47 protein-coding genes (2 of these 47 only partly in view) are annotated in these 57671 nt (G+C 43.8%); 15 read left to right on the forward strand and 32 right to left on the reverse strand.

All coding sequences use genetic code 11. The features are described from left to right. The 5 genes from thiC to thiD all read left to right on the forward strand — a co-directional run. Nucleotides 1-1181 carry the 3' portion of a phosphomethylpyrimidine synthase ThiC gene (gene thiC / locus ACLTWA_RS19425; protein WP_412329563.1) on the forward strand. The gene continues 127 nt to the left of window position 1, outside the view, so 1181 of the gene's 1308 nt are visible here — the last part of the coding sequence; the start codon falls outside the window, past its left edge; the stop codon is at nt 1179-1181. Between the two features lie 90 nt (nt 1182-1271). After that, on the forward strand, nt 1272-1772 hold the full coding sequence (gene thiW, locus ACLTWA_RS19430) for an energy coupling factor transporter S component ThiW (RefSeq protein WP_412329615.1): 501 nt from the start codon (nt 1272-1274) through the stop codon (nt 1770-1772). Nucleotides 1773-1785: 13 nt separating this feature from the next. Next, entirely contained in the window at nt 1786-2676 is an 891-nt protein-coding gene (gene thiM, locus ACLTWA_RS19435; RefSeq protein ID WP_412329564.1) for a hydroxyethylthiazole kinase, read from the forward strand. Then, nucleotides 2663-3304, forward strand: a complete 642-nt coding sequence (gene thiE / locus ACLTWA_RS19440) for a thiamine phosphate synthase (protein WP_412329565.1) — start codon at nt 2663-2665, stop codon at nt 3302-3304. The genes thiM and thiE overlap by 14 nt, the downstream gene beginning before the upstream one ends. Then, on the forward strand, nt 3301-4107 hold the full coding sequence (gene thiD, locus ACLTWA_RS19445) for a bifunctional hydroxymethylpyrimidine kinase/phosphomethylpyrimidine kinase (RefSeq protein WP_412329566.1): 807 nt from the start codon (nt 3301-3303) through the stop codon (nt 4105-4107). The genes thiE and thiD overlap by 4 nt, the downstream gene beginning before the upstream one ends. A gap of 206 nt (nt 4108-4313) precedes the next feature. Here thiD and ACLTWA_RS19450 read toward each other — a convergent pair whose 3' ends face one another. Both ACLTWA_RS19450 and ACLTWA_RS19455 read right to left on the reverse strand, forming a co-directional pair. Beyond that, entirely contained in the window at nt 4314-5099 is a 786-nt protein-coding gene (locus tag ACLTWA_RS19450; RefSeq protein ID WP_412329567.1) for a creatininase family protein, read from the reverse strand. Nucleotides 5100-5223: 124 nt separating this feature from the next. Next, nucleotides 5224-5742 carry a GyrI-like domain-containing protein gene (locus tag ACLTWA_RS19455; protein WP_412329568.1) on the reverse strand — a complete coding sequence of 173 codons (519 nt, stop codon included), beginning with the start codon at nt 5740-5742 and terminating at the stop codon, nt 5224-5226. A 289-nt stretch (nt 5743-6031) separates the two neighbouring features. Here ACLTWA_RS19455 and ACLTWA_RS19460 point away from each other — a divergent pair, with 289 nt between their 5' ends. Continuing rightward, entirely contained in the window at nt 6032-6832 is an 801-nt protein-coding gene (locus ACLTWA_RS19460) for a CPBP family intramembrane glutamic endopeptidase (RefSeq protein WP_412329569.1), read from the forward strand. 24 nt (nt 6833-6856) lie between these two features. Here ACLTWA_RS19460 and ACLTWA_RS19465 read toward each other — a convergent pair whose 3' ends face one another. The 6 genes from ACLTWA_RS19465 to rpoN form a co-directional block, all read right to left on the reverse strand. Continuing rightward, nucleotides 6857-9925 (reverse strand): glycoside hydrolase family 2 TIM barrel-domain containing protein, encoded by a 3069-nt coding sequence (locus tag ACLTWA_RS19465; RefSeq protein WP_412329570.1) that lies wholly within the window; start codon nt 9923-9925, stop codon nt 6857-6859. Between the two features lie 437 nt (nt 9926-10362). Further along, complete coding sequence (locus tag ACLTWA_RS19470; protein ID WP_412329571.1) at nt 10363-11277, reverse strand: hydroxymethylglutaryl-CoA lyase; 915 nt, start codon at nt 11275-11277, stop codon at nt 10363-10365. A gap of 15 nt (nt 11278-11292) precedes the next feature. Further along, nucleotides 11293-12489: a CaiB/BaiF CoA transferase family protein gene (locus ACLTWA_RS19475; protein ID WP_412329572.1), complete on the reverse strand. Its 1197-nt coding sequence runs from the start codon at nt 12487-12489 to the stop codon at nt 11293-11295. A gap of 20 nt (nt 12490-12509) precedes the next feature. Continuing rightward, complete coding sequence (locus tag ACLTWA_RS19480; RefSeq protein WP_412329573.1) at nt 12510-13754, reverse strand: SLC13 family permease; 1245 nt, start codon at nt 13752-13754, stop codon at nt 12510-12512. Between the two features lie 270 nt (nt 13755-14024). Next, a complete protein-coding gene (locus ACLTWA_RS19485; protein ID WP_412329574.1) occupies nt 14025-15950 on the reverse strand; it encodes a sigma 54-interacting transcriptional regulator in 1926 nt (641 codons plus the stop codon). A gap of 93 nt (nt 15951-16043) precedes the next feature. After that, nucleotides 16044-17342, reverse strand: coding sequence for an RNA polymerase factor sigma-54 (gene rpoN / locus ACLTWA_RS19490; protein WP_412329575.1), 1299 nt, complete (start codon nt 17340-17342; stop codon nt 16044-16046). Nucleotides 17343-17849: 507 nt separating this feature from the next. On the opposite strand from rpoN, the gene ACLTWA_RS19495 reads away from it, so the two are divergent. The 3 genes from ACLTWA_RS19495 to ACLTWA_RS19505 all read left to right on the forward strand — a co-directional run bounded on the left by ACLTWA_RS19495 (nt 17850) and on the right by ACLTWA_RS19505 (nt 20880). Further along, the gene (locus ACLTWA_RS19495; protein WP_412329576.1) at nt 17850-18176 is read left to right on the forward strand and encodes a hypothetical protein; all 327 of its coding nucleotides are present in this window, start codon (nt 17850-17852) and stop codon (nt 18174-18176) included. Next, nucleotides 18173-18682, forward strand: coding sequence for a hypothetical protein (locus ACLTWA_RS19500; RefSeq protein WP_412329577.1), 510 nt, complete (start codon nt 18173-18175; stop codon nt 18680-18682). The genes ACLTWA_RS19495 and ACLTWA_RS19500 overlap by 4 nt, the downstream gene beginning before the upstream one ends. A 161-nt stretch (nt 18683-18843) precedes the next feature. Then, entirely contained in the window at nt 18844-20880 is a 2037-nt protein-coding gene (locus ACLTWA_RS19505; protein WP_412329578.1) for a thioredoxin domain-containing protein, read from the forward strand. Between the two features lie 20 nt (nt 20881-20900). Here the strand turns inward: ACLTWA_RS19505 and ACLTWA_RS19510 are convergent, their stop codons facing one another. The 15 genes from ACLTWA_RS19510 to ACLTWA_RS19580 form a co-directional block, all read right to left on the reverse strand. Continuing rightward, nucleotides 20901-22001, reverse strand: a complete 1101-nt coding sequence (locus tag ACLTWA_RS19510) for a GntR family transcriptional regulator (RefSeq protein ID WP_412329579.1) — start codon at nt 21999-22001, stop codon at nt 20901-20903. 10 nt (nt 22002-22011) lie between these two features. Next, a complete protein-coding gene (locus ACLTWA_RS19515) occupies nt 22012-22707 on the reverse strand; it encodes an L-ribulose-5-phosphate 4-epimerase (protein WP_412329580.1) in 696 nt (231 codons plus the stop codon). A 28-nt stretch (nt 22708-22735) separates the two neighbouring features. Beyond that, nucleotides 22736-24334 (reverse strand): xylulokinase, encoded by a 1599-nt coding sequence (locus ACLTWA_RS19520; RefSeq protein ID WP_412329581.1) that lies wholly within the window; start codon nt 24332-24334, stop codon nt 22736-22738. Between the two features lie 61 nt (nt 24335-24395). Further along, nucleotides 24396-25889 carry an L-arabinose isomerase gene (gene araA / locus ACLTWA_RS19525; protein ID WP_412329582.1) on the reverse strand — a complete coding sequence of 498 codons (1494 nt, stop codon included), beginning with the start codon at nt 25887-25889 and terminating at the stop codon, nt 24396-24398. A 20-nt stretch (nt 25890-25909) separates the two neighbouring features. Beyond that, nucleotides 25910-27427, reverse strand: coding sequence for an alpha-N-arabinofuranosidase (locus ACLTWA_RS19530; RefSeq protein ID WP_412329583.1), 1518 nt, complete (start codon nt 27425-27427; stop codon nt 25910-25912). A 35-nt stretch (nt 27428-27462) separates the two neighbouring features. Continuing rightward, nucleotides 27463-28116: a fructose-6-phosphate aldolase gene (gene fsa, locus ACLTWA_RS19535; RefSeq protein WP_412329584.1), complete on the reverse strand. Its 654-nt coding sequence runs from the start codon at nt 28114-28116 to the stop codon at nt 27463-27465. Nucleotides 28117-28630: 514 nt separating this feature from the next. After that, nucleotides 28631-30070: a D-alanyl-D-alanine carboxypeptidase family protein gene (locus tag ACLTWA_RS19540; protein ID WP_412329585.1), complete on the reverse strand. Its 1440-nt coding sequence runs from the start codon at nt 30068-30070 to the stop codon at nt 28631-28633. 71 nt (nt 30071-30141) lie between these two features. Then, nucleotides 30142-31701 carry a ribonuclease Y gene (gene rny, locus ACLTWA_RS19545; RefSeq protein ID WP_412329586.1) on the reverse strand — a complete coding sequence of 520 codons (1560 nt, stop codon included), beginning with the start codon at nt 31699-31701 and terminating at the stop codon, nt 30142-30144. 125 nt (nt 31702-31826) lie between these two features. Continuing rightward, on the reverse strand, nt 31827-32435 hold the full coding sequence (locus tag ACLTWA_RS19550; RefSeq protein WP_412329587.1) for a regulatory protein RecX: 609 nt from the start codon (nt 32433-32435) through the stop codon (nt 31827-31829). 55 nt (nt 32436-32490) lie between these two features. After that, a complete protein-coding gene (gene recA, locus ACLTWA_RS19555; protein ID WP_412329588.1) occupies nt 32491-33585 on the reverse strand; it encodes a recombinase RecA in 1095 nt (364 codons plus the stop codon). Between the two features lie 389 nt (nt 33586-33974). Further along, a complete protein-coding gene (locus ACLTWA_RS19560) occupies nt 33975-34865 on the reverse strand; it encodes a S8 family peptidase (RefSeq protein WP_412329589.1) in 891 nt (296 codons plus the stop codon). A gap of 367 nt (nt 34866-35232) precedes the next feature. Further along, nucleotides 35233-36504 (reverse strand): diaminopimelate decarboxylase, encoded by a 1272-nt coding sequence (locus tag ACLTWA_RS19565; protein ID WP_412329590.1) that lies wholly within the window; start codon nt 36502-36504, stop codon nt 35233-35235. Between the two features lie 138 nt (nt 36505-36642). Further along, nucleotides 36643-38079 carry a pyruvate kinase gene (gene pyk / locus ACLTWA_RS19570; RefSeq protein ID WP_412329591.1) on the reverse strand — a complete coding sequence of 479 codons (1437 nt, stop codon included), beginning with the start codon at nt 38077-38079 and terminating at the stop codon, nt 36643-36645. A gap of 15 nt (nt 38080-38094) precedes the next feature. Next, nucleotides 38095-38943 carry a rhomboid family intramembrane serine protease gene (locus ACLTWA_RS19575; RefSeq protein ID WP_412329592.1) on the reverse strand — a complete coding sequence of 283 codons (849 nt, stop codon included), beginning with the start codon at nt 38941-38943 and terminating at the stop codon, nt 38095-38097. A gap of 32 nt (nt 38944-38975) precedes the next feature. Further along, nucleotides 38976-39917 carry a magnesium transporter CorA family protein gene (locus ACLTWA_RS19580; protein ID WP_412329593.1) on the reverse strand — a complete coding sequence of 314 codons (942 nt, stop codon included), beginning with the start codon at nt 39915-39917 and terminating at the stop codon, nt 38976-38978. A gap of 255 nt (nt 39918-40172) precedes the next feature. Here ACLTWA_RS19580 and ACLTWA_RS19585 point away from each other — a divergent pair, with 255 nt between their 5' ends. Both ACLTWA_RS19585 and ACLTWA_RS19590 read left to right on the forward strand, forming a co-directional pair. After that, complete coding sequence (locus ACLTWA_RS19585; RefSeq protein WP_412329594.1) at nt 40173-44438, forward strand: acyl-CoA dehydratase activase-related protein; 4266 nt, start codon at nt 40173-40175, stop codon at nt 44436-44438. Between the two features lie 171 nt (nt 44439-44609). Next, nucleotides 44610-45086, forward strand: coding sequence for an SAM-dependent methyltransferase (locus ACLTWA_RS19590; RefSeq protein ID WP_412329595.1), 477 nt, complete (start codon nt 44610-44612; stop codon nt 45084-45086). A gap of 43 nt (nt 45087-45129) precedes the next feature. Here ACLTWA_RS19590 and ACLTWA_RS19595 read toward each other — a convergent pair whose 3' ends face one another. Further along, nucleotides 45130-45981 carry a DUF6179 domain-containing protein gene (locus tag ACLTWA_RS19595; protein WP_412329596.1) on the reverse strand — a complete coding sequence of 284 codons (852 nt, stop codon included), beginning with the start codon at nt 45979-45981 and terminating at the stop codon, nt 45130-45132. Next, entirely contained in the window at nt 45971-46429 is a 459-nt protein-coding gene (locus ACLTWA_RS19600; protein ID WP_412329597.1) for a DUF6323 family protein, read from the reverse strand. Before ACLTWA_RS19600 ends, ACLTWA_RS19595 begins: the two co-directional genes overlap by 11 nt. A 391-nt stretch (nt 46430-46820) precedes the next feature. On the opposite strand from ACLTWA_RS19600, the gene ACLTWA_RS19605 reads away from it, so the two are divergent. From ACLTWA_RS19605 to ACLTWA_RS19615, 3 genes are all read left to right on the forward strand, one after another. Further along, complete coding sequence (locus ACLTWA_RS19605) at nt 46821-48245, forward strand: cell wall-binding protein (protein ID WP_412329598.1); 1425 nt, start codon at nt 46821-46823, stop codon at nt 48243-48245. A 294-nt stretch (nt 48246-48539) separates the two neighbouring features. Then, nucleotides 48540-49475 (forward strand): glycoside hydrolase family 43 protein, encoded by a 936-nt coding sequence (locus ACLTWA_RS19610; protein WP_412329599.1) that lies wholly within the window; start codon nt 48540-48542, stop codon nt 49473-49475. A gap of 78 nt (nt 49476-49553) precedes the next feature. Continuing rightward, the gene (locus ACLTWA_RS19615) at nt 49554-49724 is read left to right on the forward strand and encodes a DUF1540 domain-containing protein (protein ID WP_412329600.1); all 171 of its coding nucleotides are present in this window, start codon (nt 49554-49556) and stop codon (nt 49722-49724) included. 109 nt (nt 49725-49833) lie between these two features. Here the strand turns inward: ACLTWA_RS19615 and glyA are convergent, their stop codons facing one another. The 3 genes from glyA to ACLTWA_RS19630 form a co-directional block, all read right to left on the reverse strand. Continuing rightward, complete coding sequence (gene glyA / locus ACLTWA_RS19620; protein ID WP_412329601.1) at nt 49834-51081, reverse strand: serine hydroxymethyltransferase; 1248 nt, start codon at nt 51079-51081, stop codon at nt 49834-49836. 90 nt (nt 51082-51171) lie between these two features. Then, the gene (recJ, locus tag ACLTWA_RS19625) at nt 51172-52887 is read right to left on the reverse strand and encodes a single-stranded-DNA-specific exonuclease RecJ (protein ID WP_412329602.1); all 1716 of its coding nucleotides are present in this window, start codon (nt 52885-52887) and stop codon (nt 51172-51174) included. Nucleotides 52888-52956: 69 nt separating this feature from the next. Next, the gene (locus ACLTWA_RS19630; RefSeq protein ID WP_412329603.1) at nt 52957-53700 is read right to left on the reverse strand and encodes a M48 family metallopeptidase; all 744 of its coding nucleotides are present in this window, start codon (nt 53698-53700) and stop codon (nt 52957-52959) included. A gap of 261 nt (nt 53701-53961) precedes the next feature. Between ACLTWA_RS19630 and ACLTWA_RS19635 the strand changes: the two genes are divergently transcribed. Further along, a complete protein-coding gene (locus ACLTWA_RS19635) occupies nt 53962-54633 on the forward strand; it encodes a YjjG family noncanonical pyrimidine nucleotidase (RefSeq protein ID WP_412329604.1) in 672 nt (223 codons plus the stop codon). Nucleotides 54634-54659: 26 nt separating this feature from the next. Here the strand turns inward: ACLTWA_RS19635 and ACLTWA_RS19640 are convergent, their stop codons facing one another. The 4 genes in view from ACLTWA_RS19640 to ACLTWA_RS19655 are tightly spaced (at most 21 nt apart) and all read right to left on the reverse strand, a layout consistent with a single transcriptional unit that may run on beyond the window. After that, entirely contained in the window at nt 54660-55535 is an 876-nt protein-coding gene (locus tag ACLTWA_RS19640) for a serine hydrolase (protein ID WP_412329605.1), read from the reverse strand. After that, nucleotides 55532-56422, reverse strand: a complete 891-nt coding sequence (locus ACLTWA_RS19645; RefSeq protein WP_412329606.1) for a C40 family peptidase — start codon at nt 56420-56422, stop codon at nt 55532-55534. Before ACLTWA_RS19645 ends, ACLTWA_RS19640 begins: the two co-directional genes overlap by 4 nt. Before the next feature lie 21 nt (nt 56423-56443). Next, nucleotides 56444-57376 carry an ATP-binding cassette domain-containing protein gene (locus ACLTWA_RS19650; RefSeq protein ID WP_412329607.1) on the reverse strand — a complete coding sequence of 311 codons (933 nt, stop codon included), beginning with the start codon at nt 57374-57376 and terminating at the stop codon, nt 56444-56446. Continuing rightward, a protein-coding gene (locus ACLTWA_RS19655) for an ABC transporter ATP-binding protein (RefSeq protein WP_412329608.1) crosses the window boundary here: on the reverse strand, nt 57376-57671 show its 3' portion. 757 nt of this gene lie beyond the right edge of the window; only the last 296 of its 1053 coding nucleotides appear in the window; its start codon lies off the right edge, out of view; it ends in the stop codon at nt 57376-57378. The genes ACLTWA_RS19650 and ACLTWA_RS19655 overlap by 1 nt, the downstream gene beginning before the upstream one ends.

Genomic DNA, 57671 nt, shown 5'->3' on the forward strand with positions numbered 1-57671 from the left:
CCATCCCTGCAAACAAACATCATACCTGCTTAAATCCAAATGGAATCGGCTCCATGCTGAAAACCAAGATCAACGTAAACCTTGGCACTTCCAGAGATTTAAATGACCTTAATATGGAACTTGAAAAAGTCAACGATGCCGTTGCCATGGGCGCGGAATCCATTATGGATCTAAGTTCTTACGGCGACACCAGAAAATTCCGCAAAAAGCTGACCGGCGAATGCCCTGCCATCATCGGAACCGTTCCCATCTACGATGCCGTTGTTTATTACCACAAGGCATTGGGGGAAATCACGGCAGAAGAATGGATTCAGATTGTGGAAATGCATGCCAAAGACGGTGTGGATTTTATGACTATACATGTGGGGATCAACAAAGAGACTGCAAAAAGATTTAAAAATGCCAGGCGTCTGACCAACATTGTTTCCAGGGGAGGCTCCATTATCTTTGCATGGATGGAGATGACCGGACAGGAAAATCCCTTCTACGAGCATTACGACCGGATTCTGGAAATCTGTGCAGAACACGATGTGACCTTAAGTCTGGGAGATGCCTGCCGTCCCGGCTGCATTGAAGATGCCTCCGATATATCCCAGATCGAGGAGTTAGTCACTCTGGGAGAACTGACCCGCCGCGCCTGGGAGAAACATGTACAGGTCATTATCGAAGGCCCTGGCCATATGCCTCTGGACCAGATCGCCGCCAACATGAAGATCCAGCAGACCATCTGCAAAGGTGCTCCCTTCTATGTTCTTGGACCTTTGGTCACCGATATCGCTCCTGGCTACGACCATATCACTTCTGCCATCGGAGGAGCGGTTGCAGCCGCCGCAGGCGCTTCCTTTCTCTGCTATGTGACCCCTGCAGAGCATTTGAGACTGCCGGATGCCAATGACGTTAAGGAAGGAATCATTTCCGCCCGTATTGCTGCTCATGCCGCAGATATTGCCAAGGGCATCAAAGGGGCAAAGGACTGGGATCACCAGATGAGTGACGCAAGAAAACGTCTGGATTGGGAAGCCATGTTTGAGCTTGCCATTGACCCGGAAAAAGCCAGACGGTACCGGGAAACATCAAAACCGGAAAAAGAAGACACCTGTTCCATGTGCGGCAACTTCTGCGCCATGAAAAATATGAACCGGATTCTTAATGGAGAAATGATCACCATCTTTGACGAATGATATATTGTTTGAATTATCAAAACAGGAGGAATTATCGTGAATGATCAGTCACAAGCAACAATACATAGGGACTCTCAGGAAAACCAGAGAATCAAGATCAAAAAGCTGGCAGTCAGCGGTATGCTGGTAGCCTTTACGGTTGCACTCTCCGGCTTTTCCATTCCCATAGGGGCCTCCAGGTGTTTCCCCATACAGCATCTGGTCAATGTAATCGCAGGCGTATTTTTAGGCCCGGTTTACGGAGTATCCATGGCTTTTTCTACCTCTCTCATCCGAAATCTGATGGGAACCGGAAGCCTTCTTGCCTTTCCCGGAAGCATGGCAGGTGCCTTTCTTGGAGCATACCTTTATAAAAAAACAGGCCGGTTTCTTCTCACTTGCCTGGGAGAAATCATAGGTACCGGATTCATCGGAGCCACACTCTGCTATCCCGTAGCTGCATTTTTCATGGGTAAAGAGGTTGCCGTATTCTTTTTTGTGGCTCCGTTTCTTATGAGTACGGTCTGCGGTACCCTACTGGCTGCGGTTTTACTAATAATTCTCCGCCGCCTGGGACTGGTATCGTATCTGACCCGGCAGATGAACCAATAGAAAGGAAGGAGCTATGAATCTGGAACACTGGGTCTCCCTGACTGGTCTGGTCAGGGAAAAACGCCCGCTCATTCACTGCATCACCAATTATGTGACCGCAGGAGATGTAGCCAATGCCATTCTGGCCTGCGGCGGTTCTCCTGTGATGGCCGACCACCCGGAGGAGGTCAAAGAGGTGACCGGCATTTCCAACTGCCTTTTATTAAATACAGGGACTCCAAAGGAACACTCAAAAGCCGCCATGGAAAACGCAGGGCTGGAAGCAAACCGGCGAAACCTTCCGGTGATCCTTGATCCCGTAGGAATCGGCATCTCGGCTTACCGGACGGATCTGATTCTGGAAATTTTAAAGAAAGTAAAAACTACGGTGATCCGGGGAAATGCTTCGGAGCTTCGTATCCTTTTAAATGTCCTGACCGGTCTGGCAGCAAAATCAAATCCGCTTCCCACCCACGGCGTAGACGTTTGTCCGGAAGATCAGATCACAGGAGATAACGTAACTCCACTTATGGAAACGGCGAAAGCCTTAAGTGCCCTGACCGGAGCAGTTACCGTCATAACAGGAACCATTGATATTGTTTCCACCCAAAAGGATACCCGGCTCATAAAAAATGGCTGTATGGAGATGTCGCAGATTACGGGAAGCGGCTGTATGTTAGACGGAGTCATTGCTTCCTATGCGGCAGCGGCTTATGACTTTACGCCTTTAAGTACTTCCCAGAACGGCCTTTTGGAAGCGGTCTCTCTTGCTACCGCCGTTTACGGCCTTTGCGGAGAACGGGCCGCAAGAAAAACAAACGAATCCCAGGGAGGAACCGGCAGCTTTCACCGATTTTTTATGGACGAAATCAGCTGTTTTAGGGAATCGGATTTGAAAGGAGGACTGAACATTGAAATTTCATAAAGACATGCTTCTCCTCTACGCCATTACGGACCAGGCATTTGCAGGAGAAAGAGGCTTGCTTCCACAGATCGAGGAGGCACTTGCAGCCGGAGTTACCTTTTTGCAGCTCCGGGAAAAGAACATGGACAGGCAGGAATTTTTTAAAGAAGCCGTGGCTGTCCGCAAGCTTACAAGGCAATATGGTGTTCCTCTTATCATTAACGATGATGTGGAAATTGCCATTGCGTGTGATGCGGATGGAGTCCATGTGGGGCAGGAGGACTTACCTGCCCAAGAAGTCCGCAGACGCATTGGTCCTGACCGGATTCTGGGAGTAACTGCAAAGACCACGAAGCAGGCGGTAAGCGCTTGGAAAAACGGAGCGGATTACCTTGGTTCCGGTGCTGTTTTTAAAAGCCCTACGAAAAAAAATGCCATTGGGATCACCATGGAGCAGCTATCTGCCATCTGCAGCTCGGTGCCCCTTCCGGTTACAGCCATAGGGGGAATCACTTATAAAAACGTATCACTTTTACAGGGAACCGGCATTGCAGGAATCTCTGTGGTTTCCGGCATCTTTGGTCAGAGTGACATTCCTGCTGCCGTAAGGGCTTTAAAAGAAGAGGTCAGAAAGGTGGTGGTATCATGAGCCTGTATCTCCCATCGGTTTTGACCATTGCAGGTTCCGATTCCAGCGGCGGTGCCGGAATTCAGGCGGATTTAAAAACCATTACTGCCCTGGGGCTTTACAGCTCCAGCGCAATCACCGCCCTGACCGCCCAAAATACCAAAGGGGTCTATCTGGCAGAAACCGTAAATCCGGTAATGCTGACCAAACAGCTTGAAGCCATCTTTTCCGACATTCCGCCCCAGGCGGTGAAAATCGGCATGGCAGGAGATATTTCTTCCATAGAAATTATAGCAGATATTCTCTCCTGCCACCCCAATGTCCCGGTGGTCTTAGACCCGGTCATGGTCTCCACCAGCGGAGGGACCCTTTTGCAGACAGATGCGGTAAAAACCCTGATTGAGCGGTTATTCCCTCTGGCCACCCTTATTACCCCCAATCTCCCGGAAACAGAAGTACTTTTATCCACAAAAAAGCGGCTCCTGTCCAAAAGAGATATGGAAGAAGCCGCAACCCAACTGTCCCAGAAGTATCAAACCTCCTTTTTACTGAAAGGCGGCCACTGTGAAACGGATGCCAATGATGTATTATGCCATAAGGGCACTCTTACCTGGTTTCCGGGAAAACGGATTGAGAATCCCAATACCCACGGAACCGGCTGCACCTTATCCTCTGCCATCGCCTGCGGGCTGGCAAAAGGCAAAACACTTGAAGAAAGCATCTCATGCGCCAAACAATATTTAAACGGTGCGCTTATGGCAGAGCTTGATCTGGGAAAAGGAAGCGGTCCGGTATGGCATGGTTGGCAGACAAGCATGAAGTAAACTATGGGCAGCTTTTTTCCCATTATATTTTGACACCATCTCTTCCGTTTGGGATGGTGTCATAAATCAACACCGCTATCCGGGCATTATTGGCTTTTACCAGTATTTCAGCAAATGAAACAGCAATCATAACGCCTGCTAAAATCCATGAGAAAACGAAAAGGAACCTGGAACCAATGTTTTCCCTTGCCGTATTAATATCACTTTTATGACATAATCCCTTTAGCAACATACTTGCATAGTATTGAAAATATAGTCTCTACACTCTCCATTTTTTTCTCATACTCTGATGGATTTCCTGCATATCCTGACGGTACCAGATTTCTTGCAGTCTCACCGCCCTGAAGCCATGTTCCAATGGTTTTATAAGACAGTGAATAATCCTTTAAATCCTTTACGGCCTCCTTTTCAACGATCTCATTATAAAAATATTTCATTGCGGCTGTTTCATAGGCTCCTGCGTGTATATCCAGCAATCCATCTTCTTCCGGGAAAAGAGAATCGGGATATTCTGCCCCATCTACAAGAATATGATCTTCCGTTCCTTTCAAATTGTAATTAGAAAGATCATATGGTTCCATTAGGAGCCTTATACGCATGTTATGGGTTTTATTTGACTCTTGTATTGCATCTAATATTGTTTTTATATGTAACGGATCACCATGCTGGTTAATGCAGTAGATCCTTTGAAAACCAAAGCAGCTCAAGTTCTCAAAAATATCATTTAAAACTCTCTTCATGGTTTCTTCTTTTAAAGAAAATGAACCTGGGAAAGCTCCTGTACAATGATTGATTCCCCAATAATACGGTGGTGCAATAAGACACTTTCCACCCATATTTTCAATTTCTGTTTTTATTTTTCTGCTTATTGCATAGCTGAAATATATGTCAGTAGCAAGCGGCAGATGTGGACCATGCTCCTCTATTACCCCTAATGGAAATAGCACCGGAACATCTTTATGCCCCACTTCCTCGATTTCCTTCCAATTCATATCCGCCATCGTATTGCTAAATATTGATTCCATTGTAATACCCCCCTGTTTTCTATTTTATACCAAACTATAGATTTCTGTTTTCATCCGCATTACATCGGATGCATTTCTTATAAATGTCCAATCAGATAATTTTTTTACAGGGTAAATAATATCCGAACGTAAAGTAAGAATTACCATCTTCTTTCACATTCGCATATTTTTCAAAGGAATAGTATTCCATTGAAATTCCGGCAATGGAGTAATCCGGCGCATAGCCATTTGCCTTCATAATCTTTTCCGTTTTCCCATGGGCGCCCTTTTCCAGATTGGAGCTTTTCCCCTCTATCCAACCAATACCCATCAAACAATCCGGAATGTCCCGATAGGAAAATCCTTGGGGAACAGTTGTACCCGGTTTTGCAAAAATTCCTGCAATATAAGTAAACTCTTTGGTTTTTGGATTAAAATCCCCCATATAACCTATCGTATCACCAGCTGGAGATACCCGTTCCGGCATACTTTGCAGAAAATCATTTGTTCCATCATTCAAGATCTTTTTCCATAAATCAGGAACAGGATTGTTCTTACCAACGGTTACTTCCTTGCCAATAAATCTGACAGATTTAAAATTCTCTGTTTCAAAAGATACTTTTACTCCCATAAATCCCCCCCTGCTTCACTGGTTTCCGGCATCCGTTTATCACAAAACTGCTTGCTTAACGATAAATCTGTCCAACGGTCCAGCTCTTGCTGCAATACATTAACATGGAAACAAAAAACATAGTCTCATTCTATCATAGGAAGCAGCAAAAACATAGCATGGAATGCTTATTATAAATAATCATTCGTATACTTTTATCTATATGTGTTGTATTATTAAATCAATCAGAAATTCATTTCACAGCCGGGATCATCTCCCCTGTGAATCCCAAAGGAAAGGTAACGCAGTCATGACAGACAAAAAAACAGCAGTACAATTTACACTGCTGACATTTTGCATCGCCTATCTTGTATCTGGTGCTCTTATAGTTTTTGGAAGGTTTGGATATTCCGTTTCCAATTGGGTGAGCACGTTTCGCCAATTTGCGATGAATATCCCTTTTTCCATCTATATTTTGTCACCTGCCATTGCTTCTTATCTTATACTGAAAAAAAACAACAAAATCAATGGGTTAAAGGATTGGCTGAACACTGTTTTTTATATCAAAAACAAGATATCGGTTTACTTATTCGTTGCTGCAGGACTTACACTGTATTTTGGGGTACATCTTGCAGTTTCAGGCCGTATGGTAATGGTCCTTCCATTTTATACGTTCTTTCTTTCCCTGCCTGGCTGTCTTATCATCGGCGGATTGGAGGAAGCGGGCTGGATGTATATATTGCAGCCAGCCCTGGACAAAAGATATGGTTTTGTTTTATCCTCCATATTGTTCGGAATCATTTGGACTTTATGGCATATTCCCCTCTTCTTTATACCGGGGACAAATCATGGCGAGGGGCTTATAAACTTTTGGATGTTTACGGTTCAACTGATTTCCTTCCGCTTTTTTCACGGTGCGGTCTACAGAATATCAGGAAAAGGCCGTGTGTTTATGAGTGTATTATTTCACACAATGTTTAATGCGGTATCCCCTGTCTTTGGCACCATGACCATGACCTGGGCCGGAACCATTGCCGCAAATGCAGCAGTGGTTCTTGTTTCTGTTATAACCGTTTCCATAGACGCTAAAAAGAGCCGGCGTATGGTTTAAGCATAGGAGCAGCTAAACAACTTTTTAATTGGCTTGAATTCGTTCCGGAACCAGCCTTACTTTAAAAGTAAATTCATCTTCTTCAAACAGATACTCTTTTCTTAAATCCGGTCCGCAGCTTTCAGAGCCGATGCCGTTCTGACGGTAATCCAGGCAGAGAACCGTACTGTCTGCTGAAACAAGTTCAAAGTTATGCCTTTTCTCCGTCAATTCCTCCTGTGTGTAAATGGAGGCATTAAAGGAAAATGCCTGGTCAGCTGCTGCATGGAGAGAGGTTCTTCTTCCTTTTACCGTTACAAAGTCACAATCACTTCTGCTTCCATTTTCCTGTGGTCTTAAATAATCCTCATGCATATCCTTTACGCTGGAATGAAACAATCCGTGATAGCTGGCCCTTCGTTTATCCATATAATTTTCAACAGGCCCCAGTCCATAGTAAGTCACCTGATCCATCTCTTTTGGCAGGAAGAGCCGGAGTCCGAATCTTGGAAGCTCAGGGAATTCTTTGTCTTTTTTTACTTCCAGTTTCACATCAACGGTGCCATTTTGTTCAATAGTCCACAGTGCATTTATATTTAATATTCTCTGGATTGGCGCTGCAGTCATGGACAAATCGGTCTTAATTTCCACACGGTCTTTATGGACTTCAAAGACAGTGTCATAAGCCCTGGATATGGCTCTGTGATAATGGGCTTCCATCCATACGGTCTTAATCTTGCTGTCATTATCCGTAGGTGCTCTCCAGATGTTATATTCCATGGGGTGGTTTAAAAGTAATGCATGATCAAAAAACATCTCTTTGAAACAGCCGGTAAGTTTGTTATAGGTATAGGTGAATGCCTCTCCGTTTATGGTCAGATAACGGTCATCTTCCTCTACCTTTAAAGCCCATTCTGTAACTCCTGCTGCCGGGTTCTTTAATAAATTGACGGCGGTCTGGTTTCTTCCATCTTGATTATCCAGGGGAATTTCATCAAATCCCAGGCTGTATCCCGTTTCCAGGAAATCAACCGGATTCTTTAACAGATAATTGATCTTTAAATAGCATTTTCCCCTTTCTGGAACCTTTATATCAAGAGTCACGGTTCCTTCTTCATGAGGGCATATATCTTCCAACAGAGCTTCTTTAATGATTCCCTGATGGATCACTTTTCCATCACAGGTTACCTCATAAGCCAGGCAGACGTAATCTTTTAAATTTACAAAATCCATGTAATTGTGTAATGTTATTTCTCCGGACTTCTGATCAAAGGAAACCACTCTTATGGGACGGTATACATTTTTAAACTCTTTAAGTCCTGTGTGGGGCTTTCTGTCCGGATACACCAGCCCGTCCATACAGAAGTTATTATCATGAGGATATTCCCCGTGATCTCCTCCGTAGAGATACATGGGCTTTCCCTCCAGACTCCTTCCCTGATAAATGGCATGGTCACACCATTCCCATACAAATCCGCCGCATACTCCGTCGTGCTGCTCAAATACCTTGAAATAATCTTCCAGATCTCCGGGGCCATTTCCCATGGCATGGCTGTATTCACACAGAATAAATGGCTTTCCGGCATTTCTTCCCATATATTCATGAATCTCCTCCAGACTCGGATACATGCGGCTATACAGATCCAGATTGGAGTAATCATAGGTCTTATCCACAGCGCGGTAGCGGGCTCCCTCATAATGCGTCAGCCTGGAAGGATCAAAGCCCTTCGTCCAGGCGAGCGCAGCTTCAAAGGTACAGCCATAGGAACATTCATTTCCCATGGACCATATGACAACACAAGGACGGTTCTTATCCCTTTCCACAAGTAGTTTGACACGGTCAACCGTTGCTTCCGTAAATTCCGGATTATCTGCAATGGCACGGTTCCATCGGTCTCTCCTGACCTCTTCCGTACGGTTTTTCATATAGACAGAAGCGGTGCCATGGCTTTCATTGTCTGCTTCATCAATTACATAAAAACCGTATTCATCACACAACTGATAGAACTGGGGAGCATTGGGATAATGACTGGTACGTATGGCATTCACATTATGTTCCTTCATCAGCTTCATATCCGTCTTCATCTGTTCCAGACGGATCGTAAAACCAGTGACCGGATCGCTGTCATGACGGTTCACTCCATGAAACTTGATTTTCTGTCCATTGAAATAAACCACTCCATCCCGAATGGATATTTCCCGGATCCCCACACGGTCAACGATGACTTCATTCTGGGTCTCAAAAATAATTGTATACAAATAAGGCTGCTCTGCATTCCAAAGGACAGGATTCTCAATCTCCAGGTCAAATTTACCATCTTTAAGGTACCCCTCCGAAAATGCTCTCACATTCCCGCTCCGGTCCAGAACTGTAACTTTCAGCGGGACCTCATTTCCCAAAAAGGACACATTAGCCTGAATACGGGCACTGCTTCCTTCCTGCACGGTATTAATAAAGTAATCAAAAATTCCTTCTTCCGGCCGTTTTAATAAATAAACATCCCGGAAAATACCAGTCATACGGAATTTATCCTGATCCTCCAGATAACTCCCGTCACACCATTTTAAAACCAGGACCGACAGGGTATTCTCCCCTTCCCTGATGAGCGCAGTTACATCAAACTCACTGGTTCCGTGGGACACCTGGCTGTATCCGATATAGCTTCCGTTCAACCATACGTAAAAACAGGAATCGACTCCTTCAAAGTTTAAAAATGCGTTCGGTGCAACATCATCTCTCTGATAAACAAAATGATGGATGTATGCCCCGCAGGGATTCTCTGCCGGAACATAAGGCGGATCCATTGGAAACGGATAGCGGGTATTGGTATACTGGTGTCTGTCATAGCCGTAATTCTGAAAACAACCGGGAACCGGAATCTCTTCAAAGCCGCTGCTATCATAGTCCTCCAGAAAAAATTCATCTTTTACATCATAAATGCTGTCAAAATAGCGGAATTTCCAGTTTCCGTTTAACAGCTGGAACCGGTCGGAATTCTCTCTGCATTCCGTTAAATCAAAGAGTGCCTTAGAGGCCGGAATATAGTATGCCCGGTTTGGCATGGTATTTTCATGAAGCAGATGCAGGTCCTCATAATGTCTGGGTACGATCATGGTTTTATCCTCCTTGTTATACTCTTTATTATAAAAGGAACCTGCAGAAAATCCATAGCCCGGATGAAACAAAATATGTACAAAATGATACCGGTTGCCCACTCACGTCTACTTTGGGGAAACTTTTTATATTATTTCACAGCCTTACTAACCGCCCTGCTAATTCCTTTTCCTATCATTCACCTGCCTGCTATAGGTTTTACATATGTATAAAAATGCATTATCATGATTGAAATATACATATTTTTATGTTATAGTTTTTATGAATGTTTAGCCACATTCGTGTAATTTCTAAAAGAGCCCAACGAAAATAGTCGGGCTCTTTCTGCTTCTGTTCCATTTTTATTCTAATAATTGATTTTTACTGATGGTATTCTAATCCACTTTCTCATATCCACATTGACAAGGGATTTCATTCCCAGTCTGATTGGCTTCTATCAGCATTCTGTTTGCTTTGCTACACCTGACTTTATATGAATTTGATGACCGCTGTATTGTCCCTTAATCTGTATTTCCTGTGCTTTAGCCGTCTGCAAAAGCCTGGAAAAAGATATGCCGGTGTCATATCCCATTTCATTCAGCATCCAAACCAGATCTTCAGTAGATAAATTACCAGAGGCCCCCGGTGCAAAGGGACACCCCCCCAGTCCTCCGAGTGCGGACTGAACACGATCGATTCCCATGTCAATTGCTGTCAGCGTATTTACCATCCCCAGTCCTCTCGTATCATGAAAATGAACCATCAGCTCAAGACCCGGATAGCTTTGGTTTAATGCCCTGACCAATGATTTTATCTGCATCGGATCAGCGATACCGATCGTATCACATAAGCAGCAGGTTTTTAAGCCGGCATCAATATAATCTTTTAGAAATGATACCACCTGTCTGGGATCTTGGTATTTTCCTTCAAACGGACACCCAAATGCAGTCGCCAGATCCAGAATAATATTCATATCAGAGTACGCCTTTTTGATTTCTTTATATCCATTCAAAGATTCTTCATGGGTGCGATTAATATTCGCCTTATTATGGCTTTTGCTGAGAGATACCACGTAAACTACCTTTTTAAGCCCCAGTTCATATGCAGAAGATGCCCCTCTCATATTGGGTACCAGCGCAAATACATCCAGTTCAGGATAACGTTCCAGCACATAGTTCGTCACCTCTGCTGCATCGGCTAACTGCGGGATTGCCTTCGGACTTACAAAGGACGTATATTCCAGATGCTTAATACCCGCCCCAACCAGTTCATCAATAATATGTAATTTCAAATCAGTAGGAATTGTACTGCAGTTTACACTCTGGAATCCATCTCTGGTTCCAACCTCTATAACTTCAATTTTTCTTGTCATTTTTAGTTTTCTCCTTTAAATTACCGACTTCTCCTTAAGAGCATTTATTTCATCATTAGACTTTTCTAAAAATTTACCAAATACTAAATCATTATCCTGTCCAAGAACTGGTGCAGGAGCCACCGGGTCTGCATTACTTTCTGTGAATTTAATTGCATTATTGGTGAGGCGCATCAAGCCGGCAACCGGATGTTCTATTTGTGGAAACATATTTCTGGCACCTGCGATCTGGGGATCAATAACAACCTTATCAATTGAATTAATTGGACAGCCTGGTATTCCTTCTTTATTAAGCATAGAGGTGATTTCCTCTACCGTGTATTGCTTCGTCCATGTTTCAATAATTTGCTTCATGGCCTCATGATTCTGCACCCGGTCCTTGACCGTCAGAAATCTGGGATCATCGGCAAGTTCCGGCATCCCCATCAGTACACACAAATTTTTATACAGCTTGTCATTTCCGGCACCAATAATCACACTGTTATCTTTTGCTTTAAAGGAATCATAAGGGTATGTAGATTCATAACGGTTACCAATCCGTTCCGGAATACGGCCTTCCGCCAGATAAATCAAGTTGATATTGGTCATGGAAGAAACAACGGAATCAACCAGTGATACATCTACCTTTTCTCCAATTCCGGTTGAACGTACATGAAACAGTGCCGCTAAAATACCAATTGTCAGATTTAAACCTCCTAAAACATCGCCCATTGGAGTTCCGGTCCTGGTAGCCTCGCCGCCGGGCCAGCCGGTTGTACTCATCAGGCCGCCCATAGCCTGGCCAATAATATCATAGCCGGCACGATTATGATAAGGACCGTAATGACCGAAACCGGATACTGCACCATATATCAGGCGCGGGTTGATTTCCTTTAATACATCGTATCCAAGCCCAAGCTTTTCCATGGTACCGGGTCTGTAATTTTCAATCACAATATCAGCCTTTTTTACCATTTCCTTAAAAATATCTTTTCCTTCCTCTTTTTTTAAATTGAGCGTACAGCCTATCTTTCCGCGGTTAAAATTCATATAATAGGCACTTTCACCATTTACATACGGGCCAAAGGAACGGCTGTCATCACCTTTTCCCGGAACTTCTATTTTATATACCACAGCTCCCATATCTGCCAGCAGCATCCCGCAATAGGGACCGGCTAATACACGCGTTAAATCAAGTACAACAACACCATCCAACAGTTTTTTCTTCATCATTCTTTCCTCACTCTCTTCAATTATAAAATGCTATATACGCCCATCAAGGCGACCACCACGATGATGGCAAGCATCAATGCCGATAATCCAAACAGCTTGATAAATAACTTATTTTCCTGTTCTTTATCAAAATCAGGATCAGTGGCCTTTGCTGCCATGATCAGGCCGCCTCCGGTTGAGGCCGGACTAAGTCCTGCAAATGAACCCGTCAGGCATAAAATTGTGATCAAATCATTGGCTGATACACCTACCTTTTCAGCAACACTGCCAACCGTTGGAACAAGAGTCGGCCAAACAACACCAAGCGCTGAACTAAACCATGTCATAATACCTCCGATTAACCCCTGTATGGCAACAGCAGTACGGGGATGCATAATTGCGGACAGACTTTCTGAAAGCAGTTTTACTCCTCCGACATCAATAACAACTTCCATCAGCATTCCTACTCCCGTAATCATTAATAACGTTGACCAGGAAACAGTCCGGAACACTGTCTTTTCATCTGCTGCCCCCAGTACCACCAATGCAATTCCTGTTGCAAAGGAAATAATTCCGACATTTCGTTTAAAAAAAGCACAGGAAACAATTACAATTAAAAATCCAAATAAAGTAAGTATCTGCTTCCTATTCAATTTTGGCATCTGTTCCTGTTCTGAAACCTTGCCTGTAATCTTAAAACCTTTAAAAATCAGATATATTACAACGGAGAGCACAAACGTTGTAACAGTTGCATAAATTAAAACCGTTGACTGAAAATTATAAATTCCCTGTTTGGCTGCAATTTCACCTATCAAAATAGATTCCGGCGTAATCGGTGAAAATCGCCCCGCAAAAGAACCAATCTGACCAATAATTGCAAGCATGACCGAATCATAACCAGTGGATTTTCCCAAAGGCAGTGACAATGCAGCTACAATTCCAAGTGCCGGGATACATCCTGGCCCAATTGCTGCAATCCCAAATCCTATCATGTAGATAAGAATTGGAACCGCCACTACGTAACCGCCTGATAAATGCAAAAAAATCTTTACCAGCAATTCCAGAGATTGGTTGGAGATTCCTACCGCACACAGAAATGAAACGCCTAGTAACGTAATAAACAGGCCCGCATTAAATCCCTGTATCAGTACCTTATCGCTGTAACCGGATACGGTCCCAAAAATAGCTACTGCTAAGACAGCCAACAGGCCTACGTTGACTTTTTTCAGAAAGCCTGCCAAAATCACGACGATCAGTACAAGCAGTGATATGAAAGCTAAACTCATAATGTACCTCCATTATTTTTTTTGCAGAAAGCGGAGATTGATCAGGTCTTCTCTGTCTGCACTGCATTTCAAAAATTTTTGTTATGCCTGCCTTTATATATAGCAAATATCATGCCAACTACTGGTCGAGAATTAAAAATATTTAAAATCCCGTAAATACAGGCTTTTTGATATAGGATTTTTTATAAGTTGTGAACTTCTTTTCCTGCACACAAAAAAAGCGTCTCATTTTAAGACACATGAGACGCCTTTTGTTCCAAAACAATACACCTATTGATTTTCTTTTAACTTGCGGTATAAGGTAGACCGGCTGATTTTTAAATCTTTTGCTGCCTTAGCAACACTTCCATGATTCTTTTCCAATGCATTTAATATCTCCTGCCGTTCTAAATCTTCTAAACTTTTTGTTTGCTGTCCGGCAGACGGATTTACAGGTTCTGCTATAAAGGCAGTTTGCAAAGTCGCTATTATTTTTTCCTGTGTCAGACCCTTTTTCTGTAAAAGACATATACGTTCTACAATATTATGAAGCTCCCTTACGTTCCCAGGCCACTGATAGCCGCTATACGTCCGCATAATATTTAAAAAGCTGTCCCAGTCACCTTCAGTTAATCCTGCTCCAGACTTTTCATATATACTTTCTGCAATCTGCAAATAGTCATCCCCACGCATGCTTAAAGCAGGAATCATTAGATTCAGCACATTAAGCCGGTAATATAAATCTTTGCGAAACTCTCCGGATTCCACAAAAGACAGCAGATTACGGTTAGTAGCTCCAATCACCCGTATATCAACAGGAATAACAGAATCTCCGCCTACCCTTCTGACTTCCTTTTCCTGTATTACGCGCAGAAACTGTGCTTGAAATTCCAGAGGAAGTTCTCCTATTTCATCTAAAAATATGGTTCCCCCGTGTGCAATTTCAAATAATCCTGCTTTTCCTCCCCTTTTTGCCCCGGTAAAAGAGCCATCTTCATAGCCGAAAAGTTCTGCTTCCAACAATGATTTTGATAATGCAGTACAGTTGACCGCCACAAATGGTCCGTCTTTTCTGGGACTGGCATTATGGATGCTTTGTGCAAACAGCTCTTTCCCTGTTCCGGTTTCACCATAGAGCATGATTGTAAAGTGGGAATCTGCAAAATCCCTTGCCAGGCTTTTGGCATTTAACATAATCTGTGAGTTTCCGATAATATCTGAAAAGTAATACTTTGCAGTTAAGCCTTTTTCGTGAAGCTTGATGCGGATCTGCCTCTCTGTACTTTGCAGTGATTTTATATCACGGAATGTCGCTACTGCACCCTTGACTTTATGGTTCACGATGATCGGCACTCGATTAGTAGAAAACATGGTTCCGTTAATATTCATCAACTGTCCGGTTTCCGCTTCACCGGTCCGCAAAATTTTAATCATCTGAGTATTGGGCAGCACCTCTTCGATGCGCCTTCCTTCCAGCGGAAATTTTCCTTTATTCAGTATCTTTTCTGCAACCTGATTGGTCACCTCAATGTGTCCGCTCCCATCAATCGCTATAATCGCATCATGGGTATAATTTAAGATATTCTTATAACGCTCCAGTTGGATTTCCAGCAGCTCTCTCTCCTTTTCGCTGGCTCGGTGCACCTGGTATAACTGCTCTGCAGTTTCCACTGCCCGCTCGATGGAACCATTTGAACTCTCCACAACAATATAAGGCATGCCTGCCTCTTTTGCATATCTGCCAGACACAATCCCTCCCACACCTAACACTGCACCATCCCAAACCGACTGCATCACACACTGTCTGCAGCTTTCATCATCTGTAAAATAATAATATTGAGCATCAAGTGCCTGTAGATAACACATGGTTCTTAATTCATCACTCACCTCTTCCGCCAGAAAAAATGCTATTTTGCCCTTTGCCTTTGCTGCCTGTTCAAGTGCCGGAATATAATCTGACGCAAGCAGAGGAATATCCACAACAGTTGCTGACAACTCTTTTTCCAGTATTCTTTTCGTTCCTCCCCGGCTGATAAACAGCCAGGTGCCCTGTTGAATCAATTCTCTTGCAACTCCAACCGCACCTTCCAGTGCCACAGTATATACATTAATTTTCAGACTTTTGCGCCGAATGATTGTCGATGCTCTTCCTGCAAGGCTTTCCGTCGGTGCAATGAAACAGATTTGAGGAATGCTGTTATCTTTTCGTTTTTCCATAAATCTTCTCCCGTACAAATGATTTTACCCTATGGATCCAATTTGCAATTTTTCCCAAAACAGCATAACTGGAATATACCAGGATAAAAAAACTCAGTCATTTATCTTCCGGTCAAAACTTCCTTTTATTCCCAGCTCATCCCTGTACTTGGCCACAGCTCTTCTGGACAGCGTTATTCCATTTTTCTTCAATAACTCTGTTAACTTAGCATCACTGTAAGGTTGCTTTTTCTCTTCTCCGTTAATAATTTCCTTAAGAAGTTCTTTTATCCGAAAAACCGATACTTCATCATGGTTACTACTACCCACGGCAGATGTGAATAATTCTTTCATTGCTATTGTCCCATATGGATATTGGATATACTTATCTTTTACGGCTCTGCTGACTGTAGATATGTTTATCCCCAGTTTACTTGCTATTTGCTGCATGGTAACAGGCTTAAATTTGCTTTTTTGACTCAGGCTGCCTCCCTGAAGTTCTATCAATGCTTTTACAATATCTATTATCGTTTTTCTTCTCTGTTCAACAGCCTCTATAAAAAAGCGGGCACGCTGCTGTTTCTCTTTAAAATATGCAGATAAGTCAGGATCACCGGTATTATTTAACATTGCAGCATAGTAATCATTGATTTGATAATTGGCTAACCAGCTATCATTGATTTTAACCTCATAGCCACCAGATGACCGGGAAACAATAACATCCGGAATAATATAATCGATCGTATTCTTTCCTAATGACAACATGGGTCTGGGATCAAGTTTGGCTATCACCGAAAGATACCTTCGTACTGTTGATGATGAAATATTCAGCTTCCTTGTTACGGCTGCAATTTTTCCCTGTGACAGCTCTTCTAAATATTCTTTTATTATAACATTTAATACAGGGTCCTCTATACCTAACCGATTCAACTGGAAGATCAGACATTCAGCCATATCCGATGAGAATATACCAACTGGCTCCAATTGCCTTAATTCATTCAGGCATTTTCCAATTGTCTCTATTGGCACATTTACAAGCAACTGTATCTGTTCTAATGGTACTTTAAAAAAACCATTGTCATCCAGACAGCCAATCATCACATTAATTACTTCTTGTTCCTGTCTGCTATATTTAGTCATATCCATTTGTTCCCACAAGTAAGAATAGATATCTTCTGTCTCAGAAACAGCATTTTGATACCATTGCTGGTATTCACCGCTGTATTCACCACTGTTTCCGCCATTTGATTCGACATTTCTATTTTCCAATAAAGGATTTTCCAGATATTCATTTAACAAGACTGCATCTAACTCAATATTGTTTAAAGCCAGTAATCTTAGGGACTGCATCTGCCTGGATGTTAATACCTGCTTTTGGGTTAACACCGTTTTAATCCCCTGCTCTAACCGCATTTAACTCTCCCTTTTTCGCATATTTACTAAATCCTGATAGTTTATCAAACCATTTAATCATATTATAATATGCATTTTTTGTCAATAAAAGTCATTTTATATGATTATAAAAGATTTTTTTTGTTATAATTGCCCATTTTAAACGATATTCTTTTCAGAAAGAATCTGACAAACCTATCAGTTTACGATCGGTATGTTTGCGATATACCCATTTTTAAGTATTGGTTATAGCACCCAAATAAACGAATTTAATCTACTAAATATAATAAGGTATATAAGCTAAACAATTCACACAACACTTCAAGAAATTACTCTGTTGATTTTGAAAACTAGTGGAGCATTTTTGATTACGAAAAATGTTGCAGGTTGAACTATCGAGATACCTGGTGATATCATATGGATGGAAGTATAAGAAAGCGGTGACGCCAATGGTAAAATAACCAAATGATTCTCTAAATACTCGAAGCATATTATATGACAAAATTATATATTAAAGGGGGCTCCAAAATGTGTACAAGTTTTGCAGTATACAGTCAGGAAAAAGCTATTTATGGTATGAATTTCGATGCTGCTGATATTGATTTAAAACTAAAAGTCAATAGTTATAATGATAGGAACTTATTTTACTTTTCAGGTTTATTAGATAACAAATACAGGAATATCGCGGGCTTTAACAGTGAGGGTCTATTTATCTGTACTCAAGCAGTAAAATATAGTCCAGGTTCCAAATCAAGTTGTGATGAAAATGATTGGTCTGCTTTTGATATTTTTGATGAGGCGCTAAAGAAAACAAAAAAACATCTGAATTTTTTGAAATTCTTAATAAAAGAGTGATCTCTTATCCCAGAAATCCGTTATTCCCGGATTTAGGACTACATACTCTTATTGCTGATAAAACTGGTGATGCATTTATTCTGGAAGAAAGAAATAATACAAATATAGTAAGTCCTTGTCAGAATGATTTTATTATTATGACTAATTTCCCAAATGGGGATTTTAAGGAAGCAAATTATAATGAAGTATCTGGCAGAGGTGCTGATAGATATATTTGTGCTCATGAATATATCCATAATAATATTCATAGCTTTGGAATAAATGAAGCTTTTGAAGTTTTAAGCAAAACCAGCCGGACGGATACTCTGTGTTCAATCGTATATGAACCATTAAAAAATGAAATTTCTATCAGTTTTAAAAAAGATTTAAGCAAAAGATGGAAAATTTCTATTATCGAAAAAACAATCCAATCAATGGAGGGATTTTTAAGCAATAATAAAATTCAGTTCACAAATGAAGAAATATTCGTGAAGGATCTTATTAGCTTATATAAGTGTGATAGGTAACTTTTTTGAAAACCGTTTTAAGTCAAAGTAATCCTCTATTGACTTGGAAGAACAGAATGAACGATACAAGACGATAATTGAGTTTATAGACTATAAGTATGTTGAAAATAGTTTTGTTTGGGTATAATAGGTTGTATCTTTATGAAAGGAGGTGATTCCCTATGACAACCAGCAAGATATCCAATAGATTAATACATGAAAAAAGTCCTTATCTACTTCAACATGCTTATAATCCAGTTGACTGGTGGCCCTGGTGTAAACAAGCATTTACCAAAGCAAAAGCAGAAGATAAACCCATCTTTTTAAGTATTGGTTATAGCACCTGTCATTGGTGCCATGTGATGGCCCATGAGTCATTTGAAGATAAAGAGGCAGCCGAAATTCTTAACCGTCATTACATCTGCATCAAGGTGGACCGGGAGGAACGGCCGGATATTGACGCAGTCTATATGGCTGTGTGCCAGATGTTCACGGGCTCCGGGGGCTGGCCCCTTACAATCATTATGACGCCGGATCAAAAACCATTTTGGGCAGGAACCTATCTTCCTAAAACAGAAACCTACGGAAGAATGGGACTTGTGGAGCTGCTGGAAGCTGTCAGACTTATGTGGGATAACGACCGAAATGCGCTTCTATCCAAGGGAGAACAGGTTACTGCCTTATTGAACAGGCAGCAAAAGGTCCAGAGCAAAGATGCGGATCTGAACGATACTATCTTAATCCATGCAGCCAGACAATTAAAAAGTAATTATGATCCCAAGTGGGGTGGATTTGGATCTGCTCCAAAATTCCCTACTCCTCACAACCTTTTGTTTCTTTTACAATATTCCCTGCGGGAACAAGACGATTCCTCCCTGGAAATGGTCAAGCATACCCTTACCCAGATGTTCCGGGGCGGTATCTTTGATCATTTGGGCGGAGGTTTTTCCCGCTATTCCACCGATGAAAAATGGCTTGTGCCCCATTTTGAAAAAATGCTTTATGACAATGCTCTGCTTGCCCTTGCTTATCTGGAGACATACCTTGTTACTAACAATGAATTTTTTTCTATGGTTGCAAAACGCACTCTGGATTACGCAATAAGGGAACTGCTTGATGAAAAAGGCGGATTTTATTGCGGGCAGGACGCAGACAGTGATGGAAACGAGGGAAAATATTATGTATTTACCAAAAAAGAAATTTACAATGTATTGGGGGAAACCGATGGCGGAGTTTTCTGTGATTGGTTTGGTATAACAGAACATGGGAATTTTGAAGGAAAGAATATTTTGAATTTACTGGACAATCCCCGATATGGCGAGACGGACCTTGGTATAAAAGAAATGACTCATAAGCTGTACACTTATCGTTTTAACCGTACCCGGCTTCATAAAGACGATAAGGTTCTTACCTCCTGGAATGCACTGATGATTGCGGCTCTGGCAAAAGCTGGCTGGCTGTTTGACAATCCCGGATATATTCAAGCTGCCAGAAATGCTTGCTCCTTTATCAAAACAGCCCTGACCAATGAGCATGGAGAATTGAAGCTCCGCTGGCGTGAGGGGGAAGCTGCAAATGACGGACAGCTGGATGATTATGCGTTTTACGCATATGCCATGCTGGAACTATATAACGCTACGTATGAAACAGAATATTTGCAGCAGGCGATCCGCATGGCAGAACAAATGCTGGACAATTTTGAAGATGCCCGGCAAGGCGGCTTCTTCCTTTATTCAAAGAACAGCGAACAGCTGATTAACCGCCCCAAAGAAACCTATGACGGTGCCATTCCTTCCGGTAACTCAGTGGCAGCTGTTGTTCTGGAACAGCTCTCAAAACTGACAGGTGAAATAAGGTGGCAGCAATTAAGCCGCCGCCAGCTTGGTTTTCTTGCTAATTCTATAAAAGATTACCCGGCAGGACACTGTATGGCATTACTGGCCGTCTCTCAAGCGGTTTATCCATCTTCCCAGCTGGTTTGTATAACTGCCGAGAAAAGTATTCCTGAGGAATTGATCGTTTATTTGAAACATGCGCCTACCGTCAACTTGTCTGTACTTGTTAAGACCCATAAAAACAAAGAGGACTTGGAAAAGGCCGCTCCCTTTACTGCAAGCTACCCCATTCCCCAAACCGGAACGGTCTATTATCTGTGTCATAACGGAGCCTGTTATTCTCCGACCGATGATCTTTCCAGCCTGTTCAAGCACCTGCAATAAAAACCGATTTCATCTGCCGCTTATTTTAACCGATTAACACAGGATTCCCGGATCACCAGCTCCGGTTTTAGAATCCGTTCCACCCGGCTTTCCTCATCGGGAATTCCGTTTATTTTTTCCAGGAGAAGCTCTGCTGCCATTGCCCCCAGCCGTTCCTGGGGGTGGGCAATGGTGGTCAGCTTCACCCTTCCGTTTTCTGCAATAAAGGAATTGTCATAGCCTGTAACGGAAACATCCTCCGGTACAGAAAGGCCGCATCTGTCAAGGGTTTTTATGACCTCAAGAGCGATCTGGTCGTTGTAGCAGACGATCCCGTCTATTTCCCGTCCCTCTTCCAGCAGATACTTTAATATCTCCCCAGGCTTAACGGTCCGGTCTTCCGTATGAAACCAGATGACCATATCCGGATCATAGGATAATCCGGACTCCTGCAATGCCTTTACATAGCCTTTGTGCCGGTCTCTTCCCTGAATATCATCCGCCTTAAAAATCCCCAGAACATGCCTATGCCCAAGAGTAAGCAAATACCGGGTAACCAGATACCCGCCCATGCAGTCATCCATAAGAATATGAGGCTTTTGTTTCATCCGGGAATAGTACCCCTGGATAAATACATAAGGGATCTGGTAAAAATCCAGCTTATCGAACAGCCCTTTATGACCGCACATGATTTCACTTTTGCTGGGTTCAATGATCAGGCCGTCAATATTCTTTTCCAGAATCTCTTCCAGACATTTGCTTTCCTTTAACCTGCTGTTTCCTGTATTTTTAAGAATAATGCTGTATCCGCCTGCCGTAAGCACACGGTCGATTCCCTGAATCAGTCTTGGAAATATATAATCGGATAAATACGTAGTAATGACCGCTATATTGCCCGACCCCTTTTTCCCCCCTGCTTTTCTGGAAACAAAGGTCCCTCTTCCATGCTGTGCCTCAATAAATCCATCCTGCTCCAGAATGGAAAGCGCCTTTCTTACCGTGTGGCGGCTGACGTGACAGGCGGCGGATAATTCATTTTCCGATGGCAGACGGTCTCCGGGTTTTCTTTTTCCTGAAATAATATCCCTTTTCAATTCTTCCATCAACACATAATATTTTGTTTTTCCGCTGTCCTCTGCCATAAAAAACTCCTTATAATTGATTCTGCCCGTAATATGCATCGGGTCCATGCTTGCGCAGGAAATGCTTATCCTGCATACACTGAGGTGCCGGAATTACCGATGGATTTAACAGTTCAGTCATCAGATTCATCCTTGCGATTTCCTCCAGCACCACTGCATTATGAACTGCATTGGCCGCATCTGTTCCCCAGGTAAAGGGACCATGGTTTTTACAGAGAACCGCAGGAACATGCATGGGATCTTTCCCTTTAAAAGTCTCTATGATCACCATTCCGGTATTTTTCTCATATCCATCTTCGATCTCTTCCTCTGTTAGATTTCTGGCACAGGGAATCTCTCCATAAAAGTAATCGGCATGGGTGGTTCCATAGCAGGGAAGGGCTCTTCCTGCCTGGGCCCAGGAGGTTGCCATGGGAGAATGGGTATGTACGATACCACCCACCGCTTTAAACGCCTTATAAAGCTCCAGATGAGTGGCCGTATCAGAGGAAGGATTTAGTTCTCCCTCCACTTTATTCCCATGAAGATCCATAACCACCATATCCTCCGGCATGAGTTTATCATAATCCACTCCGCTGGGCTTAATAACAAAAAGGCCCTTTTTTCGGTCGATTCCGCTTGCGTTTCCCCAGGTATAGGTGATAAGTCCTCTCCGGGGCAGTTCCATATTTGCTTCATATACGACTTTTTTCAGTTCTTCCAGCATACTTTTTGCCGCCTTTCCGCTCCTGTAATCATTTCAAGCTGTCTACTGCTGCACGTTCTATGGATAGTCCTTTTTTATAACGCTCCATAAAAGCTGCAAACCCCTTTTCATCCTCCGGATCCGGTTCAATCAGATTACCTGCTTCCCCGGCAAAAACCTTCTTTGCAAGGTAATGATCCAGAGTTTCTCCCTCCTCTTTTCTTATCATATAAGATGCTAAAAGAGCCGCTCCCCAGGCACCGCCTTCCCCTGCGGTCTCCATGACAGCAACCGGAACCTTCATCGCTGCAGCCATGATCTTCTGCCCCGCTTCCTTCGTTTTAAAGAGTCCTCCATGGCCCGTAAGCACATCAAGCGCAACACCTTCCTCATAGAGAATATCCATTCCCATCTTTAAGGCACCTAAAGCCGTATAAAGATGAACCCTCATAAAGTTAGCCAGATTGAAACGGCTCTCCGGCGTCCGTACGAATAAGGGCCTGCCTTCTTCAAAACGTGTCAAATGCTCTCCGGATAAATATCCGTAGGAAAGGAGCTTTCCTCCGTCCTTATCTCCTTCCAGAGCTTTCTGGAACAAGGTGGAAAACAGCGTATTTTTATCTATTTTCATTCCCATGGTCAAGGCAAATTCCTCAAAGAGAGAAACCCAGGCATTTATATCCGAGGTACAGTTGTTGCAGTGGACCATGGCAACCGAATCTCCTGCCGGTGTGGTAACCAGGTCGATCTCCGGATGTACCTTTGACAATTCCTTTTCCAGAACAACCATGGCAAATACGCTGGTTCCTGCGGAAACATTACCGGTTCTTCTTGCCACGCTGTTGGTGGCTGTCATGCCGGTTCCTGCATCTCCCTCCGGCGGACAACACGGAATCCCTGCCTTTAGATTCCCGCTGATATCCAAAAGCCTTGCCCCCTCTTCCGTCAAAGTGCCTGCTGCTTCTCCCGCCGTTAATACCCTGGGCATAATATCTCTTAGCTTCCAGGGATACTGTTCTCCAGCAATAAGCTCATCGAACTGTTTTACCATCCGTTCATGAAAATCCTTTGTATTGCTGTCAACCGGGAACATTCCCGCACAGTCTCCGATTCCAAGAACCCGTTCTCCTGTCAGCTTCCAGTGAACGTAGCCTTCCAAAGTTATGAGGTAATCCAAATGCCGTACATGCTCTTCTTTATTAAGAACCGCCTGATACAGGTGAGCAATGCTCCATCTTTGGGGAATATGAAAGGCAAACAATTCCGTCAGCTTTTCAGAGGCTTCTGCTGTCATGGTATTTCTCCACGTGCGGAACGGGACCAGTATTTCCCCATTTTTATCAAATGCCATATATCCATGCATCATAGCCGAAAAGCCAATGGCACCGATGGTGGTAAGCGTTTCCCCGTATTGCTTTTTGACGTCCTCTGCCATCTGCCTGTAACTTTCCCGGACTCCATTCCATATATCTTCAATGGAATAGGTCCAAATCCCATTTTCATACCGGTTTTCCCAATCATAACTGCCGGAAGCAATGGGGGTGTGAGCTTCATCTACTAATATCGCTTTAATTCTGGTGGAACCAAGTTCCATTCCCAGAGCGGTCTTCCCCTCCCGGACAGCCGCTGCAATTTGTTTCTCCTTCATCAGAACCCCCTCCTTAAAGAACAGGCCCGCCCCTTTTTTAAGGGGCGGGCCCCGCAAAATTTTAACGGAATACCACGGAATTCCACTTTAATTCATTTTTCAAATCCCGGATGGTTGTCTTTTCATCAATATATACGGCTTCGATTCCCATTGCTTCGGCCCAGTCGCCCATCTGCTCAGCAGTCAAGTCATAGGAAAATGCCGTATGGTGAGCACCTCCGGCTAATATCCAGCTTTCCGCTCCGGTTGCCAAGTTTGGTTCCGGAGTCCAGAATGCAGTGGCTACCGGAAGCTTTGGCATTGGTTTTTCTGTCTTTTTGCAGTTTACCGTATTGATGATCAAACGGAATCTGGTGCCTAAATCGATCAGGGAGGTGGCAACTCCCTTTCCTTCTTTTGCAGTAAAAACAAGACGGGCCGGATCTTCCCTGTCTCCCATAGACAACGGATTTACCTTAATGCCGATGTTACCATCTGCAATGCTTGGGCAAACCTCCAGCATATGAGACTGAAGGATCCCTTCTTTTCCCGGAACCAGATTGTAGGTATAGTCTTCCATAAAGGAGGTTCCCTTTGCATTCTTTACGCCCTCTGTCATGATCTTCATCAGCCGGACCATGGCTGCTGTCTTCCAGTCTCCCTCTCCTCCAAATCCATATCCCTTCTCCATAAGACGCTGGATGGCAAGACCCGGAAGCTGCTTTAAGGAACCAAGATCTCCAAAATGAGTGACAATTGCCTGATAATCCTTATCCACCAAAAACCGTTCAAATCCCAGCTCGATCTGGGCCTGAACTGCCACGTGAGCCTTAAATTCCTCAGGATCCCTTCCTTCGGTCAAAATCTCATATCTGCTGTAATATTCATCTACCAGAGCCGAAACATCGCCTGCTGCCACGTCCTTCACATAATCGGCGATCTCATTTACCGGATAGGCATCGATCTCCCAGCCGAACTTCATCTGAGCCTCCACCTTATCGCCCTCGGTCACAGCAACATTTCTCATATTGTCAGCAACACGAAGGACCCGGATATGGCTGCTTTCCATAATTCCAACTGCAGTACGCATCCAGTCACGGATCCGCCTATGAACATTCTCATCGTCCCAAAAGCCTGCGATGACCTTTCTTACCATTCCCATTCTGGTCACCATATGGCCGAATTCCCGGTCCCCATGAGCCGACTGGTTCTCATTCATAAAATCCATATCAATGGAATCATAAGGAATCTCCCGGTTGAACTGGGTGTGCAGATGCAGCAGAGGTTTCCGGTATTCCTGAAGCCCCAGGATCCAGGATTTTGCCGGTGAAAAGGTGTGCATCCAGGTAATTACGCCTGCACAGGCTTCATCGGCGTTTGCCTGGTTAAACAGTGCACGTATGGAAGTATTGTCAATGAGTACAGGCTTTAACACCACGGGAAACGGCAGAATCCCGCAGGAATTAAGCCGTTCTGTAATGATTGCCGAATGTTCTGCTACGTTTTTTAAGCACTCTTCCCCATAAAGGTCCTGAGAGCCAGTTGCAAACCAGAATTGATACTCCTTCTTTACCATGTGAATTCCCCCTTATTGTTTTATTTTCCAAGACGGATGACGTTCCAGGATGCTTTGTGGAGAGTACTCGTCATCATTCCGCCGTCGACGGCAGACTGGCTGGTCTGTTTCGGAGCCACCTTCTGGCTGAACGGTCCGTTTTCTGCCTTTAAGTCATCGCATTCCAGTACAATATGCTCTAACACACGGTATCCTTCAAAACTCCTTACATCGACAGTCATCTGCGCATCTTCTTTCAGACTTCTGTTTACGGCAAAAACAGTTAATTCCCTCTTTTCTTCATTGTAAACAGGCACAGCTTTTACTGCAGCCACATCCTCATGGGTAGCAGTATCAAACTTTGGAGTGCTGATGACCGGCAAAAGAGCGGTACCACGGCCATATCTGGATGCATGCATAAAGGGATAGAAAATCGTCTGCTTCCAGGCAGCCCCTCCTCCGGCTTCCGTCATGATGGGCGCAATGACATTCACAAGCTGGGCCAGGCAGGCGATCTTCACACGATCTGCATGCTGCAGCAAAGTAATCAACATAAGACCTACCAAAAGAGCGTCTTCAAAATTATAGATATCCTCTAAGATCGGCGGTGCTACCTGCCATGGATGGTTTTCTGTAATATCATTGTCGGCTGCATGGGAATGATACCATACGTTCCACTCATCAAAGCTGATATTAATATCCTTTTTGCCCCTCTTTTTCGCTTTTACATAATCACAGGTGGCAATCACCGTACGGATAAACTGATCCATATCATCAGAACAGGCAAGGAAATCTGCAGTATCATTCTTCTGATTGCCGTAATACTGATGCATGGAAACGTAATCCACATAGTCATATGTATGCTGCAGGGTAACGGCTTCCCAGTCAGGGAAGGTAGGCATGGTCAGAGAGGAGCTTCCGCAGGATACCAGTTCAATGGAAGGATCAATGATCTTCATGGCTCTTGCCGTTTCTTCCGCCAAACGTCCATACTCTTCCATGGTCTTATGTCCCAGCTGCCACGGACCATCCATTTCATTGCCCAGACACCAGGTCTTAATGTTATGAGGCTCCTTGTATCCATGGCTGATTCTCAAATCACTGTATTTGGTATTACCAGGGTGGTTGCAGTACTCCAATAAGTTGCATGCATCTGCAATGCCTCTGGTCCCTAAATTCACCGCCATCATCACATCGGAGGAAACATCTCTGGTCCATTTGGTGAATTCATTTAATCCCACCTTGTTTTCCTCAATGCTTTTCCATGCAAGTTCCAGACGTCTAGGACGTTCACTCAAAGGGCCCACACTGTCTTCCCAGTTATAGCTTGAAACAAAGTTGCCGCCCGGATACCGGATAATGGGAACATTCAATTCCCGGATCAGATCCTTTACATCGGTACGAAAACCGTGCCCATCGGCAGTCGCATGTTCCGGGGCGTATATTCCATCGTATACGGCACGGCCAAGGTGTTCGATAAAAGAACCGTAGATCCTTTCGTCGATTTCTCCAATGCAAAATTCCTTATCAATTACCATTTTCACTTTGCTGTATGCCATATGTTATACCAACCTTTCTATACTTCTTCCATGATCTATTCGCCGAATGCCCTGCGGTAATCTTCCTGGAACTTTACAATTCCCTGATCGGTCAGGGGATGCTTTGTCATCTGAACAAGTACCTTATATGGTACGGTCGCAATGTCTGCTCCAGCCTTTGCACAATCAATTACATGGACCGGATTGCGGATGCTGGCTGCAATGATCTCCGTCTCAATATTATGTATCTCAAATATCTCCATAATATCTTTAATCAGATCAATTCCCGGCATGGAAATATCGTCAAGCCTGCCTAAAAATGGAGAAACATAGGAAGCACCTGCTCTGGCAGCCAAAAGCGCCTGGGCCGCTGAAAATACCAGGGTTACGTTTGTCTTGATCCCTTCCTGTGTAAGGACCTTTACCGCTTTCAGCCCTTCTGCCGTCATTGGAATCTTAACAACCATATTGGGGTGAATCCCGGCAATCTGGCGTCCTTCTTCAATCATTCCGATTGCATCTGCGGTTGTGGCCTTCACTTCTCCGCTTACAGGACCTTCTACAATGGAAGTAATCTCTTCAATCACCTGCTTAAAATCCCGTCCTTCCTTTGCAATCAACGAAGGATTCGTGGTTACGCCGCAGATAATCCCCATGTCATTGGCCTTTCTGATTTCTTCAATATTCGCCGTGTCTACAAAAAATCTCATACGTTTCTACCTCCTGCTCTATCCATAAGAATGATGGATTCATCCTCTTACTACCAATGTATAACTTGTACGCACCATTGCACAAGTTGTTTTTCTATATTTTACCATATTCATAGTATTTTCCCTGGGGTCTGGCAGATACTTATATTGATATTCCTTCTGTTTCTCTATAGAATTATATTTTTGAATTGTTAAGACATGCAGGTTTTATGAGGAAACACTAAAACCCCCACAATCTGCCAAATGTAATGACAGATACAGGGATTAAGCACAAAAAATCACGTATTTTCATTTTATTTCTATATTTTTTTTATGCTTCTCTCCAGAAACAAGACATTTTGCATAATTTTATTTTTTGAATTTGTGAATATTTGTTGACACTTTTTCATCAATATGGGGTATATTATTACTTGTAACCCCCCCAATACATTATATAGTTTTTGCTACACCCCATAAGAAACGAAATACCTTCTCCGAAAAAAGACCAGCTACCCCAGCTGGTCTTTTTCATTGTTTATCTTTTTCCTTTTGTATTCCGGCGTTCCTTTAATATCCGTTCAAAAGCTTCATCATTTCCTTCTGCTCTTAAACGCCGCCTTCTCTCTTCTCTGCGAAGCTCACTTTGTCTGAATTCTTTTTTTCTTTTATACGTCACAAGCCCTGCGCCCGCTCCGCCGATGATCAAAACACCTGCAATTCCCGCTGCCACAGCTCCAAACCTGTTACTTTCTGTTCTATTGCTGTCGGAAGGCGGTGTCTCTGTTTTTTCTTCTTCTGTCTTTGGCTCCGTCCCATTCTCCTGGGTTTCCTGGCCGGACTTTGCAGCACCATCCTTTGCAATTAAGTAAGCCTGACCTACATTCCTGTCATTATAAGTATATTGAAGGAGAGCGACTGCTCCTTTGGGACTGTCTTTCGGAAGCTCTGTTACCAGGGTTTTGTCTGCATCCGAAAGCTTCCCATCTTTCGGAAGGGTTATGACACGGTTGGCTTCCAGCTCCAGGTCCGAAGGCTTATAACTGGTCTCACCAATTTTAATGGACTCCTCTCCCTCTGTATAGCCGGTTTCCTTTCCAGTCAATGCCACATTCTGAAAACGATCATATCCAAACTGCAGAAGATTCTTCCCATCAATAAAATACTGCCTGGGACTTCCTTTCAGGATAACAGAAATAAGCCTTCTTCCATCCTGTTCTGCATAAGTTACCAGTGTGTTTCCTGCTTTAATCAAATATCCTGTTTTTCCTGCAACCGCTGACGGAAAATAAAACTCACTGGCTGAATCCTTTGTTTTGACCAGACGGTGTTCATTATAAATGGTCAGGCCTTCAGGGTTATTGGCAGTCGGAGGAATCTCATGACTTAAAGCGGAACTGATTTCCACCAGCTTTTTGTTGCTGTAAGCCGCTTTTGCTATGATTGCCATATCATAAGCAGTTACATACTGGGTGTCTCCGTTAAGTCCCGACGGATTATCAAAATGACTTTCCGTACAGCCAAGTTCCTCGATTTTCTCATTCATCATTTTAACAAATTCTTCCCTGCTTCCTGCCACATGCTCTGCCAACGCATTGGCGGCCTGGTTGCAGGAATGAAGGATCAGGGAATAAAGGCAGTCTTCTACAGAAAGCTTATCTCCGTCTGTTACATTTAATTTATTGCCGCTTCCTTCCTCCACATTATAGACAGAATCCCTGGAAAAGGTAACCATATCATCAGGATCGGCATTCTCAAGTACGATAAGGGCAGTCAATATCTTCGTAATACTGGCAGGCGGATATGCAGTATGCATATTCTTGCCAAATATAACTGCTCCTGAATCTGCATCAATGACAATTCCGGCTTCTGCCTGAACGTCCGTATCTGACGGCCAGTCCGGCTTTGCATATACATTCATAAGGAATAGCTGGCTGATCAACATGCAGCACAGCAATAGTTTCAACTTACGGTTCACGTATCAATCCTCCGACATGAAACATGCCCTAAAACCGCATGAAGACTAGTATACGGTTTTAGGGCAATATTTTACTTTGCGTAATCTGTTACTCTGGACTCCCGGATCACGTTGACTTTAATCTGTCCCGGATATTCCAAGGATTCTTCAATCTTCTTTGAAATATCACGAGCCAGAAGTATCATACCGTCGTCATTGATCTGTTCGGGAACTACCATAATCCGAACTTCACGTCCTGCCTGAATGGCAAAGGACTTGTCCACTCCTTTGAAGGAGTTGGTAATATCTTCTAACTGTTTTAATCTGTTTGTATATGTCTCCAGAGTCTCTCTTCTGGCTCCAGGTCTTGCTGCAGAAATAGTATCCGCCGCCTGGACAATGCAGGCGATAAGGCTCTGTGGTTCAACGTCCCCATGATGGGATTCCACTGTATTCAGTACGATTGGAGATTCTTTGTATTTTCTGCAAAGCTCCACACCAAGCTGAATATGTGATCCTTCCATTTCATGGTCAACGGCTTTCCCGATGTCATGTAATAAACCAGCACGTTTGGCCATACGGATATCAAGGCCGATCTCTCCAGCTAATAAACCGGATAACTGAGCAACCTCCATAGAGTGCTTTAAAGCATTCTGGCCGTAGCTTGTCCTGTATTTCAGTTTGCCAAGCAGTCTGATGAGTTCCGGATGAAGACCGTGAATTCCTACTTCTAAAGCAGCGGCCTCTCCTTCTTCACGCATATTGGTTTCTACTTCTTTCTGTGCCTTTTCTACCATCTCCTCAATCCTGGCTGGATGAATTCGTCCATCCACAATGAGTCGTTCCAATGCAATTCTGGCTACTTCTCTACGAACCGGATCAAATCCGGACAATACAACTGCCTCCGGGGTATCATCAATAATGAGTTCCACTCCCGTAAGGGTTTCCAACGTACGGATGTTACGGCCTTCTCTACCGATAATTCTGCCTTTCATCTCATCATTGGGAAGCTGTACGACAGAAACGGTTGTCTCTGCCACATGGTCAGCGGCACATCTTTGAATGGCTGTAACCACGTACTCCTTTGCCTTTTTATCGGCTTCTTCTTTTGCTTTGTTGTCAAGTTCCTTAATTAATTTTGCAGTGTCATGTTTTACATCATCTTCAACAGATTTTAAAAGATATTCTTTTGCCTGTTCGGAGGTAAGTCCGGAAATTTTTTCCAGTTCCTGAATGCCTTTTTCATACAGTGATTCCACTTCGGCACTTTTTTTGTTCAGGGCATCCTCTCGGGCAGCAAGACCTGCTTCTCGTTTTTCCATCGCCTCAGACTTTTTGTCCAGGTTTTCTTCCTTGTTTAGTACTCGTCGTTCATAACGTTGAAGCTCAGCTCTTCTTTCCCTGGTTTCCTTTTCCAGTTCATTCTTAGTCTTTAAAGACTCTTCTTTTGCCTCAAGGAGAGCTTCACGCTTCTTTGTCTCAGCGGCCTTTAATGCTTCATCTATTATTTCCCTGGACTTTTCTTCTGCTGAACCCACCTTGCTTTCGTAGGTCTTCTTACGATAAGAAATTGCAGCAGACCAGGTAATAAAAGCGACTATTACTGATGCCAAAATTACAAACAATACAGTCGTGAATACTGATACTGACACAGGAGCACCTCCTTATTAGATTTTCATTGTACAACAATACAACACTTCAATTTTAAACTGTTTTATACATTATGTCAAGTATTTCACTTCTGTTTCCGGTATACTTATACACATTTCCCCTATTGTCAGTTATCGTCGTAAATACCGCCTAAAACACGGGTTACGGCTTCATAAGAAAAACCTTTTCTTGCCAGTGACGCAATGATTTTGCTGCGGTCTTTTCGGTCCATTTCTTCCGGGTTGCGGCACTTTTTCCTGATATATGCTTTGATCTGGGATTCTTCGTCTACCGGCTGTTCTTCTAATATATCCCGGATCACCTCTTTGTCAAGCCCTTTTCTCTGCAGTTCGTACCGGATCTGCTTTTCACTTTTTCTTCCGGAATTATACTCCACGTACCGGCGGCCATAATTCTCATCATTAATAAAGCGGTGCTCCTTCAAAAAGCCTATGGCATAATCAATCGCTTCTTTGGGGTACCCCCCTTCCTTTAACTTTCTAATAAGCTCCTGCTCTGTCTTATCGGAGGATTTCAACAGAAACAGGACCCTCTCTCTGGCTCTCTTAAATAAAACCTCATGAAGAAGCTCTTCATAAGCCTCTTCCGAAAAAAGCTTTCCTTCTTCTATCTTAAATCTTTTTATATCCCCTCTATAAAGAACAAGAGTAAAGTCTTCATCAAGAATGACTTTACTCCTGCGCTTATCGACGGGCACAATCTCAGTTACTAACATAAATGCCCCTTATTCTATCTATTATTCTGCAGATCACCCGGTCATCGGTAAAAACTTATTCCTTACCGGCGGCTTCTTTATTATCTTCCGCTTTGATTCTTTTGCTTTCCTTTGCTCCGGCTCCGTCTGTTCCCTCTGCAGCCGCACCGCCCTCTGTAGGCAGATTGTACTTTCCGCGGACTTTATTCTCAATCTCTGCGCAGATCAAAGGATTGTCCTGAAGATAGATCTTGGCATTCTCACGGCCCTGACCGATCTTGGCATTATTATATGCAAACCATGCTCCGCTCTTTTCTACGATATTCTCTTTTACCGCCAGATCCAGAACGTCACCTTCCCTGGAAATTCCTCTTCCGAACATGATATCAAACTCTGCTTCCTTAAATGGAGGAGCGATTTTATTCTTCACCACTTTTATGCGGACCCGGTTTCCTACCATATCTCCGCCCTGCTTTAATGTCTCGATCCTGCGGATATCCATACGGATGGAGGCATAGAACTTAAGGGCACGTCCGCCAGTAGTAGTCTCAGGACTTCCGAACATAACGCCTACCTTTTCACGAAGCTGGTTGATAAAGAGAACAATACAGTTGGATTTACTGATAACTGCCGTCAGCTTTCTTAACGCCTGGGACATAAGTCTTGCCTGAAGACCAACGTGGCTGTCCCCCATATCCCCCTCAATCTCTGCCTTCGGAACAAGAGCCGCAACCGAGTCCACAATTACGATATCCACGGCTCCGGACCGGACCATGGTTTCCGTAATCTCCAGTGCCTGCTCCCCGTTATCCGGCTGTGATATGTAAAGGTTGTCAATATCGACGCCAATCTTCTTAGCATAAACCGGATCAAGAGCATGCTCCGCATCAATAAAGCCTGCGATGCCTCCCCGCTTTTGAACCTCTGCAATGATATGAAGTGCAACCGTAGTCTTACCACTGGACTCAGGCCCGTAGATCTCTACCACTCTTCCTTTTGGAATCCCGCCAAGACCCAGTGCGATATCCAGACTCAGCGCTCCCGTAGGGATGGTCTCCACGTTCATATTCGTCCCGTTATCGCCCAGCTTCATAACGGAACCTTTTCCATATGCTTTCTCTATCTGTGTAAGGGCAGCATCAAGTGCTTTCAGCTTATCATCTTTATTCATATTATCCTCCAACACGAACAAATGTTCTTTTTCTAATTATAATAATAGTATACTTTATAACAAATGTCAACCAGAAATTTAGACTTCTAAAACCAATGGACATCACACTCCCTGCCTGTCCGGCTGATAATCATACATGTTACGGAAAATCCTGGCGAAGTGCCTGGCGATGAATGAAACGAAAAGGCGAGATGCCTTTAGACTGTAAAGCTACTATAACACAGGAAACCAGGGACTGCAAGTTTTTTCCGAGGAGATACCGGGAAATAAACCGGTTGCAGAAGTCCAAAAAAATCATTTGGATTGCATGAAAATACGCCTTTATACGGGCTTTTACAGCCTGTATCAAGACGTATTCCCATTAATCATTTTTCATTCAAGCCATAGTATTACAGCAAAAGACGTTCAACATCAAGAAGTCCCCAGCCCTGCTGGTTCATGGGCAGTCCTAAATCCACGGCTCTCTCCCGAAGCATTAGCTTTACGTCCCGGTTGCTCATATAAGGATATTTCTGCAGAAGAAGTGCAACCGCCCCTGACACCAGGGGCGTTGACATGGAGGTACCGCTTTTGCTCTGGTATTCTCCTGGCTCATTGGAACAGCTCATGATTCCTGCACCCGGCGCGATAATTTCCGGTTTGCAGATACAGGCTCCCGTAGGGCCTCTGCCGGAGTAGTCAATCATCCGGTTTCCCATAACATTGACTTCCTTGTAATCGTCTGAGCAGCCTACCGTAATCACCTTCCGGCTGATCCCTGGAGTTGTGATGGTATTGGTTCCGGGGCCCATATTTCCGGCTGCCACGCAGACAACCAGACCGTCATCCCATGCCGCATTTACCCCCCGCACAAGAACGGAATTTTCAGTCATCCCTTTTCTTGAAAAGGAACCAACAGAAATATTTACGATGCGGATTCCATATCTGTCCTTGTTGTCACGGACCCATTTCAATCCGGCAAGTACATCGGATGCATATCCATTTCCTTTTTTATCCAGAACCTTCAGCATAATGATATGGCACTCCGGTGCGATTCCCATATACTTTCCATCCGAAGCATTTCCGCTTCCTCCGATGATTCCTGCGATGTGGGTTCCATGACCATTGTCATCATAAGCATCCCGCCTTCGGTGTACGATATCTATAAAAGCTGCTACTCTATGTTCAAAATCTTCATGGAGATAAATTCCCGTATCAAGCACTGCAACTCCGATTCCGCGCCCCGTAAGTCCCATGCGGAAAGCCGCTTCACAATGTATTGCCTCTCTTACATGATTCACAGTCCACTACCTGATTCCTTTTTTATTAAGATATTCCAGGCAGACTCCCATGGTTTCATTTCAAGGCAAAATTTTCAGGGAATCCAATTCTCTGCCTCAGTGATATTAAGAAAATCTTCATAATCTATTCAAATAATATACAAACTTTTCCAAGTGGGGTGTGCTATACTAATGACATAAGAAATGCACAATGTATAGCAATTATCCTTTTACCCTTTTTGAAATCCGAAAATCCTAAGAAAAATCCCTGTGTCTCACGGCACAGGGATTTTTCTGTTTTTAGAGCACAAAAACGGGAAACGGATTTCAACTAACGGAATGGCCGTATGTTTGAAATCCATTTCCCGCTGCAGTAATTCTGCATTAGTTAATACGTTACATCTTTCAGTATATCGCAAAAGTCAAAGGTTGCAAAATAATCCCTGGGCGTCTCCGCTCTCCGGATCATCTGGACACTTCCATCTTCTTTTAAAAGCAGCTCTGCAGACTTTAGCTTTCCATTATAATTGTATCCCATGGCATATCCATGAGCACCTGTATCGTGGATGAACAGCAAATCTCCCATGGCAATCTCAGGAAGCATCCGGTCAATAGCAAATTTATCGTTGTTTTCACAAAGAGAACCAACCACATCATACTTGTGGCTGCACACCTCATCTTCTTTGCCCATGACCGTAATGTGATGGTATGCCCCATACATGGCCGGGCGCATCAGATTCACCGCACAGGCATCCACACCGATGTACTCTTTATGGGTATGCTTTTCGTGAATGGCCTCTGTCACAAGTCCGCCGTAGGGCCCCAGCATGAAACGGCCAAGCTCTGTATAAATAGCGACCTCTCCCATTCCTGCCGGTACCAGAACCTCTTCATAAACCTTTCTTACGCCTTCTCCAATTGCCAGAATATCATTTGGCTCCTGTCCCGGGCGGTAAGGGATACCGATTCCTCCGGATAAGTTTATGAATTTAATATCTGCTCCGGTCTCTTCTTTCAGTTTCACCGCAAGCTCAAAAAGCACCTTTGCAAGCAGCGGGTAATACTCATTGGTCACTGTATTGCTGGCGAGAAATGCGTGAATGCCGAAATTCCTGGCCCCCTTGCTCTTTAAGATACGGTAAGCTTCAAAAATCTGCTCCGTGGTCATTCCATATTTGGAATCCCCCGGATTATCCATGATATCATTGCTGATTTTAAAAACTCCGCCCGGATTGTAGCGGCAGCTGATGGTTTCGGGAATGTATCCGATGGCCTTTTCCAGAAAATCGATATGGGTAATATCATCAAGGTTAATAATTCCCCCGATCTTATCTGCATACCGGAACTCTTCCGCCGGTGTATCATTAGAAGAAAACATGATATCGGAGCCGGAAAAGCCTATGGCATCAGACATCATCAGTTCCGTCATTGACGAGCAGTCTGCCCCGCACCCGTAATCCTTTAAGATGTTCAGGATAAATGGATTTGGTGTGGCTTTGACTGCAAAGTACTCCCGGTACCCTTTATTCCAGGAAAATGCCTGTTTTAATTTTTCAGCATTCTCCCTGATTCCCTTTTCATCATAAATATGAAAGGGAGTTGGATATTCTTTCACTATTTCCTGTAACTTTTCTTTTGTAACAAATGGTTTCTTTTCCAAAGCCTTCCTCTCCTCTCGTAAGTTAAACAATGCAGAAAGAGCCTGTCTCAGGCACAACTGCTGGTAAGCTACATTGTACCGGGGATAGACTCTTTTGTCCACTCTTTTTTTGTATAATTATTCAAAAAGATTCAATATTTAATTTACATTCACAACACGCATGATGTTGGTATGAGCAGCCGATTCATGCTTTCTGACTGGATTGACCACACCTGCAGTTACTACTACAGTGTCATTCTCCTTAACGATTCCTTTCTCCTTTAACAGCTCAATGGAGGAATAAATCAGGACATCCGTGGATTCCGCACGTTTTGCATGATATGGCTTCACGCCCCAGTATAACTGCATCTGACGGAGCGCGGAAGAACTTGGAGATAATCCGATGATCTGGCTTTCCGGTCTCCATTTGGATAACAGTCTTGCAGTAAAGCCGGTAATACTTGGCGCTACGATGGCCTTTGCATTCAAATCACGGGCTGTTGCTACAGAAGAATAGCAAACTGCATTGGATACGTTATGTTCATTGGCGGCAGAAACCCGGCGCTGACGAAAGGCATTGTAATCCAGATGTTTTTCCGTCTCCTCTACGATGGAAGCCATCATGGAGAGTGCTTCTACCGGATATTTTCCCATAGCAGTCTCACCGGAAAGCATAACGGCATCGGTGCCGTCATAAACAGCATTTGCAACGTCAGTCACTTCAGCTCTGGTAGGACGCGGGTTACGGATCATGGAATCCAGCATCTGAGTTGCAGTGATAACCGGCTTGCATGCAACGTTACATTTGTCAATGATGCTCTTTTGAACAAAAGGAACTTCCTGTGCAGGAATCTCAACCCCCATATCACCGCGGGCAACCATGATTCCGTCGCTTGCTTCAATGATATCATCAAGGTTTTCAATACCTTCTGCATTTTCGATCTTGGCAATGACTGCCATGTTAGAACCGTTTGCTGCCAGAATCTCTTTGATTTCATGGATTGCATCTGCGGTACGGACAAAGGAAGCAGCGATAAAATCAAATCCCTGTTCAATACCAAACTGGATATCTAATTTATCTTTGTCCGTCAGTGCCGGAAGTTTGATCTTAACGTTCGGTACGTTAACGCCTTTTCTTTCTCCCAGCTCTCCGCCGTTTATAATTCTGCAGACGATCTCTTTGCCTTTTACTTCCTGAACCTCCAGTTCAATCAGGCCGTCATCAATAAGAATCCGGTTGCCTGGAACAACATCCTCAGCAAGGCCTTCATAGGTAATATGGCCTCTGGAAGCATCACCGACAATATCCTCACTGGTCAAGGTATAGGTATCGCCTTCCTTTAACATCACCTTTTTCCCATCCACCAAAACTCCGGTACGGATCTCAGGTCCTTTTGTATCAAGAAGTGCAGCAATCGGCAGATCCAGTTCTTCCCGTATACTTTTGAGCATCTCAAGGCGTGCCTTCTGCTCTTCATAATCACCGTGGGAAAAGTTAAATCTTGCAATGTCCATTCCATGCTCAGCCAGTGCTTTCATTACGTTGCGGTCGTTTGTATTTGGTCCCATTGTGCAAATAATCTTAGTTTTCTTCATTATTATCCTCCGTAGCTAATTGGTCGTCTTGTCGGCTGTGGGGTGGTCCGACGTAACATGTTTGTGTGTATACAAATGCTCAGAACAGTATTCATAGCTGCCCTCACATTTTGAACAATAACGGAAATCCAGGTCCGGAGAATCCTTTTCGGTACGTCCGCATACGGCGCACTTATGATGGGTTCCCCCCTGAGGCATAATTTTCATCTGTTTTTGAAAATTATGTTTTCTTTTGATCTCTTTCGGATTAAACCGGCTTAAATTCCGGGTCAAAAGGAAAAAGAGGATAAAGTTAAACAGTGACATAAATATTGTAACTCTTGTCGCCATGTTGCCGGTAATAAACATGTAAAGGAAATAAACCCCATTGAAGATTGCCAGCCACTTGGCTTTCACCGGAATCACGAAAAACAAAAGAAATTCCAGGTCCGGAAACGTAGCAGCAAAAGCAAAGAACAGGGAATAGTTTAGAAATTCCGTTGTTAAGTAAACTGTCTTTCCCATAAAAAGGTAGACAATCAGGGCTGCCGCCACATGACCGATGACTCCCATAAAGAAATAAACATTAAAGCGGAAGGCTCCCCAGATTCTTTCCAGGTTCTGTCCCAGCATATAATACAGATACATGCTGATCAGGCTGAATAACAAATTGGTACTGCCCGGCGGATAGATCATAAATGTTACGATCCTCCATACCTGGCCTCTGAGAATCATTCCTGCGTCAAGGGATAAGTACTGCCAGTAAAATCCCGGTGCAAAAAGTTCCATAAGAAGTCCTACACCGTACATCCCGATGATATAATACATCAGATTTGAAATCGCATATTTCCTGAATTTGCGTTCCAGATTATAAAAAAATTTCATGCTTCCTTCCTTTTCCTAAACTTAGTACAAGACTAAAACAGATCTTTTTTTGAAAAAATCCAAGCGACAATCAGTGTCAGGGCAAGCGTAAATCCTAGTACGATCACAAACCCGTAAGGGCTGTTGGCAAAGGGCATCCCCTGGGAATTCACATTCATTCCGTAAAAACTTGCCACCATAGTGGGGATGGACATGACAATGGTAATGGTTGCAAGAAACTTCATTACAATATTTAAGTTATTGGAAATTACAGAAGCAAACGCATCCATGGTACCGCTTAAAATGCCGCTGTAGATATTCGCCATCTCAATGGCCTGCTTGTTCTCAATGATAACATCTTCCAAAAGCTCCGTATCTTCCGGATACTTTTTGATTTTTTCATTCCGCATGAGTTTTTCAAGCACCATCTCATTAGACCTTAAGGAGGTAGTAAAGTACACAAGGCTCTTTTCCAGTTCCAGAAGCTCAATCAGCTCCCGGTTTTTTGTCGACTTGTGGAGCTTTTCCTCAATCACTCCGCTCTTTTTATCAATGACTCTTAAATATTGCAGATAAAGGGATGCGTTCTTATACAGAATCTGCAGAATAAAACGGGTCTTCATGTACGTATGGAAATCTCTGACCCTGCCATCCATAAACGCATTCAGTACCGTCGTATCCTCCAGGCAAACCGTAATAATGGCCTCATCTGTTGTTATTATGCCCATAGGTATGGTAACATACCAGTCTTTGTCGTTTCGTTCCTCAATGGTGGGAACATCCACCAGGACCAGTGTGTAATGGTCCTCTGTCTGGATTCGGGAGCGCTCTTCCTCATCAAGCGGTGCTCTTAAATCATCCGGATCGATCTTATAGGTATTTGCAATTTCCAGAATCTCTGTAGCTGTGGGGTTTGTAAGCGCTATCCAGGAACCTGGAGAAAGCTCATCCTTTTGCTGAATCAGACCGTCCTCTGTTTTATAAATCTGTATCATAGCGTTTCCCCCTTTCCACTGAAAAAATTTTATGAATCCCTTGGCGGACTTTGACTTATACATTATAAAATCCCCAACCATTTTTGTCAAACAAAATGAAACCTGATTTTGTGAACTTAAACAAATTTTGCTAGAAATAGCATTAATTTAGCAAGTTATTACAATTGTATTCTTACTTATTTTATGTTAAACTGATGTTCGGTGAGCCAGCAACTTACTTTTACACAAAAGGAGGCAGGGGTTAACCCCGCACATATGATTACATACAACACATTAGGAATCGATATCGGTTCCACTACTGTTAAAATCGCGATATTAAACGAGAACAATGAACTGTTATTCTCTGATTATGAACGGCATTTTGCTAACATACAGGAAGCACTTGCAGGCCTTTTAAAAAAGGCTTTTGATAAACTGGGTCCTATGGATTTACGTCCGGGCATTACAGGTTCCGGCGGACTGACCCTTTCCAGGCATTTAAAAGTCCCCTTTGTCCAGGAGGTTGTGGCGGTTGCCACTTCCCTTAAGGATTATGCCCCACATACCGACGTGGCAATCGAGCTTGGCGGAGAAGATGCAAAAATTATTTACTTTACCGGCGGTATCGACCAGCGAATGAACGGCATCTGTGCCGGAGGGACCGGTTCTTTCATTGACCAGATGGCGGCTCTTTTACAGACCGATGCATCTGGTCTTAACGAATATGCGGCCAATTATAAGGCCATTTATCCAATCGCTGCCCGCTGCGGCGTTTTTGCAAAAACAGACATTCAGCCACTTATCAATGAAGGGGCTACCAGAGAAGATCTTTCGGCTTCTATTTTTCAGGCAGTTGTAAATCAGACCATCAGCGGTCTGGCTTGCGGAAAGCCAATCAGAGGCCACGTTGCCTTTCTGGGAGGCCCTTTGCATTTCCTGCCGGAACTGAAAAAAGCTTTTATCCGTACCCTTCACTTATCCGATGACGAGATCATCGCACCGGAACACTCCCACCTCTTTGCAGCCATCGGCGCGGCAATGAATGCAGTGGAATCTTCAGAAAAGACCATCTCTCTGGAGGAGATGATTTCCCGTTTATCTTCCGGAATCCGCATGGAATTTGAAGTGAAGCGTATGGAACCGCTGTTTGAAAATCAGGCGGATTTTGATGAATTTATCGCCCGTCACAGCAAGCACAGCGTCAAAAAGGGAGAGCTTTCTTCCTATCACGGAAAATGCTTCTTAGGCATTGACGCAGGCTCTACCACCACCAAAGTTGCCCTTGTTGGGGAAGATGGAACCCTGCTGTATAAATTCTACAGCAGCAACAACGGAAGCCCTCTGGCAACAGCCACCAAGGCAATGAAAGAGATCAAAGAGCAGCTTCCAAAAGACAGTGAGATCGTATGGTCCTGTTCCACCGGATACGGGGAAGCTTTAATAAAGGCCGCCTATCTTCTTGATGAAGGCGAAGTGGAGACCATTTCCCATTACTATGCCGCCGCCTTTTTTGAACCGGAGGTAGACTGTATCCTGGACATTGGCGGCCAGGATATGAAGTGCATACGCATCAAAAACGGTACGGTTGACAGCGTTCAGCTAAATGAAGCCTGTTCCGCCGGCTGCGGTTCCTTTATCGAAACCTTTGCAAGTTCCTTAAATTATAAGGTAGAAGATTTTGCGAAGGAAGCGGTTTTTGCAGCCAATCCAACGGATCTTGGAACAAGATGTACTGTTTTTATGAACTCTAATGTAAAGCAGGCCCAAAAAGAAGGGGCACCGGTTTCTGATATTTCTGCCGGTCTTGCCTATTCTGTTATTAAGAATGCCTTGTTTAAAGTTATTAAAATCACAAGTGCAGCCGATTTAGGCAAGCATGTGGTAGTTCAGGGCGGTACTTTTTATAACAACGCCGTACTCAGAAGTTTTGAAAAGATCTCCGGCTGCCAGGCAGTCCGGCCGGACATTGCAGGCATCATGGGAGCTTTTGGTGCCGCACTGATCGCACGGGAGCGGTATAATGAATCCGCAAAGACCACCATGTTAAGCCTTGATGAAATAATTAATCTCCACTATGAGACCTCCATGGCCCGTTGCAGAAAATGTACCAACAACTGCGTTCTTACGGTAAACCATTTTGACGGAGGGCGTAAATTCATTTCCGGCAACCGCTGTGAGCGGGGTCTTGGAAAAGAGAAGTCCTCCAGTGATGTGCCTAATCTTTTTGATTACAAATATCACCGGATGTTCGATTACGACCCCTTGGAGGAATCCGCCGCAGAGAGGGGCACCATCGGTATTCCGAGAGTTTTGAACCTTTATGAGAACTTCCCCTTCTGGGCTGTTTTCTTTAGAGAATTAAAATTCCGCACCGTCCTCTCCCCCCAGTCCACCAAAAAGATCTATGAACTGGGCATTGAGTCCATTCCAAGCGAATCCGAATGCTATCCGGCCAAGATTGCCCATGGCCATGTGGAATGGCTGATCAGAGAAGGAATTAAAACTATTTTCTACCCCTGCATTCCTTATGAAAGAAATGAAACACCGGATGCAGGAAATCATTTTAACTGTCCGATCGTCACCTCTTACGCGGAAAACATTAAAAACAACGTGGAAGGGATCCAGACAGAAAATGTACGGTTCTTAAACCCATTTATGGCATTTACCAACGAAGAGGTACTGACCTCCCGTCTGGTGGAAGTCTTTAAAAACGAATTTAAAATCCCTGCCTCCGAAGTGGCAGCTGCGGCCCATGAGGCCTGGGAAGAGCTTATGGCTTCCCGTGCGGACATGGAGAAAAAGGGAGAAGAAGCCTTATTATGGCTTAAGGAAAACGACCGTCACGGTATCGTACTGGCGGGGCGTCCTTACCACGTTGACCCGGAGATCAACCACGGAATTCCCGAACTCATTACCTCATTCGGTTTTGCAGTTCTTACGGAGGACTCGGTCTCCCATCTTGCAGAGATTGAACGGCCCATGGTGGTTACAGACCAGTGGATGTATCACACAAGGCTCTACAAAGCAGCTACTCTGGTAAAAAGAGAGCGGAATCTGGATCTGATCCAGCTCACTTCCTTTGGCTGCGGTCTGGATGCCGTAACGACAGACCAGGTTAGTGATATCCTTACCGGATCCGGCAAGATTTATACGGTTTTAAAAATCGATGAAGTCAACAATCTTGGGGCAGCCAGAATCCGCATCCGTTCCCTGATTGCCGCACTGAAAGTACGGGACAAAGAGCATTATGAACAAAACGTGGTATCAAGTGCTTATCACAGGGTGGTGTTTACCAAAGAAATGAAACAGGATTATACCATCTTATGCCCCCAGATGTCACCGATTCATTTTGACTTGATCGAACCTGCGATCCGCACCTTTGGCTATAAGATCGAAGTGCTGCAGAATGACAACCGTTCCGCCGTTGATACGGGACTGAAATATGTAAACAATGATGCATGCTACCCCTCTCTGATCGTTGTAGGTCAGATCATGGAGGCGCTTCTTTCGGGCAAATATGATCTAGACCGTACTGCCGTATTCATGAGCCAGACCGGAGGCGGCTGCCGTGCGTCCAACTATATCGGCTTTATAAGAAGGGCTCTTGACAAATCCGGCATGAGCCAGGTCCCTGTTATCTCGGTCAACGCCAATAACATGGAGACAAATCCGGGCTTTCAAATTACACTGCCCATGCTGACAAAGGCCATGCAGGCTGTGGTTTATGGCGACGTATTTATGAGAGTGCTGTATGCCACCCGGCCTTATGAAAAGGTTCCTGGTTCTGCCAATTCCCTTCATGAAAAATGGAAAAGCCGATGCATCGAATCTCTGTCAAAGAAGTCACCGGATATGATGACATTTTCCCGTAATATCCGGGGAATTATCAGAGATTTTGACAATCTGGAGCGCAATTCCATACAAAAGCCAAAGGTTGGCGTTGTAGGAGAGATTCTGGTAAAGTTCTCCCCACTGGCAAACAACCACATTGTGGAACTTTTAGAATCAGAAGGTGCGGAAGCTGTTATGCCGGATCTGATGGATTTCCTTTTATACTGCTTTTATAACAATAACTTTAAAGCAGAGCATCTTGGCGGAAAGAAGAAAACCGCCACCCTTTCCAACATGGGAATCTCCCTGCTTGAATTCTTCCGGAAGGCAGCAAAGCGGGAACTGACAAAGAGCAGGCATTTCACCGCTCCTTCCCATATCGGAAATCTGGCAGATATGGCTAAGGATTTTGTATCCATTGGCAATCAGACCGGAGAAGGCTGGTTCTTAACCGGAGAGATGCTGGAGCTGATCCATACCGGTACCAACAACATTGTCTGCACTCAGCCTTTTGGATGCCTTCCAAACCACATCGTAGGTAAGGGAGTCATTAAGGAACTTCGGAAAGCTTATCCGGATTCCAATATTATTGCGGTAGACTACGACCCCGGCGCAAGTGAGGTCAACCAGTTAAACCGTATTAAACTGATGCTTTCAACAGCACAGAAAAACCTGCTGAAAGACCAGACTTCTGCACAAAGCAGTCATTAAAAAATCAACATACAAGCCAGGACCGAAAAGAATTATGTTTCTTTTCGGTCCTGGCTTTCAGTTTACATAATATATTATTTTTTATTTTTTTTAAAAAGGGGTTGAAGTGTAAAAAACACTTGGTAAAATGGAGATAACGGTACCGGAATAAAACTAAAAAGGAGTAATTTCATGAATGAATTAACTGTAAAGCCCATTGGCCGGATTCTTACGTGCAATGGCTTAAAAACGATCCAGCTTGAGAAATCCTATCTTCCGGCACTCACTTCCTTGGAAGGGTTCAGCCACATCAATGTACTATGGTGGTTTGACGCCTGTGACAATTTACAGGACCGCAGCTCCTTAAAGGAGAGTTCTCCGTATAAGAAGGCCCCTTCTGTTATGGGAACCTTTGCGACCCGCTCACCAAAACGCCCCAATCCCATTGCCTTATCCGCAGCTGAAATCATTTCGGTTCATAGAGAGAAAGGAATCATAGCACTTGCTTATATTGATGCAGAGGATAACAGTCCGGTGCTGGATCTAAAGCCCTATACGCCAAGTCTGGACCGCATCGAGAATCCCCGTGTCCCTGCCTGGTGCAGCCACTGGCCCAAGAGCCTGGAAGCATCTGCAGACTTTCCATGGGAAAAGGAATTCAACTTTTAGATTTTAATTACCAGAAAGCAGAGAACGAATCACTCTCTGCTTTCTATTTGATTGCTAAAACAGACTCCAGACAACCATTGCGGACCGCATTTTTAAGTTCAAAACTAAAATCATGCAAGTCCATCTTTAAATAATTTCCCAGTTCCGCATTACCGCCAAACAAAAAGGTCATTAATTCGTCCACTCCTTTTTGCATATTCATTTCCAGACATTCTTCGGTATTTTCATTTACATATTCTATGACCCTGCTCCGTTCTGCTTTGGTATACGCAAGAAGATCCCCCCGTTTCCCGGCTATCCGGCACCCTAAGAGGTTTCTTGCAGCAATGGCAGCAATGTTGATGATCAGGCCGTCACAATCCAGAGAATAAGCCCTTAAAACGTGCATGACGTACTCCCGGGGAAGTGCTTTTAAAAACATCTGTTCCAAACGCATACAATTTACATAAATATGAACCGCATCGGCTCCCTGCAGGGCTCCCATAGGAAACAGAACGGGATAATCCAGAGTCAATATATGGTTTTGCGGATTAAAACGGGGATTATAATATAGAAAAAAGGCTGGAAGTCCTTTCACAAATGTCTCATAACAGCACCTGTTTCCGTAAGACCGGAAGTCCTGTATTACGGAATTATACTGTTTTTGTGTATCTTTCACCTTTTGAAGCACCATATCATATCCCATATTGTAAACGGTTTCAGCCTTCCATGGGTTTTCATTAAAAAAAAGTTCCTGCCCCTTTGGCACATGGGTTTCATATTCATGAATACAATATAAGACTCCTTCCATCAGCTGCTGTGCCTTTTCATAAGTAATGGAAGTACTTTCTTTTGATGTATACTGATCTGCCAGTTTCGCAACCACAGGCAGAAGCTCCTCCATGCTAAAAGTCATCAGCCTCCACCTCGTTTGACACCAATCCATACCTGGCGTTTCTGGCAAGCCGTTCCAGCCCGGTATCCTCAAGATAGTCCAGTGAGCCCTGACACTCTCCATCAAATAAGTCCTTCATGGCTTCAATAAGCTCATCATCAGTAAATTCATCCATAGACTCATTTTTATAAAAATAAAAGATCTCCTGAAGCCTGCCCAGGGTTTCGGCATAATTATCCTGATAAATATAAGGGGAATCACAGAAAGCAAAAATGAGTTTTGGTAAAATCCCTTCCCCAAACTCTACCCTCTGCTGCTTTTTTAATATTTCCCTTCTCTCTGCAAAAAGCAGGGAAGCTTCCTCTTCATTTAAAACAAGTCCGAACTTTTGAGTATAATCATTGGCAGCTTTTACAGCAGCAGCCTGTTTACTCTCATCTGCAAGTAACATCCACATTCCCTCTGTCATAAACCCGCTCCTCTCCTTTTGTGAATACCAAGTTTACGCCTGTCATCGCACAATTACAAGTCTTGAAAAAAAGTCATTTTTGTGGTAATATATTTCATATAAAAGGCAGGTTTTTCTGTCTTTTTTTCTTTTATTTTCCAGTTGATCTTTCATAAATAACTGCATCTACAGGCGTTTCTTCCCATATAACGGGCCTTTTCGGATTTTTTCTCCATTTGTTTCTTACCAGTATACGGAAATATTACAAAAGTATTAAATTTTATCACATTTCTTACGCATTCTTACGCATTTTTTACATGGCTTGACCTTGGACCTGCTCCATGGTTTAAAGTCACACCAACAGCGGAACACGCTGGACAAACAAAACAGGAGTTATGAAAGGAGATTGAACATGAGAAAACAGAAACTGAAATGGATTGTTCCCTGCGCAGCTGCGCTTTTTACCATAGGTGCCTCAATGACATCGTTTGCAGCTCAGGGCTGGACGGAGGAGAACAATTCCTGGGTGTATTATGACAGCAACGGAGATCAAACAACCGATTCCTGGAGAAAATCCGGAGACAATTGGTTTTACCTGGATTCCGACGGACAGATGGTGACAAGCAGTCTCATCGAATCCGACGATAATTATTACTATGTGAACTCCGTAGGTGCTATGGTCAGCAACGAATGGCGTGAGATCACAGTAGATGACAGTGATGACGAAGATGGTCAGGATACCTTCTGGTACTACTTTGGAAGCAACGGAAGAGCTTATAAGGCTGGTACTTCCGGAAAAACCTCTTTTAAATCCATCAAGATTGCAAACGGCGAGGTTCACGATTATGCATTTGATTCCGAAGGCAAAATGCTCTACGGCTGGGTAAACGAAGATGCTACCCGTGTAACCGGCGATGATGCATGGAAGGAAGGACTCTACTACTTAGGTGCTTCTACAGACGGTGCGAAAACAAGCAATGCATGGAAGTTAATCGAAGTCGTTGATGATGACAATACCAAAGACAACTTTGACGGCAGCTACTGGTTCTATTTTGGAGCCAATGGCAAGAAGCTGAAAGATACAACAAAAACAATTAACGGCCGGAAATACCGGTTTGATGAGAATGGTGCTGCTGAATCCGAATGGTACGAAAAAGCATCTGCTGCAACAGCAAGCAATCCAAACCAGTATTACAATCTTCCAGAGCAGTCCTGGCTGGCAAAAGGCTGGTTTAAGACAGTCCCAAGCGAAAACGTTGATCAGGAAGCTTATGAAAACGGCGACGAGTACTGGTTCTATGCAAATACCAGCGGAGATTTAGTGACCAGCCAGATTAAATCCATCAATGGTTTAAGATACGGATTCAATGAAAAGGGTGAGATGCTTCACGGTCTTTACAAGCTGACCTTCGATTCTGACAGAAAGATCGATTCCTATGAGGAAATTGAAACAGAGGATGAATTCCCATCTGCAGACGATACTGCTTCCGTTTACTATTTCGGAAACTCTCCAAAAGAGGGTGTTATGGCTACCGGTAAAACCACCATCGACCTTGACGGTGAGAAATACACCTATAACTTCCGTAAATCCGGAAGCAACAAGGGTGCCGGCTATAACGGTATCAATGATGACAGCATTTATATTCAGGGCCGTATGTTAAAAGCAGACAGCGATGAGAAATACAAAGTTGTTGAATTTGACGGCAAAGAATATCTGGTAGGAACCTCCGGTAAGCTTGCAAAGAACAAATCAAACATCAAAGACGGAGATGACAAATATTACAAGACAAACAGTGACGGAACCATCAAAGAGTCCGGATACGAAAAAATAAAGTAATATAAGTCTGATACACCAGCCTTAAAAACAGAAATTTAATTTACTAACAATACACATTTATACACGAACATCACAATGCAAAAATCATAATATTAACACTGCAACGTTTAATAACGCACTTACATCCTAATAAGATACAACTCAAAAAGAGCCTTAATGATTGATATATAACCATTTAAGGCTCTTTTTGGCATTGATCAGCTGTTTATTCCCACTTTTTCCCTGGCCTTCCACAACAACTTGCAGCCGTATTTCACAAGTGCTATGATAGAAGAAAAATACGGGAGGGTGAACATGAAACAGGCATACCTATTTGTTCATTTTAAAGAAAAAGAAACTCCTGATGGAGAACAGGTCTATTTTGCATTAAGCCAGGATGGATTTCATTGGGAAGAAGTAAACGGCGGCAAACCTATTTTAACCAGTACGATAGGAGAACAAGGGGTCAGGGATTTTACTATCTGCAGGACAGAAGAAGGAATTTATTACATACTTGCTACTGATTTAAGCCTTGCAAGAAATTTTAAAACCAAATATAAAGGCAGCTGGAAAGAGGTCAGCAGAAACGGAAGCAAAACACTGGTGCTCTGGCAGTCCGAAGATCTGGTTCACTTCTTAAGTCCCCGCATGATTCGTTTTGGAGACGAGCCATTCGGCTGCGTGTGGGCCCCTGATATTATAAAGGATAAGAAACAGGGAGACTATCTCATACACTGGTCCTCTTCCCATCCTTCTAACGACTATGGACCAAAAAAAATTTATTATGCCAGGACCAGAGATTTTGAACATTTTTCTAAGCCTGCCGTACTCTACGAAAAAGAAGGAAGTGACATCATTGATTCCGCCATGTATGAGGAAAACGGCCGGTATTACCTTTTTGTAAAATGTGAGCAGAACCCGGCCACCATATTGCTTTTGGAATCCGGCTCTATCACCGGACCATTTTCTCCGGTTCCGGCTTTCCTTGAAGAAATGGCCAAGCTGGAGCAAGGGCAGTACGAAGCCCCTACTGCCTTTCAGACAGAGGACGGCCGCTGGTGCCTCTTTTTGGATTATTATGGAACCGTTAAAGAAAAACAGGGATATGTACCATTTATCTCCGACCGGCTTTCCACCGGCCGTTTTGTACGCTCTGACGAAGCCTTTTCATTTCCATATGGATTTAAACACGGAACGGTACTTACTCTTACCGAAGCAGAGTATGAAAGACTGAAAAACACTGATTTTTAAAAGAAAATATTGGCATAATAATTCTGATCAAACCGTTTACAATAATAGACGTAACATTCAATGAAGGAGGGTTTATCTATGTTAGCAAACGGGATTAATGAATGTATCCAATGTTCTATCGACAACTGTGAGTATCACGCAAAAAAAGAAGACTATTGTACACTGGACAGAATTAAGGTAGGAACTCATGAAGAGAATCCAACAAAAAAAGAGTGTACCGACTGCGAGTCTTTCAAGAACCAGGCATAAGCAGCCAAATCTAATTTCCTCCTAAAATACTGCGCAGATTTTTCTGCGCAGTATTTTAATTAAGAAGAGGGTGTTCCTGCCGTCAACAGAAACACCCTCTAACATTCATTTACTCATAAAGCGGATATTTGTCACAGATCTTTGTAACTTCGCTTCTAATATAATCTGCTTGATTCTCAAAGTCTGTAGCAGCCAGCCAGATGCACTCTGCAATCTTTTCCATATCGTCTTCCTTTAACCCTCTGGAAGTGATCGCCGGAGTTCCTATACGGACACCAGAGGTCACAAACGGGCTTCTTGGATCGTTAGGCACTGCATTCTTATTTAAGGTCAGATAAACCTCATCACAGCGGTTCTGAAGTTCTTTGCCGGTAACTTCCATTCCTCTTAAATCAATTAACATCAGATGGTTGTCAGTTCCGCCTGTTAAAATATCAAATCCCTGCTTCACAAGTGCAGCAGCAAGCGCTTTTGCATTCTTTACTACCTGTTCCTGATAAGTTTTAAATTCAGGCTTTAATGCCTCACCAAGGCAAACTGCCTTGCCTGCGATAATATGCTCCAGAGGACCGCCCTGGGTTCCCGGGAAAATGGCTTTATTAAAGTTGAATTTGTCAGCGGCCTCCTTGTTTGCAAGGATCATTCCGCCTCTCGGTCCGCGGAGAGTCTTGTGGGTAGTCGTTGTCACTACATCCGCATATGGAATCGGGCTTTCATGAAGTCCTGCTGCAACCAGACCTGCAATGTGAGCCATATCTACCATTAAGTACGCATTTACTTTGTCTGCCACCTCACGGAATCTTTTAAAATCAATGGCCCTTGCATATGCGCTTGCGCCAGCCACAATCAGTTTTGGCTTATGCTCAATTGCAAGACGCTCCATCTCATCATAATCCAGAATTCCTTCGTCATTCACTCCATAAGGCACAATATTAAAATACAAACCGGAAAAGTTTACAGGGCTTCCATGAGTCAAATGTCCGCCATGATTCAAATTCATACCCATAACGGTATCCCCTGGCTGTAGCATGGCAAGGAAAACCGCCATATTGGCCTGTGCACCGGAATGGGGCTGAACGTTGGCATAATCACAGCCGAACAGTTTTTTTGCACGTTCAATCGCGATGGTTTCTACAACATCCACTTCTTCACAGCCGCCATAATAACGCTTTCCAGGATAACCTTCTGCATATTTATTCGTAAGTACTGTACCCATTGCCATCATTACCGGCTCCGATACAATATTCTCTGATGCGATCAGTTCAAGATTTCTTCTCTGGCGTCCACACTCTTTTTCAATTGCTTCTCCGACTTCCTTATCATAGCCGGTAATAAACTTCATTACTTCATTTACCATGTCCATTCCCTCACTTTTCCTCATGAAAACTGCGACTTTTGTATTTTGGTCGATTATATAGCGTCTTTTTTAATATGTCAAGGCTTTCTGTCATTCCTTTGATATCTTATAATTTTTTATTATGATCTGCAAAGACTTATTCCCATTATATTCGTTGACCGCAGGATAATAAATCACATCAAGCGTCCGGCTGCTTCCCAATTCCTCCATAAAGGCATCTCCGTCTGTAAAAAGCAAGGCATCCATGGGCATGCCTTTTTCTGTGGCAAGGGAGAACTTTACCGCATTCCTGTTCTTACCAAGCACCCTGACACTCCGTATGGATAAATTCTTCTGTGCAAACAACGGTTTTTCATTCCCCTGTCCAAAAGGTTCCAGTAAATTCAGTTCTTCGATTAACGGCTCACTTATGTATTCCAGAGGCATGGGAACATCGATCCATACGTTGCGGATGAAATCCTCTTCTCCAAGTGCTGCCTGTTCATTCAGGCATCTGCGGAATTCTTCCACATTCTCTTTTTTCAGGGACAAGCCTGCTGCCATCGGGTGCCCTCCGAATTTTAACAGCAGATCCTTTACCCCAACTAATGCATCAAACATATGATAGCTCTCAATGGAACGGCCCGAACCTTTCACATTCTCCTCCCCATCGGTCAATACAAATGCCGGCTTCTGATAATGTTCCCTAAGTCTTCCTGCAATGATTCCAGCCAGGGATTCATGACAATCCGGCAAATATACCACCAGCACCTTGTCTTCCCTATAAAGCTTATCTACCTGTTCAACCGCTTCTTCCGTTCCCTGTTTTGTCATGGTCTTGCGCTGGTCATTGAGTTCCTTTAGTTCCAGTGCCATACGGTCCGCTTCTTCCTCATCCCTGCTAAGAAGCAGGGAAAGGGCCAATTTGGCTGTCTGAAGGCGCCCTCCCGCATTTAAGCATGGACCGATTACAAATCCAATCTGGTAAGCAGTGATCTCATCTTTATCCAGATTATTTTTTTCAATGAGCTTTCGGAGGCCAAGGCTTTTGGTCTTTCCAATCCTCTTTAATCCTTCTTTTACGATGATCCGGTTCTCATCCTGCAGCTTCATCACATCACCCACCGTCGCAATGGCTGCAAATTCAAGCATTTCAAGCCATTTATCTTTTGGGACGGAACAGGCTTCGTAAAGTGCCTCTACCAGCTTATAAGCCACCAGACCGCCGCAGATCTCCGGATAAGGATAGGAGCACTCCGTTTGCTTTGGATTGATTATGGCATCTGCCGGAGGAAGTATTTCCTCTCCGTTCTCCTTCATAATATCATGATGATCTGTTACCAGCACCGTAAGCCCCAGTTCTTTTGCCAGCCGGATCTGAGCCGTGGCAGCAATTCCATTGTCACAGGTCAATATGGTATCAATGCCATCTGCTGACGCTGCCCGGATTATGGATTCGTTGATTCCATACCCATCCTTTATGCGGTCCGGAATCTCATAATCTGCAACAGCACCCACTTCCTGCAGTGCCCGGTATAAAAGATAGGTGGAACATACCCCGTCAATATCATAGTCCCCTACGATTCTTATGGGCTTTGACTGCCTGATCTTTTCTATAAGAATCCCGACCGCCGCGTCCATATCTTTCAACAGGTGGGGACTGTATAGATCCTCTAAGCCTCCATGAAGATATTTTTCCACAGAATCATGTCCTATAACATCCCGGTTGCGAATGATCCTTGCCGTAACCGGTGATATGTGATGACATCTGGCTATTTCTTCAAAATCAGCACGTTTCGTCTGTAGCATCCATCTTTCTGCTGCCATGTTTCTTTCTCTCCCTGTCAGCCGGTCTGCACCGGCCTTTCCTTATCTGTCTTGTTGATGCTCTGGGATTCAGTAAATCAAATCCAGTTTCTCTGCCCAGAGTTTCAGCGCTTTTTTTCTTTCCATGTAATCCGGCATCACACTTCCAACCACATTCCAGAATTGTCTGGAATGGTTCATATGCATCCGGTGGGCCAGTTCATGAACCACTACGTAATCTGCAAGGTCTGCCGGAAGCAGCACGAGCCGCCAGTTAAAATTCAGATTTCCCCTGGTGCTGCAGCTTCCCCAGCGGGTCGCCTGGTCCCTGATGGAAATCCTTTCATACGTTACCTTCATGCGTGATGCCCACCAGGCAGTCTTTTCTTCCACATAGACTCTCGCCTTTTTACGGTACCAGAGTTTCATGGCTTTTTTTACTTCTGACTCCCGTTCCTGCTCCATTTTTTCATGAAATGGTCCTGTCACAGTGATTTCTTCTCTGGATTCTGCAATGGAATATCCCTTTTTCCCAGAATCGGTTCTTACAAGCAGGCTCATACTCTTTCCATAAAGAAAGACAGTCCCCCCATCGCTCCAATGAAACCCTTGTTTTTCTCTAAGCCTTGACTGTATGATGCATAATTGCCTGTAAATCCAGTCTCTATTTGCCAGAGCAAATTTATGCCCTTCTTCCATCAATACGCAGTAAGGCAGCTTTACCAGAACCTGCCCCTCTTTTGTGACCTGAATTGCCATTGTACTCCGCCTGGAAACCTTGATCTCGTAACTGCAGCTGCTTCCATCGGAAAAAGCAATACTTCCTGATTCCATATTTTTACACCACAACCTTAATCTGACCTTATGTAAGCCAACTCCTGCTCAAATATCCTACTGCAATAAGCAACTTATTGCGTTTTTTTAAGCGTTTTTTATGCTGCTCAAAAATCCAATACTTGCCTTAAGTATTATATCACATATTTTTTTACCGTCAAATTACGCAGCCGCCGCCCTGATTCCCATTCTCCTGTTGTCTCCGCTATCAGGTATATGCTATAATTACTTAAAAATTTAATTACTCCGGAGGAATGACCCATGTATCAGTTTTATTTACTGGATATTGATAACACACTGCTTAACTTTGATACTGCAGAAATCCACAGCTTTCAAAAATTGCTGGATTCCTATCACATAACTTATGAGGATGAGTTATTTCATCGCTATAAAAAAATCAATAAGAATCTCTGGAATCTGCTGGAACAGGGAAAAGTAGATAAAGATACCGTCCTGACCGGACGATTTAAAGAATTTTTTGCATATTGTGGGCTTGACATTGATCCTGCGGAAGCGGAAAACCGGTACCGGAGTAACCTTAACGAATCCTGCGATTTGATGCCCCATGCAGAAGATACGCTTTTCCGTCTGAAATCGGAAGGGAAGAAATTATACTCTGCCTCGAACGGAGTATACATAACCCAGATCAAGCGATTGGAAGCTGCAGGACTTTTTCAGTACTTTGACGGAATGTTTATTTCAGAAGAAATCGGTTATGAAAAACCCCATAAAAGCTTTTTTGACCACTGCTTTGAAAATATCAGGAATTTTGACAAATCAAAAGCCATTATGGTAGGCGACAGTCTGACATCAGACATCGAGGGTGCTTATAATTCCGGCATAGACTCCTGTCTGTACACGCCAAAAGGCAGCACCGTTTCCTCCAAAGCCACTCATACCATCTGTGATTTGAGAGAACTCTTATCCTTATAAGCAGACTGCTGCCGTTCACTCCTTTATTATTTATAAAATTTCCCTTCCAATGCCAGATACTGGTCTAAAATCATCCGGCTTACCCTTGCACCAAACACAGCCGCCGGATGTCCCGGATAGTACATGGCATCGGAAAAATCTTTATGGAACATCACGATCACATAAGGTCCGTATGGAGTAAATACGACTCCCCCGTCATTTCTGCACCCGTCCATACTTCCGCTTTTGGAGGCCACAGAAATCAGAACATCATCCGTATTGTCACTGTCCATAAAATACGGCGGAAAATCCTTTGTGATCATGCTGTTATAATGCTGTTTCTTAAAAATATCAAGCATCTGCCGGTCTGCCTCAGGACTTATAAGCTCTCCCTTTGCCAGCCGGATAAAAATGCCTGCGTAGTCTCTCGGTGTACTGGTCCCCAGCCTGCGGTACTGATTAAAATGAATGGGGTTATAAAGGACCGTATCCTTGCAGCCAAGCCCCTTGATGCAGCGGTTGATGGTATCAAGCCCCAGATAATCAATCAGCATGTTGGTGGCAATATTATCACTGACAATGATCATAAAAACAGCCGCATCCCGGACCCGAAGCATTGCCCCCGGCTCTAAAGCCTCAAGCACACCGCTTCCTTCCACTGCATGTTCTGCTTTGTATTCCACCATATCCTCCAGGGAAGCATTGTTCTTCTCCACTTCATCAAACAAACAAGCCAGTATTAAGGTTTTGATTGCACTGGCCGTTTCAAACGTTTCATCTGCCCGGACTGCTATGACATTTCCATGAAAATCATCCAGATAGATTCCCATCTTCCCATCGTAGCTTTTGATCTCCGCTTCAATCCGTTTCTCTAAAGTAAGCCTGGAATCCATAATCTCCTCCGTTTCAATAATTTCTGTCAAAATATACTTCCTGACGCATACCAGCTATCCTTTAAATCAGCCCTATAATCCCAGGCTTCCGGATTCAGGCTATTGATTCTCACACCACTGCTCCCCGCTTTTCCTGTGGCATGAATATAAGCGCCATTTCCCAGATACATGGCAATGTGGCCGGGAAAGTACATCAAATCTCCCGGCAGCATCGCCTCTTTATTAATTTCATGGACCGGAAAGCCTGGTTCTATTTTCGCATCCCGGTAAATAATGATTCCATTTAGCAGGTAGCTTTCCGATGTAAGGCCTGAGCAATCGATTCCATCTGTAGATTTTCCTCCCCACCGGTACTGGGTCCCAAGATACCCCATAGCCGTTTCCGTCACTTCATCACGAAATTGAGTCTCATCCACAATTTCCCGCTGGGGCATATTCCCCGTCCACAGCCCTTTCTGGGAAAATTTCTTTTCCCTCAGATACTGATTTCTCACATACCCGGTCTGCCCGGAAAGAAGCCCGACCCTGGCCCAGCCTTCCCTTTCAGAATCCATATCAAGCACCTTTATCAAAGCACCTTTGGGAAGACTGAGCAAACGCTTTCCCTGAACCTTTGGAAGAGCCAGAATATCTGTATATCTTCCGTCCATGACCATGAGCCTGCCCTCTTCAAACGCCTGTAATTTTTTCAGATCCCAAAGCTTTAAATCTTCCTTTTTTACATAGCCGGGATAATCATAAAATGTCCTGACAGGATAAAATCCATGTACCAGATCTCCTGTAATTTTCAGACCTGTTCCGTAAAGTGCCTCATCTGCAATGGCAGATACCGTTTCTTCCACTCTGTTTTTTTTGGTTTCTTCCGGTCTTTCCCATATGGTGACCACCGGTTTGTGAACGATTCCGTACAGGTTCATTACTCCCTCCCACAGCCCTTTCTATCTTACATACAGTTTCTTATACTCCTCGGCTTCTTTCCTGTTGGCAAGAACAAAATGGTCCGGTCGGATCTCCTGCCAGAACGGCTTTTCTTTTGAATAATCGTGAACAGAGGGATCATAAACCAGCAGCTTTTTATGTTTTTCCCGTTTAGGGTCCGGCATGGGAATCGCCGATAACAGAGCTCTTGTATAAGGATGGAGCGCATGGGCGATTAGTTCCTCTGTCTCAGCCATTTCTACGATTTCCCCTTTTCGGATCACTGCAATCCGGTCAGTAATAAAACGCATGACCGATAAATCGTGGGCAATGAAAAGATAGGTGATCTGCCGCTTTTTCTGCATTTTGGTCAACAGATTCAAGACCTGGGCTCTCACGGAAACATCCAGTGCAGAAATCGGTTCGTCTGCAATAATAAAATCCGGATTCATAATTAAAGCCCTTGCAATGCCGATCCGCTGCCTCTGCCCTCCTGAAAATTCATGGGGAAAACGTCCGGCAAATTCCGGCAAAAGTCCTACGTCACAAAGGGCCTGCTGCACCCGCTTTTCCCTGTCCCGTTTCCTTAAACCAGGTTCCAGATTCATTAAGCCCTCACTGATGATATCATTCACCTTGGCCCTTTCATTTAAGGACGCCTGGGGATCCTGAAAGATCATCTGTATTTCCTTTATTACTTTATGATCCAACTTCCGTGAAATAACCCCATTGATCTTTTCTCCTTTATAAAAAATCTCTCCGCCTGAGGTTTTTACAATTCTCATAATCGCCCGTCCAATGGTGGTTTTTCCAGACCCAGATTCTCCTACCAGTCCAAAGGTTTCCCCTTTGTATATTTTAAAATTCACCTTATTAACCGCTTCATATTTCCTGCGGCGTTCTCCAAAGACCACAGAAAGATCTTTTACCTCCAATAATACTTCCCGTTCCATCAGAACAGACCTCCCTTTCTGATTTTCCCAACCACCGGCGGCAGAGACACCTTGGGCGCTCTGGGATCCAGCAGCCAGGTTTTCGCCTTATGCGTTGGTGATACCTCAAAGTAAGGGGGACGTTTTACAAAATCAATGTTCAGTGCCCTGGGATTGCGGGGTGCAAAGGCATCGCCCTTTATGGTGGTAAAAAGGCTGGGAGGTGTTCCCGGAATCGAAAAAAGCTCATGTCCCTTATGTCCGGCCTGAGGAAGAGAGGACAAAAGCGCCCAGGTATAAGGATGCTTTGGATCGT

Source organism: Lacrimispora sp., from assembly GCF_046972725.1.
In the GTDB taxonomy this organism is placed as follows: Bacteria; Bacillota; Clostridia; order Lachnospirales; family Lachnospiraceae; genus Lacrimispora.

Excerpts from the sequence above, each read along its gene's own strand:
- ACLTWA_RS19520 (WP_412329581.1), bottom strand. The coding sequence starts at position 24,334 with ATGAAGGAGAAACAAATTGCAGCGGCTGTCCGGGAGGGGAAGACCGCT.
- ACLTWA_RS19530 (WP_412329583.1), bottom strand. The coding sequence starts at position 27,427 with ATGGCATACAGCAAAGTGAAAATGGTAATTGATAAGGAATTTTGCATT.
- pyk (WP_412329591.1), bottom strand. The coding sequence starts at position 38,079 with ATGAAGAAAACTAAGATTATTTGCACAATGGGACCAAATACAAACGAC.
- ACLTWA_RS19495 (WP_412329576.1), top strand. The coding sequence starts at position 17,850 with ATGTGTACAAGTTTTGCAGTATACAGTCAGGAAAAAGCTATTTATGGT.
- ACLTWA_RS19475 (WP_412329572.1), bottom strand. The coding sequence starts at position 12,489 with ATGATGAAGAAAAAACTGTTGGATGGTGTTGTTGTACTTGATTTAACG.
- ACLTWA_RS19575 (WP_412329592.1), bottom strand. The coding sequence starts at position 38,943 with ATGAAATTTTTTTATAATCTGGAACGCAAATTCAGGAAATATGCGATT.
- araA (WP_412329582.1), bottom strand. The coding sequence starts at position 25,889 with ATGGTAAAGAAGGAGTATCAATTCTGGTTTGCAACTGGCTCTCAGGAC.
- ACLTWA_RS19650 (WP_412329607.1), bottom strand. The coding sequence starts at position 57,376 with ATGGAACGGGAAGTATTATTGGAGGTAAAAGATCTTTCTGTGGTCTTT.
- ACLTWA_RS19605 (WP_412329598.1), top strand. The coding sequence starts at position 46,821 with ATGAGAAAACAGAAACTGAAATGGATTGTTCCCTGCGCAGCTGCGCTT.
- ACLTWA_RS19590 (WP_412329595.1), top strand. The coding sequence starts at position 44,610 with ATGAATGAATTAACTGTAAAGCCCATTGGCCGGATTCTTACGTGCAAT.
- ACLTWA_RS19580 (WP_412329593.1), bottom strand. The coding sequence starts at position 39,917 with ATGATACAGATTTATAAAACAGAGGACGGTCTGATTCAGCAAAAGGAT.
- recJ (WP_412329602.1), bottom strand. The coding sequence starts at position 52,887 with ATGGCAGCAGAAAGATGGATGCTACAGACGAAACGTGCTGATTTTGAA.
- ACLTWA_RS19630 (WP_412329603.1), bottom strand. The coding sequence starts at position 53,700 with ATGGAATCAGGAAGTATTGCTTTTTCCGATGGAAGCAGCTGCAGTTAC.
- ACLTWA_RS19615 (WP_412329600.1), top strand. The coding sequence starts at position 49,554 with ATGTTAGCAAACGGGATTAATGAATGTATCCAATGTTCTATCGACAAC.
- ACLTWA_RS19505 (WP_412329578.1), top strand. The coding sequence starts at position 18,844 with ATGACAACCAGCAAGATATCCAATAGATTAATACATGAAAAAAGTCCT.
- ACLTWA_RS19470 (WP_412329571.1), bottom strand. The coding sequence starts at position 11,277 with ATGACAAGAAAAATTGAAGTTATAGAGGTTGGAACCAGAGATGGATTC.
- ACLTWA_RS19585 (WP_412329594.1), top strand. The coding sequence starts at position 40,173 with ATGATTACATACAACACATTAGGAATCGATATCGGTTCCACTACTGTT.
- recA (WP_412329588.1), bottom strand. The coding sequence starts at position 33,585 with ATGAATAAAGATGATAAGCTGAAAGCACTTGATGCTGCCCTTACACAG.
- ACLTWA_RS19480 (WP_412329573.1), bottom strand. The coding sequence starts at position 13,754 with ATGAGTTTAGCTTTCATATCACTGCTTGTACTGATCGTCGTGATTTTG.
- ACLTWA_RS19635 (WP_412329604.1), top strand. The coding sequence starts at position 53,962 with ATGTATCAGTTTTATTTACTGGATATTGATAACACACTGCTTAACTTT.
- rpoN (WP_412329575.1), bottom strand. The coding sequence starts at position 17,342 with ATGCGGTTAGAGCAGGGGATTAAAACGGTGTTAACCCAAAAGCAGGTA.
- ACLTWA_RS19510 (WP_412329579.1), bottom strand. The coding sequence starts at position 22,001 with ATGGCAGAGGACAGCGGAAAAACAAAATATTATGTGTTGATGGAAGAA.
- ACLTWA_RS19455 (WP_412329568.1), bottom strand. The coding sequence starts at position 5,742 with ATGGGAGTAAAAGTATCTTTTGAAACAGAGAATTTTAAATCTGTCAGA.
- ACLTWA_RS19485 (WP_412329574.1), bottom strand. The coding sequence starts at position 15,950 with ATGGAAAAACGAAAAGATAACAGCATTCCTCAAATCTGTTTCATTGCA.
- ACLTWA_RS19465 (WP_412329570.1), bottom strand. The coding sequence starts at position 9,925 with ATGATCGTACCCAGACATTATGAGGACCTGCATCTGCTTCATGAAAAT.
- fsa (WP_412329584.1), bottom strand. The coding sequence starts at position 28,116 with ATGAGATTTTTTGTAGACACGGCGAATATTGAAGAAATCAGAAAGGCC.
- ACLTWA_RS19645 (WP_412329606.1), bottom strand. The coding sequence starts at position 56,422 with ATGAACCTGTACGGAATCGTTCACAAACCGGTGGTCACCATATGGGAA.
- ACLTWA_RS19600 (WP_412329597.1), bottom strand. The coding sequence starts at position 46,429 with ATGACAGAGGGAATGTGGATGTTACTTGCAGATGAGAGTAAACAGGCT.
- ACLTWA_RS19460 (WP_412329569.1), top strand. The coding sequence starts at position 6,032 with ATGACAGACAAAAAAACAGCAGTACAATTTACACTGCTGACATTTTGC.
- ACLTWA_RS19450 (WP_412329567.1), bottom strand. The coding sequence starts at position 5,099 with ATGAATTGGAAGGAAATCGAGGAAGTGGGGCATAAAGATGTTCCGGTG.
- glyA (WP_412329601.1), bottom strand. The coding sequence starts at position 51,081 with ATGGTAAATGAAGTAATGAAGTTTATTACCGGCTATGATAAGGAAGTC.
- ACLTWA_RS19610 (WP_412329599.1), top strand. The coding sequence starts at position 48,540 with ATGAAACAGGCATACCTATTTGTTCATTTTAAAGAAAAAGAAACTCCT.
- ACLTWA_RS19595 (WP_412329596.1), bottom strand. The coding sequence starts at position 45,981 with ATGACTTTTAGCATGGAGGAGCTTCTGCCTGTGGTTGCGAAACTGGCA.
- thiD (WP_412329566.1), top strand. The coding sequence starts at position 3,301 with ATGAGCCTGTATCTCCCATCGGTTTTGACCATTGCAGGTTCCGATTCC.
- thiM (WP_412329564.1), top strand. The coding sequence starts at position 1,786 with ATGAATCTGGAACACTGGGTCTCCCTGACTGGTCTGGTCAGGGAAAAA.
- ACLTWA_RS19550 (WP_412329587.1), bottom strand. The coding sequence starts at position 32,435 with ATGTTAGTAACTGAGATTGTGCCCGTCGATAAGCGCAGGAGTAAAGTC.
- ACLTWA_RS19515 (WP_412329580.1), bottom strand. The coding sequence starts at position 22,707 with ATGCTGGAAGAACTGAAAAAAGTCGTATATGAAGCAAATATGGAACTG.